Raw genomic sequence first — 55,489 nt, forward strand, 5'->3', positions numbered from 1 at the left:
CCAGCTGCGCAACGTCCTCAAATATTATCCCGAGGTGAAAATTATCCAGCCCGAGTTGCGCGACGTCATCCCCAACACGGTGCAGGACGCCTATGCGCAGATCACCGCCCTGCTCAGCAAATATCCGGACAAGGGGTCGATCTCGGCGATCTGGTCGGCCTGGGACATTCCCCAGCTCGGCGCCACCCAGGCCCTGATCGCCGCAGGGCGCAGCGAGATCCTCACCTATGGCGTCGACGGCACCCCCGAGGTGCTGGCGCTGGTCAAGGATCCCAAGGCGCCGGCCGGTGCGGTGGCGGCCCAGCAGCCCTCGGTCATCGGCCGCCAGGCGGTCTTGAACCTCGCCCGCTATCTCAACGGCGATACCACGCTGCCCTCGCAGACTTTCCTGCCGGCCGTCATCGCCAACAAGAAGAACGCCGCCGAGGTGCAAAAGCAGCTCGGCCAGGCTTGATCGCCATTACCTGATCGACCCGCATCCGACCAACCCCGCAGGGTGCCCTCGTTGACACCATCCTGCCCAGCCACCCCATCCGCAAGCCCGGATGGGGTGGCTCTTCCTCGTGGCCGGTCCCGTGCCGCATTCCTCTGAGCAAGGGCTGAGCTGGCCGGTGATCGACGCCATGACATCCATATCTCCCGTTCTGGCCATGCGCGGCCTCGTCAAGACCTTCGGACCGACCCGGGCCCTCGATGACGCTTCACTCGTGGTCGCGCCCGGCACCGTCCACGGCCTGGTCGGGCAGAACGGCGCCGGCAAGTCGACCCTGATCAAGGCTTTGGCCGGTCTCGTCAGCCCGGAAGCCGGCAGCATCGAATTCGAGGGCCGGCCGTTCGATCATCTCTCGCCCCAGAAGGCCGAGCAACTCGGCATCGCCTTCATCCACCAGGACCGGCTGCTGGTGCCGACCGCGACGGTCGGCGAAGCGCTGTTTCTGGGGCGCGAAACCGTGGGGTCGCGCCTCGGCGTTTGGCAGCCGAGCCTGCAGCGCCGCGCGGACGAGGCCCTGCGGCATTTCTTCGGCATCACGTTGCCTCGCGGCGCACTCATCCGCGACCTGTCGACGGCGCAGCAGCAGATCGTCCAGATCACGCGTGCGCTGCTGGCCAAGCCCCGCCTGATCATCTTCGACGAGCCCACGGCGGCGCTGGCCAAGCGCGAGGTCGAGAGCCTGTTCGCCGCCATCGCGCAACTGAAGGCGCGCGGCCTGACCAGCATCTACATCTCGCATTACCTGGCCGAGATCGAACGCATCTGCGATGTCGTGACCATTATGCGCAACGGCCGGGATGTCGCCCATCTCGAGCCCTGGCGCACGACCATCGGCGAGATTACCCGCCTGATGGTCGATCGCGACGTCAAGGACCTGTTCCCCAAGCATCACGCCGAACGCGGCAAGCCCGTGCTGTCCCTTGCCGGCCTCGGTGCGCCGCCGGCCTTTGCCAATGTGTCCCTGACGGTGCATCGCGGCGAGGTGATCGGGCTGACCGGGCTGCTCGGCTCGGGAGCCAAGGAACTCGTCCAGGCCTTGTTCGGACTGCGGCCGGCGCGGGCGGGCACCATCGAGGTCGATGGACGTGTGCGGCGCCTCTCCAGCCCCGTGGCGGCGGCGCAGGCGGGTCTCGCTCTGGTGCCGGAGGACCGCAGGGCCCAGGGCGTGGCGCTCGGCCTCTCCATCCGCGAGAACGCCACACTTGCCAGCCTCGGCCAGATCACGCGCCTGGGCTGGCTCGACCGCTCCGGCGAGCGTTCGAAAGTGTCGAAGCTGATCGAGGCGCTCAAGATCAAGGCCAGCGGCCAGGACGCAGCCGTGCGCACCCTCAGCGGCGGCAACCAGCAGAAGGTGGTGATCGCCAAATGGCTGGCCCGTCGTTCCGACATCTATGTGCTTGACGAGCCGACGGTCGGGGTCGACGTCGCGGCCAAGGCCGAGATCTATCGCCTTATCGCCGAGCTGGCGGAGGAGGGGGCGGGCATCCTGCTGCTCTCTGCCGATCTCGACGAGCTCCTGGGCGTGTGCGACCGCGTCCTGGTGATGCATCGCGGCGCCGTGGTCGGCACCTACGAGACCGCGGCCACCTCGTCCGACCAGCTGCTGGCCGCGGCCCTGACGGGCGCCGATCCCGGGGAAGGAGCCAGCCATGCCGCATGAAACCCTGGAAGCGGTTGCATCCGCGACATCGGCCTCGATCCACCCCAAGCCTCATGAATCCAGGGCCGGTGCGAGCTGGCGTGATCTGGCGGGAGGCGCCGGCGCGCGCCTGGTCCGGGCCGGCGGGCTGCTGTTCTTCCTGGCTGTGATGGCCTTCTTCGCTGTCAACGTGCCCTCCTTCGTCTCGCCCGCCAATATCGGCCTCATCCTGTCGCAATCGGCGGTGCTGGGCATCTTGGGCTTCGGCCTGACGCTGGTGCTGATCACCGGCGGCTCGGATGTGATCGCCGGCGGCATCGACCTCTCCCTTGCCGGCACGCTCGGGCTTTCGGCCGCCGTCTTTGCCCTGCTCAACCAGGCCGGCTTCTCTGACACGACCTGCCTGGCGGCCGCGCTCGGCGTCGGCCTCCTCGTCGGCCTTGTCAACGCGCTTGCCGTGGTCTGGCTGCGGATCCTGCCTCTGCTGGCGACCCTGGCCGCCATGAATGTCTGCGCCGGGCTCGAACTGGTGGTGACCGAGAACACCACCATTCCCGCCACCTCGCCGCTGATCGACTGGCTCGGCCTGGCCGGCCCGCTCGACATTCCCGTGCTCGGCTGGTTGCTCCTTGCCCTGTGCGCGCTGCTGGCCGTGCTGCTGCATCTCACGCCCTTCGGCCTGCGCGCCTATGCGGTGGGTGGGCATCGCGAGGCGGCCAAGGCCGCCGGCATCGCCATCCATCGCTATGTCGCGCTGTCCTATATCGCCAGCGGGCTGCTGGGCGGGCTGGCTGGCGTGGTTTCGGTCGCCTTCCTCAATGGCGCGACCGGAGGCTCGGGCGACATGCTGCTGCCGGTGGTGGCAACCGCCTTTCTAGGCTTCATGTTTTCGCGCCGGCTGCTGCCAACCGTGGCAGGCACGCTGCTCGCCGCCGTCTTCCTGGGCGCGCTCACCAACGGGTTCCAGCTCCTCCATGTCTCGACCTATTGGGTCAATGGCATCGAGGGCGTGCTGATCCTGGCCGTCGTCGCCGCCACCGCCAATCTCGCACGCAGGAGGGCGTCATGAGCGCCGTTGGAGCCGAAGGGCCGCGCCTCCGGCCGGCATCCGAACTGCTGCGCTTCGGCATTCCGCTGGCGCTCGTGCTGGTCGTAGCCGTCTTCTCCGTGCTGGCGCCGGGCTTCCTGACGCTTGGAAACATCACCGGCGTGCTTGTCAACAATGTCGCCCTGACGGCCATCGTCGCCATCGCCATGACCTTGACGGTGGCCTCGGGCGGCACGGATCTGTCGGTGGGCACGGCGGTTGATCTCGGCAGCCTCGCCTTCGTCTCGGCGGTCTCCTCGGGCCAGCCTGTGGCGCTCGCCTGCCTCTATGGCGTCGGCGCGGGCATCGGCACCGGGCTCTTCAACGCCTTCCTGATCGCGCGCCTCTCGATCACGCCCTTCCTGGCGACGCTGGGCACGCTGTTCATCGGCCACAGCCTCCAGCAGCTCACCACCGACGGCGGCAATCCCGTCTATGTGCCGGCCGGCAGCATACCGCCCGCGCTCGCCTTCATCGGCCATGGCACCCTCCTCGGGGTGCCGGTCTCGCTGCTTCTCGTCGCGGTGCTGGCGCTCGGCGCCTGGCTCCTCCTGGAGAAATCGAGTTTCGGCCGCACTGTCCTGGCCGTCGGCACGCAGGAGGAGGTCGCGCGCTATTCCGGCCTGCCGGTGCGGCGGATCCTGGCGATCGTCTATATCCTCTCCGGCGCCGTCGCCGCCGTGACCGGCATCCTGCTGTCGTCCAACGTCAACGCCTATGTGCCCTATTCGGGCAATGCCTATCTGCTCAACGCCATCGGCGCGGCCTTCATCGGTACTTCGCTCAGCCGTAACCGGCGCGCCAGCATTCCCGGCACGATCCTCGGCGTTCTGCTGTTCGGCTTCGTCTCCAACGGCCTCCTGCTGATCGGCTGGAATTTCTATTGGCAGCAGGTCGGCGCCGGCGTCCTGATCTTCCTCGCCTTGCTGCTGGCCTTTGCCGGCCGGCACGAGACCTGAGACGGATTCGGCAGAAGGCTAGCCCGCACCGCGCGCCGTCGCGAGGGCCAGCACATGGTCGCGCGTCAGGGCGGCGAGGGGCAGCGGGCCAGGTGCGCTGGGGTCGACCCAGGCGACTTCCTCGATCTCGGCGGTGGCGGCGACCGGCTCGGCGATGTCGAGGCGGAAGATCTCGGCCTCGACCATCCGGTCGTCCTCATGCGCGGCCGGGGCTTCGAACCGGCCGAGATAGACAGGGCGCGCCGGATCGACCGCGAGGCCGATCTCCTCGGCGAGCTCGCGGCACAGGGCCTGCCGGGGCTGCTCGTCGGGCTCGATCTTGCCGCCCGGCTGCATGAAGGCCGATGTCCCTCGTTTTCTGACCAGGAGTGTCATACCGTCGGGACGGACGATGACGGCGGCTGCAATACGAATCGCATCGGGGGAGGACATGGCGCCATCCTAGGTGATATCCCGGCCGCCATCCATATTTTGGGAGATCCGAGGTGGAGGATGAAGGCCAGGCTGGCGTCATGACGGGGCGCGGCGATGCGTAACCTGCCACTCGGCGTGCTACGCACCTTCGAGGCGGCGGCGCGGCATGAAAGCCTGACCAAAGCCGCCGGGGAGCTTGCCCTGACCGACAGCGCCGTCAGCCACCAACTGCGGCGGCTGGAGGAGGTGCTGGGCTATCCGCTCTTCCACAAGGCCGGGCGCGGCGTGGTGCTCACCGATGCCGGCCGTGTCTTCGCCAAGACGGTCTCGGCCGCGCTGCAGGACATCACCAACACGGCGCTGCGCCTGTCGGAGGCGGACCAGGACGGGGGACGCATCGGCATCGCCTGCCCGCCGATGTTCGCCAGCGGCTGGCTCGCCAAGAACCTCGCCGATTTCTGCCAGGACCACCTTGCTGTCGAATGTCATATCAAGCTCACCGAGAACCACCGCATCCACGAGCTGGTGGATGCCGATATCGGCATCGTCTTCGGCGCCGGCGGCTGGGACGACAAATGGTCGGCACAGCTTGCCCATGTCAGCATCATGCCCGTCTGCAGCCCGACCTTGTTCCAGCGCATCGGCCGGCGCATCACCAGCCCGGTGGAGCTGCGCAGCGCCATCCTGTTGCACTGGGACGATGGCTCGGAATGGCGGCGCTGGCTCTCCGAGGCCGGCGAGCGCGACTTCGGACCCTATAGCCGCCATCTCTATTGCAGCGATCTCGGCATGGCGATCGACCTTGCCATCAACGGTACCGGCGTCGCTTTGGCGAGCGACACGCTCTCGGGCGCGGACGTCAGGAACGGCACGCTGCTGCGACCCTTTTCCACCGCCATCGACGCCTTCGGCGGCTGGTATGTCGTCTCCACCCATGCCGGCCTGCAGCGCTCGGGCGTGCGGCTCTTCCTGCGCTGGCTGCTGGCGCGCTTCGGCAAGGATGCCGCCGCCTGGCAGATCGGTTGACTGGATGGTGTACAGTTGAGACTAGTTCAGGAATTGACCGAATACGCCGCCAGGCGATGCCTCCTTCGCAGGCAATATGCATTGGAAATGCACAATAGATGAAATGACGTCATCTATTTGATGATCAAATATCAATTGCCCCAGGCCGGCCTTCTGATTTTATGAGCACCGTGGCGATGGGCGGACCAGCCCGGCGCAGGAGAGGGGTCTTGGTGGCGGACGAACGCGGCCGGATTGGGAAGAAGCATGCACAAGCTGGCCGTGGACGGTATCCGCAAATCCTATGGCAAGGTCGAGGTCCTCAAGGGCGTGTCGCTCCAGGCCGCGGCCGGTGACGTCATCAGCATCATCGGGGCCAGCGGCTCGGGCAAGAGCACCTTCCTGCGCTGCATCAATTTCCTCGAGCGCCCCACCGCCGGCAGCATCGTCATCGACGGCGAGGCGCTGAAGACGGTCAGGGATGGCGACGGCTTCCTCAGGGCCACCGACAAGAGACAGCTTCAGCGCATGCGCAGCCGCCTCGCCATGGTGTTCCAGAATTTCTGCCTGTGGTCGCATATGAGCGTGATCGACAATGTCATCGAGGCGCCGATCAGCGTGCTGGGCGTCTCCAAGGCGGAAGCGACCGAGCGGGCCAGGGCCAATCTCGCCAAGGTCGGCCTCGGCCAGGAGGTGCTGCAGCGCTATCCCGCCCATCTCTCCGGCGGCCAGCAGCAGCGCGTGGCGATCGCCCGGGCGCTCAGCATGAACCCCGACGTGATGCTGTTCGACGAGCCGACCTCGGCGCTCGATCCGGAGCTGGTGAGCGAGGTGCTCAAGGTCATGCAGGCCCTCGCCGAGGAGGGCCGCACCATGATCGTGGTGACGCATGAGATGGGCTTTGCGCGCCATGCCTCCAGCCGCGTCGTTTTCCTGCACAACGGCGCCATCGAGGAAGAGGGCCCGCCCGAAGCCGTTTTCACCGATGCCCGCAGCGACAGGCTGCGGCAATTCCTTGCCGGGCGTTTGCAGCACTAGCCATCGCTTCACCCTCCACCTTCAGGGGAGGGTAAATCGACCCCACCAAGGCCGGTGGAAACCGGCTTCCACAACGACAAATCCCATCCCGAGAGACCCATCATGAGCATTCGCTTCAGAAACGCCGTGGCCGCCCTCCTGCTCGGCCTTGCCGCCTCCGGCGCCCAGGCCCTCAGCGCCCAGGCCGCCGACAAGATCAAGATCGCCACCGACGCCACCTTCCCGCCCTTCGAATCGATCGATGCCAACGGCAAGCTGGTCGGCTACGACGTCGAGCTGATGCAGGCGATCTGCGAGGCCGCCAAGCTCGATTGCGACATCTTCAATGCCGCCTGGGACGGCATGATCCCCGGCCTGATCGACGGCAAATATGATGCGCTGATCTCCCAGCTCACCGTTACCGAGAAGCGCCGCAAGGTGATCGCCTTCTCCGACATCTACAACCATCCGATCTTCCGCTTCGTGGCCAAGAAGGGCTCGTCCTACGAGTTCACGCCCGAGGGCATGGCGGGCAAGACCATCGCGGTGCAGACGGGAACGCCGATGGACGCCTATGTCACCAGCCATTTCCCCAAGGCCACCATCAAGCGCTACGACACCGGCAGCGCGCCCTATCTGGAGCTGACCGCCGGCCGCGCCGAGCTGCACATCAGCTACCAGGCCCAGATCAGCGCCAGCTTCCTGAAGTCGGACGCCGGCAAGGAGTACGAACTGGTCGGCCCGCAGCTCACTGGCAAGGACGCCAAGGAGTTCGGCGAGGGCGTCGCCATCGCCATCGGCAAGAAGAACACCGCCCTGGTGGCCGAGATCAACAAGGGCCTCGCCGTCCTCAGGGACAACGGCAAGCTCAAGGCGCTGGACGCCAAATATTTCGGCGAATGACCGGAGATGGTCCTCGATTTCGTCCGCATGATCCTGGCGGCAGGGGCGATCACCCTGCTGCTGGCCTTCGCCTCGCTGGTGGTGGCCGTCATCCTCGGCCTCGGCGCGGCCCTGTGCAAGGTCTCGCGCCATAGGACGTTGGCGGCGCTTGCGGGGGTCTACACCTTCGTGGTGCGCGGCATCCCGGATCTGGTGATGATGCTGCTGGTCTTCTACAGCCTGCCCTCCTTCATCGACCAGCTCGGCGAATGGCTCGGCTTCGACATCCATGTCGAGTTCTCCCCGCTCGGGGCGGGCATCGCCACGCTCGGGCTGATCTTCGGCGCCTACATGACCGAGACCTTCAAGAGCGCGCTCCTCAACATCCCGCGCGGCCAGATCGAGGCGGCTGAGGCCTATGGCCTCGGGCGCACCCGCACCTTTACCCGCATCGTGCTGCCGCAGATGATCCGCCTGGCGCTGCCCGGCTTCACCAACAACTGGCTGGTGCTGGTCAAGGCGACGGCGCTGGTCTCCCTCATCGGCCTGCAGGACGTGATGTTCCGCGCCAAGGGGGCGGCCGAAGCCACCGGCAAGCCCTTCACCTTCTACCTGGTCGCCGGCGGCTTCTATCTCGCCATCACCATCCTCTCCATGCTGGTGCTGGCCTGGCTGGCGCGGCGCTACGAACTCGGCACAAGGAAGCTGGCGCCATGAACTGGGACGTCATTGCCGAAAATCTCGGCCTCTATGCCGAGGGCGCCCAGCTGACGCTGACCCTCACCGTCGCCTCCCTGGCGATCTCCTTCTGCCTCGCCATCCCGCTTTCCTTCGCGCGCAACAGCGCCAACAAGCTGATCCGCCACCTCGTCTTCGCCTATACGCTGGTGTTCCGCGGCACCCCCCTGCTGGTGCAGCTCTTCCTGATCTATTTCGGCCTCGCCCAGTTCGAGCTCGTGCGCGCCAGCCTGCTCTGGCCCTGGCTCTCCAGCCCGCTCGTCTGCGTGCTGATCGCCTTCGTGCTCAACACCACCGCCTACACCACCGAGATCTTCGCCGGGGCGCTGCGCCACATCCCGCCCGGCGAGGTGGAGGCCGCCACCGCCTATGGCATGTCCGGCTGGACGCGGGCGCGGCGCATCCTGGTGCCGGCGATGCTGACGCGGGCGCTGCCGCTCTATGGCAACGAGACCATCATGATGCTGCACGCCACCTCGCTCGCCAGCACCGTCACTTTGCTGGAGACCACCGGCGTCGCCCGCATGATCACGCTGAACTACTACATCCAGTTCGAGCCCTATGTCGCGGCCGCGATCGTCTACCTCACTTTGACCTTCGTCCTGGTCGGCGCCTTCCGTCTCGTCGAGCGCCGCTGGGCCGGCTACCTCGACGTCCGCCCGTCCTGAGGCGTTTTCCGGAAGAACTGATGACCTTTTCGATGAAGAAAACCTCTCGAAAACAAAGGATTATACCGGCACTCGCGAACTCTGGCCGGCCCAGACAAGCCCCTCTGTCATCCCCGGCGAGCAAGTCACAAGCCCCGCTTGTGACTGCGAGGGAAGGGGATCCAGGGGCTGAGCGACGCGGTCCCTGGCCCCTGGATTCCCTTCCCGCCGCCTGCGGCGGCGCCGGGAATGACAGCTCGAATTTCAACGCTGCCGGCGCCGCGCGCTGCCCGCCGGCCATCCCCCCATTTTCCAACCCGATGCCGCCCGAGGGCGGCCCGCATAGAGGATCCCCATCATGAACCAGAAAGCCGATCTCGGCGCGCTGTTCGGCGCGGCGGCCGATACCCTTACCTTCCTTGGCCTGGAGGAATGCCGCGACCTTGCCACGCTCACCGCTCCGATCGCCCTGATCGGCGCGCCCTGCGCCACGCCCTACCGCTCCGTCGGCGCCTATTGCCGCAACGCGCCCGACGCCCTGCGCCGCGCCACCGCCGCCTTCACCGCCAATCTCGACCGCCACGACTTCGACAATGGCGGCAAGGTCTTCCCGGAGCCGCGCCTGCGCGCCGTCGATTGCGGCAACCTGCCCTATGACGAGAATGACGGCGCCGCCAACCGCGCCGCCATCGCCGCCGCCGTCAAGGCCATCCGCGCCCGCGGCGCGGTGCCGATCGTGCTGGGGGGCGATGATTCCATCCCCATCCCCATGCTCGAAGCCCTGGGGGCGGAGGCGGGCGCCCGCTACACCATCCTGCAGATCGATGCCCATATCGACTGGCGCGAGGTGCATATGGACGAGCGCCTCGGCCTCTCCTCCACCATGCGCCGGGCGTCGGAAATGCCCCATATCGAGCGCATCATCCAGGTGGGCGCCCGCGGCATCGGCTCGGCCGCGACGAGCGACTATGAGGATGCGCTGGCCTGGGGCGTGACATTCGTGCCGGCTTACGACCTGCACCGCCAGGGCATCGAGGCCGCGCTCGACCTCATCCCCGAAGGCAGCCGCATCGTCATCTGCATCGACGCCGACGCCCTCGACCCGGCGCTGGTGCCCGGCGTCATCGGCCGCGCCCCGGGGGGCCTCACCTACTATCAGCTCGTCGACCTCATCAAGGGCGCCGCCCGCCGCGGCCGCATCGAGGCGATGGACTTCGTGGAATTCATGCCCGAGCGCGACGTGGACGGGATTGGGGCGCTGACCTTCGCCAGGGTGATCACCACGGCGCTGGGGGTGATTGCACGGCAGCGGGGGTGAGGGGCGCTGCGCATGAACGCACCCCATATTACGGTGACAGTGCACTGAATTGAGAGATGTGATCGGACAGAAATTAACTGCACTGTCACCGTAATTCACGGCTGCCGGTGGAGAACCGGCGGCTGGTGGGGTGGAGTCCTTAGGAAGTCGAGCTTATTCAAGCTACGTTCGAGATTGATCGAAGAAAATTCTGGTAGAAGCGTCATGTCTCCTCGTATTGGGAGACGCCGAAAACCATGTAGTTCCATTTTGGTGCTGCAACGGACCTGCTAGCAGTGACGAGCTTCGAAGTATTTGTATCCCATATGTAGTTTGACCAATCCCACCCAACAGTCCTACCTATCTGAAGCACTATATAAGAACCGCGGCGTAAACGAGCCGAAGTTGGGCTTCCTACAAAGTCGAGACCCAGCATGAAGTGGTGGACCTGACGATTGTTTGATCGCTTCGCCGCCATTTTTACGACACCGCTCGCCAGATTCGCGAGTGGCTTGATTGCGGGCTGTACCTTGTCGATCAGCTCTAGGCCCTGCTTAAACACGTCGCTGTCGAGGACCTCAAGGATAGTGTCATCGAGGTTGCTGCGCACGTTAACGGACCTGCCTTGAAAGCTGATCCCATTGGCGCCCGCCACAATGCCGACAAAGATCGGCAGCGAGAGGACGCTTGCGCCTTGTCTGTCGCGCGCATTGCACGTCACTGCGAAGGTCAACTCCTCGGCCTCACCCTCCTGCTGGTTCTTTCCCATGAATTCACAAAGAATGCGGTGCTCCCCGCCGCCTGGATACTCCTCGACGTGGAATTGATCGAAGGTGATCTTCAGTTTTTTACCGCGCAGATCTACCTCGGCGTCCACGGATTGCGCAGGCACGATATTATTTGAACCGTGCTCGATGAAACCGATCATCGCATCCGTACCAAGATAAGCAGAGTTTGGCCAACCCAGCATACCTTGTCCGCTCCCGCCACCCGTCAGCATTGCATTCGCAGCGGTTGTATCGCCTATTTCTCGGAGGTACGCCACGATCTCCGCTTGCGTCGCGCTTCCAAGACTGTCGTCAGCGGTGAAATCGGTCATCGAGTTCTCACGCGCGCAGCACGTGCCCTTGCTCTAAGTTCTTCGCGAACCTGATTATAAATATCGGCCCTGATAGTATCAGCGACCTCAATCGTCATCGCCACTGCATAAGATGTTGGTATTCTGTTGAAGGTCGAGAAACCGGGGCGTCGTTGCACACCAATCTCGATGCTACTGCCGGCTGCGAACGGCATGGCGCGACGTCCCTCGAATATAGCGTGGATCAGAGTACCCTTAGCGGCCAGTGAGTGAGGTGGTTGAGGCACCTGACGTCGTTCCACCCCACTCCAGATGTCGCTCGTTCCGTTGGGGCCTGTCAGTTCCAAAGCAACTGCTCGATAATTGCGAGCCTTTGGACGAAGTGGCGACATCCAAGCTAGGGTTACAACGATACGACGAAAATCCGTGCGCGAGGAAAGTGCATCCGGGAGAGGGAACTGGAAGACGTCACGCTTGTTTGCCTTTATCGATCCGAAGGCCAACATGGTTACTTGTCGGGGTGATCCGTCGAGGAAGCGCTCAGGATCGGACTCTCCGAAGCCCAGGAATCTGGCGATGTTTGCACGCCGGCCATACCATTTGTCATGCGGAGGGTAGATACCGTCCAAGAAGGTGCCTACTTCTCCCCAATTGCACCCATGCGCGACGAGGCACTTCAGAATGGATGCGCGAGCGGCCTCCAATCCCGGTGTTGTTCTAGAAGCGATCTCATCCAGCGCCTCAGACACTAGAACTGCAGCACGTGTTGCAAGGGCTGCCGCGTTGCTGGTGCCTGTGGATCGCTGCATGAGATCGATTTTCCCGCCGAATGCGTCGGGTGCGGCGGCCAGTTGACCAAGTTGTTCAATCTCCCGGCCATGGATCTCGAAGGTTTTGCCCATGATTGGGTGGGCCACTTGCCGACCGCCGGGCAGGACTAGGTCCGGCTTCACTGCCCCGCCTATCCCGAGGCCTAACCCTGATGCAATGTTGACCATTCGTAGCGAGGTATAGGGGTTGGTAGTCGCGGGAGGTGGTGCAGCGGTCGAATAATCGTGATGGACAGCCCCGACTGTAAGGACGTTCATCGCTTCGGCGGGACTCAGCATTGTGCGGAGGAACTTGGCACGTTCAAGGCCTGACAACATTGCATCGCGCCTATGGTCAGGTGCAGCACTTCTAAACTCGGCTATCGATTTAAAGTGGCCGATCTCGATGCCTCGGTGGACGTTGCCGGCACTCACAACAAAGAGAAGATTGTGCTTGTAAGCGAGATGGTCAAGGAGCTTGGCCCAATAGCTTGGGTGCCCAATGAAGGGTTGGTTCACGTCTCCGAGTGAGTGATTTATTACCACGACTCTTGGTCCAAGTGGCTCAAGATCCAATGCACCGATCTTGATGGCCTCTACTGCCCGTCGGATCAGTCCGATCGGAAGTTTTAATGGAGGTGTGCGCTCGCAACCGCCCGCTTCGTGTGTGGTCAGGACCGGTACGATGAGGAGTCGACTTGCGATTGGTTCAGAAACCACCCCCCTATCTCCATGAAGGATAAGTGAGGCCATTTGGGTTCCATGACGACGGTGCCTCACCGAGGCCATCGAAGGATCGACCTCCAGCGGGAAGACGTCGATGCGGTCCTGCAGCAGAACATGATTCTCGATCGGATAGCCGTCGAGCAAGGCAGCCACTGGTTCGCCGAGTTCTTGCTCACTACCAACGCCCGTCTCTTCAACGAGAGGGCTCTCGTGTCGCAGGATCGGCCATGAGCCCAAGGATTGAGGTCGAATACTCATCACTTGGTGTGTCAAGATGATTTCGCCGCTCGCCTCAAGTATTGCCCTTACTTGCGAGGCAGGCAGTTCTATCAGAGCAGCGTGATAGCCAATCTCCGGTACGATTTCGAAGTCATGGGCAGAGCCACCGGCAGCACTCACCAGACTCCGCAGCACGGTGGCCCGTTGTTCCTGGACCAGAGGATCGGCTGAATACCAAAGGTTGATTTCTAGTAGGACGTTCGCATTCGGATCTTCTTCAAGCTCATGGGCTAGGAATGCAGCTGCAAATTCATCAAGGCGGTCCTTCGGGCCCCACGGACGGATATCTTCGATCATGGCGAAGATATTCCACCATGCTGAAAAATTCTCCGGCCTAGGGGCTTTCTTGCGATAGATATCCCACAGCCGAAGCAGTTCAGCGAGGGATTCTCGCGACGGCATCGATACGTAGAGCCGGTTCGCCTTACGCGGGACCTCAACCTCTTCGCTGAGCGCCTCTTCCTCCAAAGCTTCATCGGTCTCAGCTTCGTTGATTCCCTCTAGAAGCCAGTAGAGGCCAATTCGGTTAGCCTCGCGTTCGAAGTCTGGGACGTCAGATTTTAACTCCAGAACGAGCGCACGATCGGGAGCGATGTCATTTGGATCGTCTGAGAAGGTCGCGTTAGTCGCCAATCGATTGAGGACGGTTCGAATTCGTTCGAACTTTCCACCGAGTCGCCGATTCTGTGTGTCTGGGTTGTATTTAGGGCGTGGTTGGCTATTTGGAGAACCGGGGATCCTCCGTGCCGTCCGCGTCGAAGAGATCAAGAGTATCGGACGTTCTCGTGTCATTCTTCTTTTTGCCTGCAGTCAATCGTAGGCGCTGAGCCCATTTCTTGAGAGTCGACTGCATTTCGGCTTGTGGATCCTTATCCTGAGCCAGAATCAATCGTCTCTTCAACTCCAGCCCAAATTGTTCAAGATCTGAAAAACTGGCGCCTGCAAATATATCCGCAATTTCTTCGGCCGAAAAGCTGCGGCCGAACCCGAGTTCCTCCAATAATCGAGATGTCCACCGTCTGATCTGCAATTTCCCGGGGAGCGGCAGTAAGAGATGGACCTCAAAACGACGCCAAACAGCCCTATCGAGAAGTTCCGGGTGATTAGTCGCACAGACAACGAAGACATGCGACGGCAAAGCATCGAGCTGGATGAGTAAGGAGCTGACTACACGTTTGATTTCGCCGGTCTCGTGTACGTCCCCCCTCTCCTTGCCGATTGCGTCGAATTCGTCGAAGAACAACACGCACGGCGTGGACGAGGCAAATTCGAGAAGGTCATTCAATCGGGAGGCTGTTTCGCCGAGATAGCTGCCAATGACGCCATCGTAACGCACTACAAAAAAAGGGAGGCCGAGCTCAGTCGCAAGTGCCTCTGCCAAGCTGGTCTTGCCGGTGCCGGGGGGACCTTGCAGAAGCATTGTATGTCGAGGTTCAACGGAATGGGAACGCAAGAGATCAGCTTGCTGGTATTCCTCAACGAGGTTGGCGAGTTCCGTCACGACCGTTTTGGGGAGGATTAAGTCCCTGAGACTACGTTGCGGTTGAATCTGGAAGACCAATTCCCGAATCTTGTCTGGCATCGGTAGCTGCATGCGCTGCCTCCTCTGAGCGGTAGGTCGCTCTTCGATGAGGCTGGCCAGCCGCCTGGCCAGTGTATGATGTTGCTTGGCCTTTGCCTCCTCTGCGAGTGCCATGACTGTGCGACGCATCAATGGAGCGTCCCCCTTCATACCGGCATGGGCTAGGCTCAGAACAAGCTCGCTTCTGCTCATCATTTTACTCCGTCGCCCATTGATAGGCGGCCACCTAATAGTGCACACCTTACTTGGTGAGAATAGGGGGCAGAAACAATTGCCTCCAGCAGCAGCGACCCACTGGGCATCTTCCATTTCCTCGCCTCTCACAGCATGCTAGCCGACCTTAGCTACCGAATGTAGTCGAACAAACGAATCAGGCGATCAGCACCCTTGAGCATCTTGTCCCATAGTGTCAGCGTTGCCATCACCGACTTTGATCGCATGCAGGCTGTAAATGTACGCGGTATGTTCGTCGCGATTAACCAAGGCGCACAATATCCCCGATGAGCAGGCATGTGTACCGAAGTTACACTCTGTCGAATCTGCAACCGGCGAAATTCCAAGCACGAGAATCTGCCTGATCGACCCTTGCATGTGTCATTTGGCAAGCCCAGTCTGACTTTTCATAAAGGGTGAGCCACCTCGCTGTCGTGTCAGGAAAGAAGTCAGCAATTGCACGACCAGCGAACTCCCGCAATGGGTCTTATACATTCCGTAGAATGCTCGCTGCCGGTGCCTGGACAGGCTAGATCACTTCAGAGCCTCCGCCCGCTGAAAGGTTCGTGCTTGGTGATGGGGCATCGAAACGGCCGGGTCGGTGTCAATCTGATTTTGGGTGTTCGCTGAGGCCTGCATCCATGAGTTCTCTGGCATGAAACGATCGCCCGAGCGGGTTCACAAAAAGCGATATCGCACCCACCCTCTCACCCCCGCGGCGTCAAATGCACCCCCGCCAGCGTACACCGCACCGAGCCCCCCGCCCGTTCGATGGTGGGGATGTCGAGGGCGACGCAGGTGGCGCTCTGCTCGATGATCTCGCGCTGCTCGGGCGTCAGGGCTGATAACGCCGTGGTCGAGAGGGCGAGGAGGCGGCCGTCCTTGCCCTGCAATTCGATGGCGTTGCCGGCAAAGTTCTCGATCTGGCGGTTGCTCAGCGCCAGCACCTGGCGGCCGGAGCGTTCGAGGCGGGCGACGATCTCGCGTTTGCGGGCGGCGTCGACGATCATGTCGAGGCCGATCAGCACGAAATCGGTGGCCACGCACATCAGCACATTGGTGTGGTAGATGGCGGCTCCCTTGTCGTCGCGGGCGTCGAAGGCCATCGGCTCGAAGTTGAAATGGGTGCAGAAGCGCTCGAGGGCGATCGGGTCGGTGCGGTCGGAGCGCACGGCATAGGCCACCCTGTCGATATGGTCGAGCACCATGGCGCCGGTGCCTTCCAGGAACAGGCCGTCGGGCTCGAGGCCCGAATAGTCGATGACCTCCTGCACGCGGTAATCGGTCTTCAGCATCTCGATGACGTCGGCCCGGCGCTCGCGCCGCCGGCTCGGCGCCTTCATCGGATAGAGGGCGACATGGCCGCCGGCATGGGTGGAGAACCAGTTGTTGGGAAACACCGAATCCGGGGTTGTCCGGCTTTCGTCCTCGAACAGATGCACGGTGACGCCATGGGCCGCCAGCGTCTGCGCCGCCCTGGTGATCTCGGCATAAGCGAGCGGGGCGAGGTCTTCGCCGCCGCTGCCCGCAACCTGGAAATGATTGTCGGCGGCCGTCTCGGTGTTGACGGTGAAGTGGTGCGGGCGAACCATCACCACGGCGGAGGGGGCCTGGACCGAAAAGGCAGGGCGCTTGGACATGGGGGGCTCCGGAAGGGGGCGTGAGTCTGCACCCTCCAGGGGAGGGTGTCGGCCATTCCACTTGGAATGGCCTGAGGTCGGCCTGAAAGGCCGGGGTGAGGTGAAAATGCTCAGGCGGTGGCGACAGCGTCCCTTCATCGCGAAGAAGGCCACCCCACCCCGGACTTCGTCCGACCCTCCCCCTCCAGAGGAGGGTAAAGGCCCCGCCTCAGCGGGCGCGCTGCAGCATGCCGAAGAGGTCGCGCGGGTCGTCGGGATCGGCGATCATGTCGAGCTCCTGGTAGAAATCGGTGCCGACGATCTGGGCGCGCAAGTAGCGCAGGGCCGAGAAGTCCTCGATGGCGAAGCCCACGCTGTCGAACAAAGTGATCTGGCGCTCGTCGCGCCGGCCCGGCACTTGGCCGGTGACGACCTGCCAGAGCTCGGTGATCGGGTAGGAGCGGTCCATCTGCTGGATCTCACCCTCGATCCAGGTCTGCGGCGGATATTCCACGAAGCAGTCGGCGCGCAGGAGGATGTCCTTGTGCAGCTCGGTCTTGCCGGGGCAGTCGCCGCCGATGGCGTTGATGTGGATGCCGGGGCCGACCATGTTGTCGGTGAGGATGGTGGCGAACTGCTTGTCGGCGGTGCAGGTGGTGACGATGGCGGCGCCCTCGATCGCCTGCTGCGAGGAGGTGCAGGGAATGACGGTGAGGCCGCTGCCCTGAAGGTTGCGGGCGGTCTTCTGCGTCGCCTTGGGATCGATGTCGTAGAGCCTGACGGTGTCGATGCCGCACACCGCCTTCATGGCGAGGGCCTGGAACTCGGCCTGGGCGCCATTGCCGATCATCGCCATCACATTACCGCCTTTGGGGGCGAGGTGGCGGGCGGCCATGGCCGAGGTCGCCGCGGTGCGCAGCGCCGTCAGCAGCGTCATCTCGGTCAGCAGCACGGGATAGCCGGTGGCGACATCGGCGAGCAGGCCGAAGGCCGTGACGGTCTGCAGGCCCTCGGCGGTGTTCTTGGGGTGGCCGTTGACATATTTGAAGCCGTAGATGGTGCCGTCCGAGGTCGGCATCAGCTCGATCACGCCGTCCCGCGAATGGCTGGCGACGCGCGGGGTCTTGTCGAAGCTCTCCCAGCGGCCGAAATCCTCCTCGATCAGGTCGGTCAATTCGGCCAGCACCCGCTCGATGCCGAGATGGTGGACGAGGCGCATCATGTTGTCGACGCTGACGAAAGGCACCATCGCCTTCTCGGAGGGCAGGGGAGCGGTCATCGAAGGATCCCGGAACGGTCACTGTTGCTTCCAGTTGTAGGCCGTACGAATGTTCACCGAAATCGCAATCCTGTGTTAAATCCGTCAACGGATTATACAGATTGCTAGGTCGGGTTGAGAAAAATGTCAGTGACGGGCCGGGACGTCGAAACGGTCAAATATATTCCCGATGCGCTCGACCGCGGCATCATCGCGCATCTGCGCACCGATGGCCGGGCCTCCCTTTCCAAGCTCGCCGATGCCCTGGGCGTGGCGCGCGGCACCGTGCAGAACCGGCTCGACCGCCTGATCGAGACTGGCACGCTGCTCGGCTTCACCGCCCGCGTCCGCGAGGATTACGACATGAACGCCGTGCATGCGGTGATGATGATCGAGGTGGTCGGCAAGTCGACCACGCAGGTCATCCGCAAGCTGCGCGGCCTGCCGGAGGTGCACACGCTGCACACCACCAACGGCAATTGGGACCTGGTCGCCAACATCCGCGCCGCGAGCCTGGCCGAATTCGACCGGGTGCTGCGCGAGGTCCGGCTGATCGACGGGGTGTCCAACAGCGAGACGAGCCTGCTGCTGAGCAGCGTGTGAGGGATGGCTGCGGGCTTCGCGCATTCCGCTCAGCAGGAAGAGGCTCGACTATCCCTCCCCGACTTCGGGGAGGGTGGCCCGAAGGGCGGGGTGGGGGAGCGTGGCGCAAATGCCCCTGGAGTTGACAGGTCGGCGCCACTCTCCCCCTTCCGTCGCTGCCATGCAGCGATGGAAGGAACATCTTCGTTTACGAAGATGTTCCGGACTTCCCCGAAGCCGGGGAAGGATTTCCGCGCTTTATCTGTGACGCGAGAGATCCGTGCATCGGGCAACTTGCAGGCGTTCCAAAGCCCACACCGGCTTGTGATCGATTGAACCCTTGCCCCGACAGGCCTAGGCTGATTGTCTGGAATGGCTCCAAGGAGGGGATATGCCCTTCCGACTCGCGGGAGACTGCCATGGCCTATACCATCAAGATCAACGGAACCGCTCACACCATCGATGCCGATGGCGACACGCCGCTGTTATGGGTGCTGCGTGACATTTTGGGCATGACCGGCACCAAGTTCGGCTGCGGTGCCGCCTTGTGCGGTGCCTGCACCGTGCATGTCGACGGCACGGCGACGCGCTCCTGCGTCACGCCGCTGGAAAGCGTCGGCGAGAGCGCCGTCACCACCATCGAGGCGATCGGCGAGACCGCGCAGGGCAAGGCCTTGCAGAAGGCCTGGCTCGATCTCGAAGTGGTGCAGTGCGGCTATTGCCAGTCCGGCCAGCTGATGTCGGCCGCGGCCCTGCTCGCCGCCACGCCCAAGCCGAGCGATGAGGACATCGATGCCGCCATGTCCGGCAATGTCTGCCGCTGCGGCACCTATCAGCGTATCCGCGCCGCCATCCATCACGCCGCTGCTTGAGGAGGGAAGGGATCATGCCCGACGGTACCGATACACGTTCACACCTCGATCGCCGCGCCTTCCTGAAGGCGGGAGCCGCCATCGGCGGCGGCTTCGTTCTCACGCTCGCTTTGCCGCCGCTGGCCGGATCGCCGGTCGCCGCGGCCGAAGCCAAGGACTTCGCGCCCAATGCCTTCATCCGCATCGACAGGCAGGGCCTGGTCACGCTGGTGATGCCGATGGTCGAGATGGGCCAGGGCGTCTACACCGCCCAGGCCATGCTGCTGGCCGAGGAGCTGGAGGTCGGCCTCCACCAGGTCAGGCTCGAACATTCCCCGCCCGACGACAAGCTCTATGGCAATGCCCTGCTCGGCAGCCAGGCGACGGGCGGCTCCACCACCATACGCGCCTTCTGGCTGCCTTTGCGGCAGGCCGGCGCGGCGGCCCGCACCATGCTGATCGCCGCCGCCGCCAAGCGCTGGAACGTCGACGCGGCCAAGCTGACGGCCCGCGACGGCGCCGTGCTCAATCCGGCCAGCAATGCGACGCTCGGCTATGGCGAGCTCGCCGACGACGCCGCGACCATGCCGGTGCCCAAGCCCGAGAGCATCACCCTCAAGGACCCCAAGGATTTCAAGCTGCTGGGCACGCCGGCCAAGCGGCTGGATACGCCGGACAAGGTGGTCGGCAAGGCCGAGTTCGGCATCGACGTCAAGCTGCCGGGCATGAAGCTCGCCGCCATCGCCATTTCGCCGGTGTTCGGCGGCAAGCCCAAATCCGTGGACGACAAGGCGGTGCTGGCCGTCAAGGGCGTACGCCAGGTGGTCAAGACCGACGATGCCGTCGCCGTGGTCGCCGACCATATGGGTGCGGCCAAGAAGGGCCTCGCCGCCGCCAACATCACCTGGGACGACGGGCCGAACGCCAAGGTCGACAGCGCCGGAATCGTCAGCCAGCTCACCGAGGCCTCCAAGCAGCCGGGCGCGGTGGCCCGCAACGAGGGCGACACCGCCAAGGCGCTCGGCGGCGCCGCCAAAAAGCTCGAAGCCATCTACCAGGTGCCCTTCCTCGCCCATGCCGCCATGGAGCCGATGAACTGCACCGTGCATGTGCGCAAGGATGGCTGCGATGTCTGGGTCGGCACGCAGGTGCCCACCATGGCGCAGGCGGTCGCGGCCGAGATCACCGGCCTGCCCAAGGACAAGATCAAGGTCTACAACCACCTCATCGGTGGCGGCTTCGGGCGCCGGCTGGAGGCCGATGGCGTCGCGCGCGCCGTCAAGGTGGCCCAGCAGGTCGATGGGCCTGTGAAGGTGATCTGGAGCCGCGAGGAGGACATCCAGCACGACATGTACCGGCCCTATTATTTCGACCGGATGTCGGCGGGGCTCGATGCTTCCGGTAAGCCGGTGGCCTGGACCCATCGCATCGCCGGCTCCTCGATCCTGGCGCGCTACTTCCCGCCGGCCTTCAAGGACGGCATCGATTCCGATGCGGTGGAGGCGGCGGCCGAACCGCCCTATGCCCTGCCCAACATCCATGTCGACTATGTCCGGGTCGAACCGCCGGGCATCCCGACTTCCTGGTGGCGCGGCGTCGGGCCGACGCACAACGTCTTCGTGGTCGAGAGCTTCATGGACGAGCTGGCCGCCGCGGCCAAGGCGGACCCGGTCGCCTATCGCAAGGAACTGCTCGCCAACAACCCGCGGGCGCTCGGCGTGCTCACGCTGGCGGCCGAGAAGGCGGGCTGGGGCAAGCCCCTGCCCAAGGAGCGCGGGCGCGGCGTCTCCGTGCAGTTCGCCTTCGGCAGCTTCATGTCGATGGTGGCCGAAGTCGAGACGGCCGCCGACGGCACGCTCAAGGTGCATCGTCTCACCTGCGCCGTCGATTGCGGCCTGCAGGTCAACCCGGACACCATCGCCGCGCAGGTCGAGGGTGGCGCGATCTTCGGCCTCACCGCGGCGCTGCACGGCGCCATCACCTTGAAGGACGGCCGGGTAGAGCAGGGCAATTTCGACACCTATCTGCCCATGCGCATCGACGAGGTGCCGGTGGTGGAAACCCATCTGGTCAAGAGCGCCGAGGCCCCTGGCGGCATCGGGGAGACGGCGACCGTCGCCGTCGGCCCGGCCGTCGCCAACGCCGTCTTCGCCGCGACCGGCAAGCGCGTACGCACCCTGCCGATCGACACGGATGCGCTGAAGACCGGGTGAGACTGCGACCTGCCTTACCCTCCCCTGCAGGGGGAGGGTCGAGGCGAAGCCTCGGGGTGGGGTGACTTCTTCGGAAAAAGACCTGTTTCTATGGTCACGATCCGTGTTTCTGCACCCCACCCCGGCCTTTCAGGCCGACCCTCCCCCTCCAGGGGAGGGTAAGGGATTGGGGCTTATACCGCCGATCCCCAATGTCGCCGTCAGCTCCTGGGCCGCCGCGGCGCCGGCGCGATTGGCGCCGATGGTCGAGGCCGAGGGACCGTAGCCAACGAGATGGATGCGTGGGTCCCGGGCGACCTGCGTCGCCAGGCGGCCGGTCATCACGATGCCGCCATCGTCCTCGCGGATCTGCAGCGGCGCCAGATGGTCGAGCGACGAGCGAAAGCCGGTGCACCACAGGATGACGTCGACCTTTTCCTCGCTGCCATCGGCCCAGCGCACGCCGTCCTGCGTGATCGCGCTGAACATCGGCCGGCGCGCCAGCACGCCCCGCTCGCGCGCGGCCCTCAGGGCCGGGGTGAGAGGCAGGCCGGTGACCGAGACGATGGAGCCGGGGATGAGGCCGCGCCGCACCCGGTCCTCGACGATGGCGACGGCCGCCCGTCCGTCCTCGGGCGTGAAGGGGCGCTCGCGGAATTGCGGCTCGCGTCGGGTCACCCAGATCGTCTCGGTCACGCGCGAGATCTCGTCGAGGATCTGCACGGCCGAGATGCCGCCGCCGACCACCAGGACGCGCTGGCCGGCGAAGGCTTCGGCGGTCTGGTAGTCGCGGGTGTGGAGTTGCCGCCCGCTGAAGCGATCCCGGCCGGGAGTGTCGGGAATATAGGGCGTCTCCCAGGTACCGGTCGCGTTGATGAGGCCGCGGGCCGAAAAGGTCTCCCGGTCCGTCTCGACCCGGAAGCGGCCGCCGCGCTCGCAGACGACCTTGACCGTCACCGGACGATAGACGGGCAGCTCGAATTTGCGCTCATAGGCTTCGTAATAGCGCGGCACCGCTTGCGCCGCCGGCACCTCGGTGAGGCCGGGATCGATGATTTCGGCAAAGGCCATGCCGGGCAGGTCGTGCACGCGGTTGACGGTGCTCAGCGTCAAGGACGGCCAGCGATATTGCCAGGCCCCGCCCGGTGCGGGCGCCTTGTCGAGCACCAGAAAACCGCGCCCCGCCGGCAGGCCTAGCTCGTGCAGATGATAGGCGCTCGACAGCCCGGCCTGGCCGGCGCCGATCACGACGATGTCCACCTTGTAGGCGAGGTGGACGTCCCGCGCGGTTGCCGGATCGGCGGGGGGCGAAGCGGCATTCGCTCCCTCTTCATCATGCTCAGCCATGTTGCGAGAGTGGAGGCCGGGTTCCCGGAATTCAAGAGGGTGGAAACGGGCCCTGAACCATCGGCGAGATTGCATCCCGTTGCCCGAATTCATATAAAGCAAGCTGACGCTTTGAATATAACCCGCAGAGGACCATGTCGACGCCTGAGCTGGAAAATTCGAGCCCGCAAGCGCGCTCGGGACCCGATCGCCTGTTGCTTCTCCTGAAGACAAGGGGACAGCAGACGGCGGCCGAGCTCGGCCAGGCGATCGGCACGACCGGCGAGAACGCCCGCCAGCAATTGATGAAGCTCGCCGCCGAAGGCCTGGTCGAGACCGAATCTGTCGCCAGGGGCGTCGGCCGGCCCTCCCAGTTCTGGCGCCTGACGGCGCAGGGACATGGCCGCTTCCCCGACACCCATGCCGAGCTGACGGTGAATTTGCTGCGCAATGTCCGCGACCTGCTCGGACCCGAGGCGCTCGAACGCCTGATCGCGGCGCGCGAGGACGAGATGCGCGCGGCCTACCGGGCCGAGCTTGGCCCGGTCGAGGGCCCCGAGGCCCGTATTGCCGCGCTCGCCGAGATTCGCACGCGCGAGGGCTATATGGCCGAGCAGCGCCCCGCCGAGGATGGCGCGGGCTGGATCCTCATCGAAAACCATTGTCCCATCTGCGCGGCTGCCACGGCCTGCCAGGGCTTCTGCCGCTCGGAACTCGCGATTTTCCGCGAAATGCTGGGGCCGCAATGCTCGGTGGAGCGAACCGAGCACATCGTCCATGGTGCCCGGCGCTGCGCCTATCGTATCCGACAGGAAGGATAGTGAGGCGTTGCGCCCACATTGTCTCGCGATGTCGCGAGACGGGTGGTAGGTCTGCGATGGAAAGAGCGGCACGTCGCCATCCGCTGTTCAGGATGGCCGAAAAGACCGCTCGGCAGTAATGGGAAGGAAAGGCCGATGAGCGTCATGTCGGAACAAGAGGGGAGTGCGCTGGAAGCGTCGACCGTGCGGGCCGTGTCCTGGCGGCTGCTGCCGTTCCTGATGCTGGCCTATCTCCTGGCCTATCTCGACCGCGTCAATCTCGGCTTTGCCGCCTTGACCATGAATGACGAGCTGAAATTCTCGCCTTTGGTGTTCAGCTGGGGCGCCGGCATCTTCTTCATCGGCTATTTCCTCTTCGAAGTGCCCAGCAACGTCATCCTGCACAAGGTCGGCGCAAGCCGGTGGATCGCCCGCATCATGATCAGTTGGGGCATCATCTCCGCGCTGATGGCGTTGGTCGCAGGACCGGTGAGTTTTTACGTGTTGCGTTTCCTGCTCGGCGTGGCGGAGGCCGGCTTCTTTCCGGGCATCATCCTCTATCTGACCTATTGGTACCCGGCCAAATATCGCGCCCGCATTCTCGCGGCCTTCGCCGTCGCCGTGCCGGTATCGACCATGATCGGCGCACCGATTTCCGGCTATCTGCTCGGCATGGACGGCATCGGCGGCCTGAAAGGCTGGCAATGGCTCTTCATCCTCGAAGGTATTCCGGCGGCCCTTCTGGGCATCGTGACCTGGTTTTATCTCACCGACCGGCCAGCGGCCGCCGGCTGGCTCAGCCCCGAGCAGAAAAGGTGGCTCTCCGACCGCCTGGAACGGGAAGAGGCCGCCAAGCAGGCCGCCCATCATCTGGGCCTGCGCCAGGCCTTGGCCTCGCCCAAGGTTCTCGTGTTGAGCCTGGTCTATTTCGGCTTCGTCGGGGCGCTCTATGGCATGCAGTTCTGGCTGCCGCAGATCGTGAAGGCCTTCGGCCTCAGCAATATCCAGACCGGCTTCGTGACGGCGATCCCCTATGTGTTCGGCTCGGTTGCCATGATCCTGTGGGCGCAGCACTCGGACCGCGTCCGCGAACGGGTCTGGCATGTCGCTCTGCCACTCTTCCTGATCGCCTTGTCCCTGGCCGCGGCCAGCACGCTCACCGATCCCGTCCTGACCATGATCGCGCTGACGGTGGCGGCCATCGGCGTGTTCTGCACCTTCTCCCTGTTCTGGACCTTGCCGACAGCCTTTCTGAGCGGGGCATCGGCCGCGGCCGGCATCGCATTGATCAATTCGATCGGCAATCTCGCCGGCTTTGGCGGACCCTATCTGATCGGCTGGTTCAAGGACCAGACCGGGGGCACCGCCATGGGGCTGCTGGCGCTATCGCTCCTGCCGCTCGTCTCGGCCCTGCTGGTGCTGGGACTGGGCCATGATTCGAAAACGGAATTCGTGGCCGCCGAATGACGGGTACTGCGCGGCCGACGGGAGGGTCATGGCCCGATCCCGCGTGTGGCCGATTTCAGTATCGGTGCGGAACGGGCATCGGGGCCTTCAGGGTGCCTTCTTGCCGCTGGCATCGAACTGCTTGAGAAAGGCGATGACATTGGCGATGTCGTCCGGCTTCGACAGGCCGACAAAGGCCATCTTGTTGCCGGGCACCTTCTGTTTTGGGTTCTTAAGATATTCTGAGAGAGTGTCCTCGGCCCAGGTCAGGCCGGCGCTCTTCATTGCCGGAGAATAGGTATAACTGTCAATGGATCCCGATTTGCGGCCGATTACTCCGTTCAACTCGGGGCCGACGGCGTTCTTGGCAGTTTCTCCAACCTGATGGCAGACTTTACACTTGATGAAGACTTTTTCACCGAGCGCCGCATCTTGCGCGAAGGCGGCACTCGATATCAGGATAGAGGCAAGAATTCCAACTGCGACCTGTCGCATTTTCTCTCCCTTTCGACCGTTCATCCAAGGTCATTGAAGATTAAGCTTAATTTCTGCTTATTTTATTCTTCATGTGTCATGCTGCGTTGTGAATCAGTCTAGGCGCAACGTAAAGTGACTGGACAGCATGAAGAATGATGACCACACTGCTTGTCAAGAATAGATATTATCTGCACAGGGAGGATACGTGCTTGCGGGCGTGTGCAATCGGGTCGCTCCCGGTTCGGCAGCAGCGGTCTTTTCAGAAGCAATATGATGGGGATGGGCCCATGATGACCCGCTCCGGTTCCGGGTTATGGTAATGATGAAGCGGCGACAATTTTTCGCGCTTGCGGGTGCAGGGCTGGGCGCGGGGTTTCTGGGCGGCATCGGCACGGCCCAGGCGCAATTGCCGCCGCTGCGCCTCGGTGTCCTGTCCTTCGGCACCGTCGAATGGGAACTCGCCGCCATCCGGGCGCTCGGCCTGGACAAGGCTGCGGGTCTGGCGATCGATCCGCTCAAGCTTGCCTCAAACGATGCGTCGCGGATCGCTTTTCTGGGCGATGCCGTCGACAGCATCGTGTCGGATCTGCTCTGGGCGGCGCGCATGCGCGGCGAGGGGCGCGATATCGTCTTCCTGCCTTTCTCGGCATCGGAGGGCGCGGTGATGCGGGCGCCGAACTCGACGATTGCCACCGTGGCCGATCTTGCCGGCAAGCGCATCGGTGTGGCCGGCGGAGCGCTCGACAAGAGCTGGATCATGCTGCAGGCCTACGCGCAGCATCAGGCCGGTCTCGATCTTGCCAAGGCGGCCATGCCGGTGTTCGGGGCGCCCCCCTTGCTGAGCATGAAGCTGGAACAAGGGGAACTCGATGCGGCCCTGCTCTACTGGAACTTCTGCGCGCGGCTCGAGGCCAAGGGCTACAAGCGCCTGGTCGGTGCCGACGAGGTCGCAAGGTCCTTCGGCGTCGAGGGGCCGCTTTCCTTCGTCGGCTATGTCTTCAAGCGTGGCGATGCGCAGGCCGATGAGAAGATCTCGGCCTTTGCCCGCATATCGCGGCAGGCCAAGCAGGCGCTGGCCAGCCAGGAGGCGCTATGGACACAGCTTCGACCCTTGATGCAGGCCGATGACGAGGCAACCTACGGTGTCCTGAAGCGGACTTTCATCGCCGGCATTCCCAGCCGTTCCGTCGAGGAGGAGCGCGCCGATGCCGCCAAGCTCTATGCCATGCTGGCCAAGCTCGGTGGCGAGAAACTGGTCGGCAAGACCGCCGCTCTTCCGGAGGGGCTCTATTGGACGGGGCGCTGACGGCATCGGGTCTGGGGCGTCTGGCGGGCGTTGCGGCCCGGCTGGTCTCGCTGCTCGCCTTGCTCGTGATCTGGGAGGTCGCTGCCAGGATGGCGAACGGGCCGCTGCTGCCCTCGCCGGGCGCGGTGTTCGCCTTCATCGTCGCTGAGACGCAGCGCGGAGACCTCATCGCCAATGTCGGCATCACGCTGTGGCGGGTAGCCGCCGCCTTTGGCGTGGCCATGCTGATCGGCAGTATCATCGGCGTCGCTCTCGGCCGTTGGCGCCGGGCCAATGCGGCTTTCGACGTCTGGCTGCTGGTGCTGCTCAACATGCCGGCCCTGGTGATCGCGGTGCTGTGCTACATCTGGCTCGGCTTGACGGAGGCCGCTGCGGTGACGGCGGTGGCCCTCAACAAGATCCCCAATGTCATCGTGGTGCTGCGCGAGGGGACACGGGCGCTCGATCGTGATCTGGAGGAGATGAGCCGGGTCTATCGGTTTTCGGCCGTAACTTGGCTGCGCCATGTCCTGCTGCCGCAACTGGCGCCCTATGTCGCGGCCGCGGCGCGCTCCGGCCTGTCGCTGGTCTGGAAGATCGTGCTGTTGGTCGAATTGCTCGGCCGTTCCTCCGGCGTGGGCTACGCCATTTCGCTCTATTTCCAGCTTTCTGATGTCACGGCAGTGCTGGGCTATGCTCTTGCCTTCACCTGCGTCATGCTTGCCATCGAGTTCCTCCTGCTGCAGCCCCTGGAAAAGCATGCCCAACGCTGGCGCCCCGCCCTTGCTTGACGTGCATATCGCCAGCAAGGTCTACCGCGATGATCGCGGCAGGGCGGTGGAGGCTGTCAGGGATTTCGGCCTGTCGCTGTCTCTCGGCGAGTTCGCCTGCCTGATCGGCCCCTCCGGCTGCGGCAAGACCACGGCCTTGAAGATCCTGCTCGGCCTTGACCGTGGCTTCGAGGGCAGGGTGGAGCCGGAAATCGAGACACTGACTGTTGGCGTGACCTTTCAGGAACCGCGCCTGCTGCCCTGGCGGACGGTGGAGCAGAACATCCGGATTGCCCTGCCGCCCGTGCAGCGCCGGCGTAGTCTCGACGACCTGTTCGGGCGGCTCGGCCTTTTGGAGTGGCGCAGCCATTATCCGCATGCGCTGTCGCTCGGCCTGCAGCGCCGTGTTTCGCTGGCCCGGGCTCTGGCGCTGGAACCGCAATTGCTGGTGCTGGACGAGCCCTTCGTATCGCTCGACGACAAGGCCGCTGCCGACCTGCGAGCCGGCCTGCTGGCGGCAGTCGCCCATCATCGCATCACGGTCCTGATGGTCACCCATAATGTGCGCGAGGCGATCGGGCTCGCTGACCGGCTGCTGTTTCTGAGCCACCGCCCCACCCGCATCCTGCATGAGGTGGTGATCGGCAAGGCGCGCGAGGACCGCCATTCGGCCTGGATCGAGGAGCGGCATCGCGAATTTGCCCACCGCTTCGGCCTGTGATGCCTTCATGGCAAGGCGCGTCGCCTGGGACGGCGGACGACAGCCACATGGAGCGACGCTCGATGTGGCGGCGACGTCCGCATCTTGGAAACGCCGCGCTTGCAGGAAAGCAAGAGCGGACGAGACGTCCGCGGTCCCAGCCGCGGCGCCTGATATGAGGGGGTCCGAGGTGATGCGCCGGCTCGTCGTCCTGGCTTTCTTGTGGGGTAACTTTGTCTTCGCAATGAGCGCGGCCCTCGCGCAAACGCAGCCGCCCTTGCCGGTGACCGAGGTGGCGCAGGGTGTCTTCGTCTTTGCCGCGCCGCATGAACTTGCCGCGCCGGGCAATAGCGATGCCATCGGCAATGCCGGCTTCGTCATTGGCGGCGAAGCGGTCGCGGTCATCGATACCGGCGGTTCGCGGCAGGCGGGTCTTGCCCTGCTGGCAGCTATCCGTGCTCGCACCAACAAGCCCATCCGCTATGTCATCGATACCCACGTTCACCCTGACCATCTGCTCGGCAATGCCGCATTCCGTCTGCCCGGCGCGGTGATCGTCGGTCATGCCAATCTGCCGGAGGCTCTGGCAGCGCGCGCCGACACCTATCTTTCGGCGACCCGCAGGCTGATCGGTGAGAGCGCCTTTGCCGGGACCGAGGCGATCGCTCCCACTTTGCTGGTGAAGGATCGTCTCGCACTGGATCTCGGCGGGCGGCGCCTCCTGCTCGAGGCATGGCCGACCGCGCATACCAACACCGATCTCACCGTGATGGACGAGAAGACCGGCACTTGGTTTCTCGGGGACCTGCTTTTTTCGGGCCATGTACCGGCCCTCGACGGCAGTCTCAATGGCTGGCTTGCCGTGATCGGTACACTGCGATCGCGGCAGGCCGCGCGCGTCGTGCCGGGGCACGGGCCGGCGGCGATGGCCTGGCCGGGCGCGGCCGACGCCATGGTTCGCTACCTCGAGCGCTTGCGGGACGATTTGCGCACCATGATTGCTCAGGGCAAGCCCTTGCAGCAGGCCGTGAAGGAGGCGGCGCAGTCGGAACGCGGCAACTGGAAGTTGTTCGACGACTTCAATGTTCGGAATGCGACAAGCGCCTATCGCGAACTGGAATGGGAATAGGCGGCAACCTGCTGGGGCACCGTATAGTACCATCGTTATTTTGCGCTGCACGCAGAAGATGATGCGGTGCATCATAATAAGGTAAAAATAAATCTAGTGGTATGTCAGTCAAATCTTGCACGAACTGAACCCGTTGCATAAGGTAACGCATCTTCGACTTCCAACGGCACCGTGATGGGGATCGCAGTGTCGATTCGAAAGCCAGCGGCTTATGCCTATGGCTCCGAGGCGAAACCGCCGGCTGTGACACGCTGTCGAAGAGACGAGGTATCCCCAAGGCTAGAAGAACGACAATCAAGTTCGGCATGTGGTCCGGCGGGACGGCATGCGTGTGGCCACTCGGAGGAAGCCCAATGAAAATACTGATAGCGTGGCTGGGCGTGGTCTGCTCGCTGTTTTTTGGCGCGCAGGCCTACGCCAATGATGAAGTCCAGAAACTGACGCAGGACCCCAACCAGTGGGTACTGCAGACCGGCGATTATGCGAACACGCGATATTCGAAGCTCGACCAGATAACCTCGGAAAACGTCAAAAAGCTCCAGGTCTCCTGGACCTTCTCGACGGGCGTCCTGCGCGGCCATGAAGGGGCCCCGCTCGTGGTCGGCGACATCATGTATGTCCATACGCCTTTTCCCAACACGGTCTTCGCCCTCGATCTCAACAATGAAGGCAAGATCATCTGGCGTTACGATCCCAAACAGGATCCCAACGTCATTCCCGTGATGTGCTGTGACACCGTCAATCGCGGTCTGGCTTATGCCGACGGCAAGGTGTTCCTGCATCAGGCCGACACCACGGTGGTGGCGCTCGACGCCAAGACCGGCAAGGTGGTCTGGTCCGTCGTCAATGGCGACCCCAAGAAGGGCGAAACCAATACGGCGACCGTCATGCCCGTCAAGGACAAGCTCCTCGTCGGCATTTCCGGTGGTGAATTCGGCGTGCGTTGCCATCTCACCGCCTATGACCTGAAAACCGGCAAGCAAGCCTGGCGCGCCTATTCCATGGGCCCGGACGAGGAAATGCTGGTCGACCCGGAAAAGACCACCGAGCTCGGCAAGCCGATCGGCAAGGATTCCAGCATCAAGACCTGGCAAGGCGACCAATGGAAAACCGGCGGTGGCTGCACCTGGGGCTGGTATTCCTATGATCCCAAGCTGAACCTGGTGTATTATGGTTCGGGCAATCCCTCGACCTGGAACCCCAAGCAGCGCCCCGGCGACAACAAGTGGTCGATGACCATCTTCGCCCGTGACGCCGACACCGGTATGGCCAAGTGGGTCTATCAGATGACGCCCCATGACGAATGGGACTATGACGGCGTCAACGAAGTTCCGCTGGTTGATCTCAAGATCGACGGCAAGGAGCGCAAGGCCCTGGTCCATCTGGACCGCAACGGCTTCGGCTACACCCTCGACCGCGAGACGGGCGAGCTGCTGGTCGCCGAAAAGTATGACCCGGTGGTGAACTGGGCCACCAAGGTCGACATGGACAAGAACAGCAAGACCTATGGTCGTCCGCTGGTCGTGGCCAAATATTCGACCGAACAGAATGGCGAAGACGTCAACACCAAGGGCGTATGCCCTGCCGCTCTCGGCTCCAAGGACCAGCAGCCGATGGCCTATTCCCCCAAGACCGGTCTCTTCTACGTGCCGACCAACCATGTCTGCATGGATTATGAGCCGTTCAAGGTGAGCTACACTCCGGGCCAGCCTTATGTCGGCGCCACTCTGTCGATGTATCCGGCCCCCAACAGCCATGGCGGCATGGGCAACTTCATCGCCTGGGACGCTGCCAAGGGCAAGATCGTGTGGTCGCTGCCCGAGCAGTTCTCGGTGTGGTCCGGACCGCTCGCAACCGCCGGTGGCGTCGTGTTCTACGGCACGCTGGAAGGCTATCTGAAGGCCATCGATGCCAAGACGGGCAAGGAACTCTACAAGTTCAAGACCCCCTCCGGCATCATCGGCAACGTGATGACCTACACCCACAAGGGCAAGCAATATGTCGCAGTGCTCTCGGGTGTCGGTGGCTGGGCCGGTATCGGCCTGGCGGCAGGCCTGACCGATCCGAATGCGGGTCTGGGCGCCGTTGGCGGCTATGCAGCCCTCAACAGCTACACGGCGCTCGGCGGACAGCTGACGGTGTTCGCACTGCCATGAGCGGATGAGGCTACCCAGAGCAAAGCGCGTTCAAGCGTGAACGCGTGTTTGCTCTGGCTCGCTGCTTCGAGGCGTCTTTGCGATTCTCGTCGATGTCGACAAATCGCAAAACACTCTAGTCGATCATCCAGTTGAGGCTGGAGGAAGCTTCGTCTTTCCTCCAGCCTCCTCGCCAGACAAAAGCAGAGCCTGCCTGTTTTCGGTGCCGTTCGGCCCGCGAAATGGTGGCCTGCGCCCTGAGTGGGAGACAGACGATTGCTTGTCCAAGCCAATCCAATCAAATTACAAACCGGGAACCGCCCCGCCGCCCCCCTTCAACGTAGCGCGCTCTTCGGCTTGACGGCGCTGGCGTTGAGCCTTTTTGCAGCGACGTCGGCCTTCGCCGATCCTGCCAAGCCGGCAAGCAGCGAGGATGGCAAATATAGCGATGCCGAGGGTGCACCAACCTATAACGTTACTGCAGATGGCAATGTGGATTGGTATACTTTCTCCGGTTACCGGCGGTATCATTCCGAATGCACGGTGTGCCATGGCCCGGACGGAGCGGGTTCGACCTATGCGCCGGCTCTCACCGATTCCCTGAAAAAAATGAACTATGAGCAGTTCACCACCGTCGTGGTGCAGGGCCGCAAGGATGTCAGCACGTCAAGCCAGAAGGTGATGCCCACTTTCGGCACGAACCGGAACGTGATGTGCTATCTTGATGACATCTATGTCTATCTGCGAGCGCGCAGCGACGGTGCACTCGCGCGCGTCCGTCCCGAAAAACACGACCCCAAGCCGCAGAGTGCCAAGGATGCCGAAACGGCCTGCATGGCGAATTGAGTTCAGCCAGCTTCTCGTGCCAGGACTTGCCCTGGCCGGGTTGGCGTTCGGCTTGAATCCTGCCAGCGCCCAGCAGGTGCCCGAACTCGTCGACAAAGCCAATCTGCGCGTATGCTCGGATCCGGCCAACATGCCGTTCTCGAACCGCCGCCAGGAAGGGTTCGAGAACCGCATTGCCGAGATCGTGGCCAGGGAGTTGCAGCGGCCGGTGCGGTATTACTGGCTGCAGCAGGGCATGGGCTTCGTGCGCAACACGTTGGGCACGGGCCTGTGCGACGTCATCATCGGGGCAGCATCGGGCTCCGATCTGACGCAGCATACCAACCCCTATTACGCATCGACCTATGTCCTCGTGGTCAAGGCGGCCGGACCCCTTGCCGGTGTCACCAAGTTGGAGGATGCCGCCCTCAAAGGACGCAGATTTGGCATCATCGCCGGGACGCCGCCCGTCGATCACCTCCAGCGGCTTGGCCTGGTCGACAAGGCCAAGAGCTACGGGCTGACCCTGGATCAGCAGGATAATGCGGCGGGCAAGGAAGCGATCGACGATCTCGTCGCGGGGACGACTGATGGCGCCCTGCTGTGGGGGCCGATCGCCGGTTATTACGCCGGCAAGGCCAGCGTGCCGCTCAAGGTCATTCCCCTCGTGCAGGAGAGCGAGCGGCCCCTGCTGGCCTATCGCATCACCTTCGGCATCCGGGCGAACGAGACGCAGTGGAAGCACACGCTCAACGCCGCTATCCGCAAACGCCAAAAGGACATCGAACAGGTGCTTGACGACTATGGTGTGCCCAGGGTTTCCACCGAAAGCCTGCCGGCGGAGCGGCCCAATCTCGCCGCCGGGCAGATTCAGGAGTGATGTGATGACCCGGATGACAGTGCGCAGTGCCGTCATTCTGGTCCTCGCGCTTTTGGCGCAACCCGTGCATGCAGGCTCCCCTCCCGAGCCAAATGGCTACCGTCTCGACGACTACAAGGCGCCGACGCCGGCAACCCTCGCCGGCGCAACCGTGCTGGACACTGGGCGGGCCGAGGCGCTCTGGAAAACGCGAGAGGCCATCTTCGTCGATGTCCTGCCGCACCCGCCCAAGCCGGCGGAGCTCCCAGCCGGCACGGTTTGGCGGGATCCGCCGCATGAAACCATAGCGGGCGCGGTCTGGCTACCGGAGGTCGGACGCGGCGCCCTTGCGGCCACGACTGAGGATTATTTCAAGCGCAGCCTCGCGGAGCTGAGCCAGGGGCGCCACGAGCAGGCGCTGGTATTCTTCTGCAAGAAGGATTGCTGGATGTCGTGGAACGCCGCCAAGCGGGCGCTGAGCTACGGCTATGGCCGCATCTATTGGTATGGCGATGGCGTTGACGGCTGGAAGGCCGCAGGCCTGGCCATGGAGGTGGCCAAGCCGAGGCCCTGATCGGTGATGCTGCAGGCCGGGGCGGAACCAGAAGACGTCCTTGGTCGTCTTGTCCATCAGGAAGGGAGAAGCATGATGTCTTCTATCCAGACTCTTGCCGGACCGGTGCCTTCGCGCCGGCAGGTCTTCGGCGGTGCATGCTTGGCCGCTATTCTTTTTCTTGCCGGTCCGGGCGTGGCTGAGGCGGGCGATACGCCGAGCGAAGCGACCTGGGATTCCATCCGTACGGACATTTTCGGCCAGCAGGGCATAGATGCCGAGCCGACTGTGACCCTCGGTGCGCCCGCCAGGGCCGAGGATGCGGCGCTCGTGCCGATCGAGGTGCATATCAACCTGCCGCCCGGCGATGCCCGTACGGTCAAGGCAATCACGCTGGTGGTTGACGAGAACCCCTCGCCATTGGTGGCCGTCTTCAAGCTCGCAGAAGGCAGGCGGCAATTCGGCCTGTCGACGCGCATCCGCGTCAATTCCTATTCCTATGTCCGGGCGGTCAGCGAGACCAGCGACGGAAAGCTGCACATGACCAAGGTCTTCGTGAAGGCGGCGGGCGGCTGCTCTGCCCCGGCGGGGAAGGACCCAGCCGAGGCCAAGGCCAATCTGGGCAAAATGCGCTTCCGCGACTTTACGAGCACGGGCAGCCAGGAAGCCCAGGTCCAGATCCGCCATCCCAATTATTCCGGCATGCAGATGGACCAGGTGACGCGGCTCTACACACCAGCCTGGTTCGTGCAGACCCTTGCGGTTGCCCAGGGCGACAAGCCGGTCTTTTCCATGGAGGGCGGCATCTCGCTCAGCGAGGATCCCACTTTTCGCTTCAGCTATGAGAAGAATGGTCAGGCCGTCACCGTCGACGTCAAGGACACCGAAGGCAACGAGTTCAAGCGGGCCTTTCCGGCTGACGGGGGCAGCTGAAACGGGGCACCGGAAGCGACGCTGGCAGGCAGACAGGAAGAACAGGCAGGATGCCCATAGGCGCTGACTTTGCGGCACTCGGTGCTTATCTGGTGTGTTGATCTCCAGATCGACCATCTTGGAAGCGCGGTGCTTGCCGGCAGGAAGATGCCGATCTGGAGATCGGCACACCTCGTTTCAGGCGCCTCCACTCGCAAAGTCAGCGCCTATGGGCAGGATGCCTGCGATCCTACATCGAGTAGCTTTCCCTGCGACCTGGTCTTAGAAGAAGCGTCACCGAAACACGTGATGTGATCAAACAATGGCCGGCAACGTCGAGACGCAGGATCATCTTGAAATCGGTCTCGATGCGAACGAGGCCGTCGTCTTGTTCGAGCTTCTTTCGCGCTGGTGCGATCCGAAGACCGGCGCCACGCCGGCGGGCTCATGTTTTGAAAGCACCGCCGAATGCGTAGTCCTTCACAGGCTTCTGGGTAGCCTCGAGAAACAGCTCGTCGCTCCGTTCAAGCATGATCATGCCGAGACCCTCGCACGGGCCCGAAGCCATCTTCAGCATGATTGGGATTATCCGACGTTGAACGGCTGAACTCGCATACAGCTCTATTTGAAGCAGCGGATCTCGGCCTCGGCCTGGGTGCGCCTGAGATTGGCGACGACATCGTCGAACTGCTTGGTGCTGCGGAAGATGGCGGATTGCTGGCCGACGCCCTGCCGCATGGCCAGGATGGTTTCGGCCCTCTCATAGCCGTCATAGGGCAGGATGGAGGCGATCACGTCGATCGAGCAGGTGCAGCGCTCCATGGCCTCCCGGCTCTCGCCATTGGCGGCCATGCAGCCGATCACATAGTCGACCCGTGCGTTGGTCGGATAGTCGTTCTCGACCTCCGCGCCAAAAGCGGGAGCAGCTGCGGCTGCCAGCACAAGGAGTGCCAGAAGTGTGTCAGTCGGGCTTGGCCTCATAGGAAATCCCTTCGTCAAGCAGCGGGCTGTTCTTTCCCGGTGCCGAGACCTCGATACGGGCGATCTCGCCCGGCAGATCCCTCGCCACCAGGAATTCGTAGCGTAGCGTGTCCAATCCGTTGAGCCGGGCCTTGTTCGGATCGTCGCTGAAGGGCTGGATCGTGACGCGCCAGCCGGGGAGGGCGCGGCCCTCGAACGGAATTTCGGCGGGCTTGACCTCGGCCTTGTCGCGCAGGGCAACACGGATTGCCGTCTTGAAATAGCGCGGATTGGCCCGGTAGCTTTCGGCGAGCACGCCGATGTGATGCTCCAGGAAGAGGCTCAGCACCGGGTTGCCGCTCATGTTCTCGAAAGGCCCGGCGGCGCGCCGGTTGGCGCCGCTGAACAGCTGGACTTTCACCGTGCGGGTTTGCGGTGTCTCACCCTTGTCGAGGGTGAGGCGGATCGTGTCCTCGAAAGAGGCCCCATAAAGTTTGTCGTCGGCACTCTTGCGATGATAGGCGTAGGTCAGCACCTGGTTGGCACTGGTCTTGTCGAGCTGAGGTTCCTCGAACAGCAAGGTGGCGGCATCCGGTATCGCGGGGGCGGCATGGGCCATGCCGGCGAGGGCGAGGAAGATCAAGCCCACCAGGCATGGTCGCCTCGGGCTGCGATGGAAATAGCTGTTCATGCCGGTTGTCCCTCCGCGTGGCTCGGCGCAGCCGTCATGACGCGGTAGTCATAGGCCGGTGGCGAGGAAACGGCCGACTCGGATGCGGCCAGGGCCTGCATGCGGTCGTGCCAGGGCGATTTGTGGCAGGCTGGATCGGTTGCGCCGGCATCGCCGGTCAGCGCGAGGGCCTGGCAGCGGCAGCCGCCCCAGTCGCGCTCCCGCCGTTCGCAGCTGCGGCAGGGATCGGGCATCCAATCGGTGCCGCGATAGGCATTGAAGGCCGGCGAGGACTGCCAGGTTTCCGCCAGCGTGTGCTCGCGAACCGACCAGAACTCGAGATGGGGGATGGTTTCGGCGGCATGGCAGGGCAGGATCTTGCCGGAGGGTGTCACATTGAAGGTGCGCCGCGCCCAGCCGCCGCTGCATGGCTTGGGATAGGCAGAATAATAGTCGGGCACGACGAGGTCGATGACGATGCGGCCCTTCAGCCGCTCGCGCGCCTCCTCCACCAGGGCGATCGAGGCGTCTGCCTGCGCGCGTGTCGGCATCAGGGCGGCACGATTGCGCTGGGCCCAGCCATAATATTGGGTGTGAGCGATTTCAACGCGCTTGGCCTGCATCTCGACGGCGAGATCGATGATGTCGCCGACCTCGCCAATATTGGCGCGGTGAACGACCGCATTTACCGTCAGCGGCAGATCCAGCGCCACCACGTGCCGGGCGAATTCCCGTTTCCTGGCATGCGCACCGGCAAGGCCGCCAATGCGCTCGGCTGTCTCAGCTGCGGCCGCCTGGATGGAGAGCTGCACATGATCGAGGCCGGCCTCGGCCAGGGCGTCGAGCCGGCTATCCGCTGCCCCGACGCCGGCCGTGATCAGGTTGGTGTAGAGGCCGAGCTCGGCGCAATGGGCCGTCAGTTCCACGATGTCGGGCCGGGTGGTCGGCTCGCCGCCAGACAGGTGCACATGCAGCACGCCCAGCGCGGCTGCTTCGCCGAACACGCGCTTCCATGTCGCCGTGTCCAATTCCTGCGCGCGGTGATCGAGTTCGAGCGGGTTCGAGCAGTAGGGACAGCGCAGCGGGCAGCGATGCGTGAGTTCGGCCAACAGGCCGATGGGATTGGGAATGCGGGCGCCGCTCGTCATCGCTCGATCACCCGCTTGATGAGAAGGTCGTCGAGCATGGCGATGACGTCACCCTCGATCACCTCGCGCGCCTCGCCATAGCGCTCGGCGAGCAGATCGCAGATTTCGCCGACGTTGCGCTGCCCGTCCACCAGTTCCACCACGCTCGCCGCCACCGCATCGAGGCCGAAGGCGCGTTCGGGTGCCAGCAGCATGTGCTTGTCGCGGACCGTGTCGAAGCGAAGCCTGACGCCGCGCGGCAGGCGCGGCACGTCCTGGGGCGAGAGCGCACTCATGACGCCAGCTCCATGCCCGGAATCCAAGCGCCGGGCGGCGGTAGGCCGGGCGTCACATAGGCATGCTGCAGCGCATCGAGCTGCGCCCACAGCACATCGCATTTGAAGGCGAGGGCAGCCAGGACGGCTTGTTGCAGCTCGATGGTGGTGGCGTGCTGCTTGACGTAGTCGAGCGCGAAATCGGCATCGCGAGGCGCTTGCGACAGGCGCTTGTCGAAATAGGCGAGAGCCTGGGGCGAGATGAAGTCGTAACTGGCCAGCATGCCGGCGATGCGCTCGGAGATGATGGTGGGCGCGAACATCTCGGTCAGGGAGGAGGCGATTGCCTCCAGCAGCGAACGGTCGCGCACGAAATCGACATAGGCCTGCACGGCAAAGCGCGTCGCCGGCAGCAGGCCGCGGGTAGAGACCACATAGTCGCGCGGGAAGTCGAGGCTGTCGGTCAGTTTCAACCAGCGCTCCAGCCCGCCATCGCCGTCGGAGGTGCCGTCATGGTCGACGATGCGCTGGCGCCAGATCCGGCGCAGGGCCGCCTCCTGCATGCGGGCGAGGAGGGTGGCGTCCTTCACCGGGATCATGGCCTGGTAGAAGTAGCGGTTGAGGGCCCAGGCGCGCACCTGGTCCCGGCTGAGGCGCCCGCCATGCAGGGCGGCGTGGAAAGGATGGAGATTGTGATAGCGCCGATGGCCGATGTCGCGCAGCGCGGCTTCCAAGGCGGAGGGCGAAAGGAGCTTGGTCATAGGCGAAACACCATGCCGTCATGGGCGACCTGCCAGCCGGCTGTCTCGACCGCTCGCCGTTCGGGCGAGCCTTCCACCAGCACCGGGTTGGTATTGTTGAGATGGATGAAGACCCGCTGTCGCACCTGCAGGCCGGCGAGGGCAGCCATCGAACCATCGGGGCCGGCTATCGGCATATGGCCCATGCGTCGCCCCGTCTTGGTGCCCACGCCATGCCGGATCATCTCATCGTCCTCCCAGAGCGTGCCGTCGAACAACAACAGATCGGCATCGGCGATGGTTTCGCGCAGCCAGGGTGGCACGGCGGCGCAGCCCGGTATGTAGGCGATCCGCCTGGAGCCGCTCGCCAGGATCGCCCCGACCGTCGCTTCGCTTTCCTCGCCCAGACGCATCGGCTCATCCTCGCGCCAGAGCGGCAATTTTCCCGGGACCGGCACCAACGTCACGGTCAGGCCCGGCACGGCTTCGAAGCCCTGGCCGGGTAGCACGGCCAGGCGCCGCACGACATCGCGCGCCAGCACGTCGAACACCCGGTTGTCGGCCAGGCTGTCCAGCGTTTCGGCCGTGCCGTAGAGCGTGAAGGCCTGGCGTTCGCGCAGCCCCAGCAGGCCGGCGACATGGTCGACATCGCCATTGGTCAACAGGACCGCCGCAATCGGCGAATGGCGCGGAAATTCCTTGGGCTGGAGCGCGGGCACCGCCAGGATCTGCTGGCGGATATCGGGCGAGGCATTCAGCAAGAGCCAGTCTGCCCCATTCGCCGAAACGGCGATGCTCGACTGGGTGCGGGGCCGGACCCGATTATCGCCAGCCCAGGCCAGACGGCAAACCGGACAGCCGCAATTCCATTGCGGAACGCCACCTCCGGCTGCCGCCCCCAGAACGACGGCATGCAAGTCTGCTTGCATGGCTCCGGTTCCGTTACTGTCGCCGGTTCAGTTCAGAACTCCGGCGGCAGATCCTCGTCGGACATATAGCCCGTCACTTCCATTCCCACGCAAAACTCGATGATTTCAGGTTTGGTCCAGCGCATTTCAATTCCTCCGTTGCTTGGGTTGTGAGCTTTTTCATAAGGAATTTATAAGTATTAATCTTGGATGTTGCCAAGATCATTACCAACAACACTATCCACGTCTTCCATCAATACCGCAAGTGAAAATAGGTGCGGGATTGCACGGGCCTCGTTTGAAGAGAGTAGGAGCGGGCAGCATTCCGATCGGCGCTCCCTGGGGGCGCTGGCATCCAGCCGGTTTTTGGCCATGCCGCCTCCCGCACGGGAATGGATTCGATCTGTTGGAGACAGCGACATCATATCCAAATATGTGGTATCGGACTCGAATAATGTCCAAGCTACTTTGGTGTCGAAAACCTTAGGTGAGACATGCGCCATTTTGGGAGTGCTATTGCTGCTGCAATCATCTTGGCGATCTTGCCGAGCTACACGATGGCGGCTCCAATTTGCCAAGTATCGCAGGCCATACAACAACGCATTCTTTTTTCCATTTGTGGGGAATTGGGCTCCCATCCCGCTCGGGAGGGCAAGAGCTGTATTTTGCCGACCACCAGCCTCAATATCCAGGAGGCCGTCATTTTCACGGCATTCATCGAGCGATGCGGGAAGCGGGATTTTGCGGAACAAGCCTATCGCGGCATCGCCCGGGTATACGGCACATTCGCAACCATGGCTCGCTGCACCGGGGTCGATCTCGACATTGACGATATGATCGCCGCCGCCCGATCGAAGGAAGCAGCCAACAGCGCCGGACGGGCTTGCCCGCCCGCGCAGAGCGATGCGGCAAAAATGGCTCTGGCGGGTGTCGTCAAATTTTGGCAGGCCGAGACGGATTCGAACGCAATGGCTCTAATTGAGCGAGGTATTTATGGCGAGGCCGGAGTCGCCGTCGATGCAAAGGGCAATGTCACCGAAAAATAGATCCATGTCATCGCCCTCCGGGCTCGGCAGTCGCCTCCGGCGGAGCGGCTGCACGTCGCGCTCTTAAAATCCCCTCGCCCGCCCGTGCTGCCTCGTCAGCGTCCCGAGCGGTTGCCGGCCATGTCGAGCATGAAACCGCGGCCGCGTACCGTGCCGATCAAGGGGCCGCCGACGCGGGTGATATCGGCGAATTTGGTCCGGAGATAGCCGACATAGACGTCGACGACATTGAGCGAGACGCCGCCTTGCGTGGCCCAGAGGCGGTCGAAGATCTCGCCGCGTGAGACGGGATGGTTGGCGCTTTGCATCAGCAAGGCGAGCAGTTCAGCCTCACGCTGGGTCAGGCGCACATGTACGGTGCCATAATGGGCCTGCCGCGTCTCGTGGTCGAGCACGAGACGTCCGACGATCAGGCGCTCATGCTCTTCAGCGGTGCCGGAGCGATGCAGCAGGTGGGTGCGAAGCCGCGCCACCAGTTCGTCGAACTGGAAGGGCTTGACGATGTAATCGTCCGCTCCGGCCGTGAGGCCGTCCACCCTGTCCTGCACCTCGTCCTTGGCGCTGACAAACAGGATCGGCCCAGTATAACCGGTCTCGCGCAAGGCGCGGCAAACGTCGAGCCCCGAGCCGTCGGGTAGAATCATGTCGAGCACCACCGCGCAGGGATTGATATCCCGGGCGGTGTCGAGGGCCTGGTCCGCCCGCTCCACCGTGGTGACGTCGAACCCTTCCACCTTCAGGCCGCGGCTGAGCATCGAACCGATGTCAACATCGTCTTCGACGAGCAATACATTCATGATGTAAATCCTGTGTGCGTATTCCCCTCGGCGGCTCGGGGCAGTGTGATCGCCACCCGCGTGCCGCGCTCGATCTTTGGATCCGATGCTATAACGATGCTGCCATGATGTCGCGTGATAACCCACTGTGCCAAAGCGAGGCCGATGCCGAAGCCTGAGGCGGCGCCGCTGTCGCGGCTGACGAAACGCTCGAACATCTGCTCGCGTGCCTGGGCCGGGATGCCGCAGCCATCGTCGCTGACGAAGATGCTGGCGGCGTCGGATGCATCCTCCAAGCGCACCTCTATGCGCGTGGCCCCCTTGGCATGGCGGACCGCATTGTCGATCAGGCCTTCGACCACCTGGCGGATCCAGTCGCCATCCGCGACGATGTCGCCTGGTGCCTCGGGGAGAGCGAGCGCAATCTCGAGCTGGTGGCGCCGCGCCACGGGTGCATAGCTCTCGACGGCGTCTGCCAGCAGGCGCGCCAGGTCGATGCGGCGGAAATCGAGGGTGATCTCGCCGCTTTCCGAGCGCGCGACGCGCAGCATGTCCTCGACCCGCCGATGCAGGCGGAAGGCGCGCTGGCGGATGATGGCGAAGGTGGTGCGGACTTCTTCGGGGGCAATGGAGGGCGCGCGCAGGGCAATGTCGCATTCGCCCAGAACCACGGTCAACGGCGTGCGCAGCTCATGGCTGACATCGGCAAAGAAACGCCGGCGCGAGCGGTCGATGCCTGCCAGCCTCTCATTGGCGGTGGTGAGATCGGCCGTTCGCTCGGCCACGGTGCGTTCGAGCGCGGCTCTGTCCAGCGACAATCTATCTTCGCGCCGGGCCAGCGAGGCCGCCATGCGGTTGAAACGGGCCACCAGCAGGCCGAGCTCGTCGCGGGCTCCGATGGCGAGCCTGATATCGAGCTTGCCGCGGCCGATGGCGATGGCGGCATCGTCGATGGCGCTGATACGCCGCAGCAGCGGTCGGGTGATCCGCTGGTGCAGCAGGATCGCGATGAGAATGGCCAGGATCGCGGCAGCAATGGCAGCAATGGTGAGGCGCTGCGAAGTACGGGCGATATCCTCGCGTGCCAGCTTGACGGCTTGGCGCTCGGCCTCCACCAGAGCGGACAGCCTCGGGCCGGCACTCAGGCCGAAGCCGTTGAGGGCTCCGCGAATGGTATCGCTGCGCGCGGCCGCATCCACCTGCTCGAGTCCGCCGGCGATAGCTGCATCCAGGCCGGCAACATCCGCACGCAGCAGAGCCAGCATGCGCTCCGGCGGCTCGGTGCGGCCGGGCACGGCTTCGCCCTGCCAGGGATCGGCACCGGCCGAATTCAGCACGGTGTCGATCTGGCTCTTCAAGGCGGTCAGGCGCAGGCGGCTCGGCGCCGCGGCCTGGGCGCTGTCGATGGCGGCGAAGGCATAGTCGGTGAGGCGTCCAGAGGCCTCGGCAAGCAGGTCGAGCCGGCGTTGCGACACGGTGAGCCGCTCGACGGCGAAATCGGAGGTGCGCACCGCGAACAACAGACCGGCCGCCGCCAGCAGCGTCAGCATGGCGGCACCGGCGATCAGGAAGGAGAGGGAGCCTCGGATCGATCCCATGCCGCCATGAACCAGAAATGTTCCGACCATTTGCAGTCGGTTGCGTATGCACACTTGCCCAGCCGAGGCACCGACGCAAGGCTGCGGGCCCCAAAGTCCTGGAGCGTTTTGCGGCAGTACCCTGTTTTCAGATGTCGGTGGACAGGTCGCGCTTGGTGACGCAGCGCCAGTTGCGTACTTTCCATTGGCGATGCGTGGATTGCCACTGGGCGATGGTTTCCTGTGCATGCAGCAGGCAGGCCATGCTGTCGCGTGTTTCCATGGACCAACTGATGCGCTCCTCGCGGCAGTTGTCGGGCGCGCCCATCAGGCAGACTGTCATGAGAATCCACATCGCTTGCCTCTTGGGCCGCCTCTCGTGCAGATGGAGACAATAAGCCTGTTCTCGTTCGCGGTTTCAATCAAGCTGCACATGCGGCCTACCTCCGGGGAGGTAGCGCCAAGGTCCTCGGCTTCATCGGGCCGGCTCATGACACCGGCATCAGGATTTCGCCCTTGCCGAGGGTGGCAAGGTCGCCGGCCAGGCGCTCGGTTTGCTCACAGATGATCTCGGCCGATTGAGGCCTGATTGCCGCCACGGCGCGGCGAAGCAGTTGGGCGACCACGAGACGGTGCCGGCCCGTTGGCACGAAGCTCGGCAGCAGGGCGCCATGCGTGGAGGCGATGATGGTGCCGCGCCGCATGCCATAACCGGGATTGTCGCCAATACCCTGGGCCACGATAGTCCCGGCTATCAGGCCCGAGCCAGCGTAATCGCCCGCTCGTCCACCGATGAGAATCAGTCCTCGCCGCATGCGCTCGCCGAGCCTGTCGCCCGCGTCGCCTTCGATCACGAGGATGGCGCCGTCAAGGCCATGCATCGCACCATGGATCGCACCGCCGGCACGTTCACCGACGTGGCCGGCGATGCGGACAAGTCCTGCCGTCGCGGCGCTTGCGGCAAACGGGCCGGCATTGCCGGAGATCTCGATCGTGCCGCCCCGCATCGCCTGGCCGAGTCGCTGGCCGACATCGCCTTCCACCACGAGGCGGCCGGATTCGAGGCCGGCACCCACAAGGTCGAATCGCGTCGATCCGCCCTGGAAGCGAATATCGGTGCGTTCGCCTTCCTCGACGGCGAAGATATCGGCCACGGCGACGCCCCGCCGCGAGGTGCCGATCGGCAGTCTCTCGATCTCCGCGATGGAAAGCGCACCGATGCGATGCGGCACCAGGCCCGACAGGTCGAGGCGTTCGGGCGGGGCTTCGCGCAGGCGAAAAATGAGGGCACTCATGTCAGCAACTCGCGCAGATGAAAGTGATATTTGCCGAGCTTGCCGCCGTAATTGCCGGCGGTGACACGCACCAGGCCGTTCTGCGGGCCTACTTGGACGGCCGCATGCAGGCCCTCTCGCATCGAGGCCCGCACGGCCTCGGCCGAAAATCCGTCGATGACGATTTCGAGCACCGCTCCGATTTCGGGCGCCAGGGCCGCGCGACTGCGGCCCTTCAGCGTCGGACAATAGGGATCGTTGGTCGAGGCGATCATGCCCTTGGTGCGCCCGCCGACCTTGGAGCCGGAGCGCACGATACCGCCGGGAAAAGGCAGGATCACGTCCGATACCGCCGATGCTGCCCTGGCGGCGGCCTCGGCCACCGCCAGCGTGCCTGCCTGGTCGCGGCCGAGGAACAAGAGATTGCCGCCACCGACTGCGCCCTCGACGAGGCCGGTATCGTGTTCGCAGACGAATTCGCCGTCCATCACCGGCACCCGCCAATAGCGATGGCCACCGACACGCTTGGCCGTCTCGTAGCCATCGCCGAAATAGCGGATATTGGCGCCCAGCTTGAGACGCCGCGCGCCCTCGGAGCCGGCATAGCAGGCCGAGCCGGGGCTGGTCAGCACGCATTGGCCGACACGCCGCGCGAGCTGCTTGCCGAGCCCGTCGGCGTCGAAGCCGAACAAAAGAACGCGCAGGCCCGGCCTGCCGTCCGGAGTCTCCTCCGGCGAGAGGCTGCGGTCGATGCCGGCCTCGATGCCGCAGCCGATCACCGAAGTGGCGAAGCCCGTCAGGCTCGCTGCCGCAATCTCGGCCCAGCGCGGCGTATCGGCCGTCAACACGATTGCCGTCGCGGCCATGCCGAAGGCTTCGGCAAAGGTATCGTCGATGGCGATGCCGTTGAGCGTCAGGTCGGAGCTGCGTGTTGGGTCAGAGCTGAGTGTTAGGTCAGACATGGCTCGACCTCGAAAACGTTTCTTTCGCCGAAGGCCTCCAGAGGTACGGCAAAGCTTTCCAGGCCGGCACCGAAGCGCTCCTCGAGATAGCGATCGGCGTGACGCTGCATGGCCGGGTCGAACTGTGGCGCCAGCGTCAGGGTGCGGCCGGCGCGCCATCCCAGCGGCTCGCCTTTGCGCACCACAACCGCGCCGTCCTTGAGCACGAGCTCGGCCGAGGCGAACATGGCAGTGCGGTCGGCATCCTCGCGGTAGACAGCTACGTCCGCCCGTGCGCCGGGCTTGAGATGGCCGCGATCCGCCAGCCCGAGCAGGCGTGCCGGGGCGGCGCGGGTCATGATTGCCACCTCCGTCAGGGTGTATTCGCGCTCGATCGCGGTAAGGCCGCTGCGCTCACGCACGATATCCGGCAGGCTCGCCAGGGTCCGGTCCCGTTCCGCCTTGTCCATGAGCAGATGAATGAGGCGGGGATAGGCGGTGAACGGGCCACCATTGGGATGGTCGGTGGTGAGCAGCACACGCCAGGGATCCGGCGAAAGCAGGAAAAGTTCGAGGCCGATGGCGAACTGCAGGGCATTGATGTCCGAGTTTCGGCGATAGCGGTAGGGCACGATGCCGCCGCCCTCGGCGTCGCCATCGACCAGGATCCATTTGCGCGGCCGGCCGGCCTTGCGGCTGGAGAATTGCCGGAGAATGTCGAGCGATATCGTACAGGTCTGGCCGAACACCACCTGGCCGACATCGATGGTCGCGTTGGGATTTGCCGCCAGGGCCTCGCAGACCTCGGCGGCGGCGGAGGCGATCCCGCCGCTCTCGTGTCGGGCATAGCTATAGAACTGGGCGTGGGCGAAATGAACGGGCCGGCCTTCCGCTGCCTGCATGGTGGCGACCAGCGTATCGACGGCGCCGGGCAGGCCGAGATTGTTGCAGTGGACATGCAGCGGGTGCGGCACGCCGATGGCCATGGTCGCGTCGAGCAGGGCCAGGAGGATCTGGCGCGAGGTCAGGCCATAGCTCGGCACCTCGTCGTCGAGCCCGAAGGCGCGGACATTCTGCTTGAAGGCGGCCGCCCCGCCGGCATTGATGACCTTCACCCCGAGCCCGCGCGACGTCGCCAGCGTCAACGCCGTCAAGTCGCGCACTGCCTGGGCGCCCTCCTTGCGCCGGAGCAAGGAGAGCAACTGATCATCATTGCCGAGCACGCTGAGGGCGCCACGGTCGATGAGGGGAATGTCGTCGAGCTCGAGATGGGTTGCCAGTGCGGCGCTGGGCGCCAGTGCCGGCTCGATCACCGTTGTATATCCCATGCGCGCGTAGAGGCGTCCGGTCTCGAAGGCCGACCAGCGGGCCGTCGAAAAGGGCAAAGCCGGGTCGCCGGCGGTTTCGCTGACATGGAGTTCGGGCAGCAGCAAGCGTGCCAGGGTCACGTTGCCGCCGGCAATATGCGAATGGACGTCGATGCCCCCAGCCATCACCACGCAGCCGCGCGCGTCGATAACGGTGTCGGCGACGGCCTGTACCGGCTTTTCGACGATGCGCTCGTCCTGGATCCACAGATCCGCCTTGCCGTCTCGGCCGGAAACGGGGTCGACGATGCGCCCGCCTGCGATGCGTGTCAGCATGATGCCTGCCCCTTCTCGCCGATCGCGGCCTGGATGGCGTCGAGGATCTCGGCCGCACGGGTGTTTCGCGAGGCGGTGCCGGTTCCGATGGCGGTGAGGGTGGCGCGGCGCTCGTCGAAGCAGACGGCTGCGCCGGCCTCTCCTGGAACGTCGACCTCGATCACGATGCGGGCCTGCGCTCCATCGGGGCGTCCCGATAGCGCGATGCATGGAAGGTTTGTCGGCGCCGCTTCGGTATTGGCCAGGGCATCGAGCCATAAGACCGCGTCAGCCTCACCGTCTGCCATCAGGCGTCGCGCGTCGAAGCGCCAGAGATCGTGCTCTGGATAGCCGCGTCCCAGCCCGACGCGCGGCGCGTCGCCGGTCGTCCAGCTGCCTACCGACAGGGCTAGCCGCGCCGTGGCCGGCACCCCGAGCGGCAGGCTGGAAAAGCGGTTCTTGTCATTGAGATCCTTGATCAAGCCTTGCAGCATGCCGACGGCTGGCTCGCCCAGTTCCTGGGGATCATAGACGGCGACCCCGAAACGGGCAGCTTTGGCCCTGTCGGCGACGGCCTCCAGCGCCGTCGTCTCGGGACCGGATGGCAGGTGGCCGGCCGCCAGCGCGCGCAGCAAGGCGAGCTGCCCCGGCAGGTTGGCTTGCTCGACGTCCAGGCCGACGACGTCGCGCTTGGCGACACCGGCCAGGGGCGCGGGAGCCACCACGAGTTCGGCGAGCAGGGGATGGGCGCCGACCTTGCGCCCCACTATCAGGAGCAGGTCGGCGCGGTTGCGCGCTTCGGCCCAGGTCGTGGTCATGGCGCCGTGAGCGGCGAGCGCGCCGAGATCGGCATACAGCGCGTCCGAGCCCGCGCAATCGAGGGAAGCACCGATATGGAAGGCGAGCCGATAGGCGGCGCGCACCGCGTCGACATCTCCGGCCAGTCCGCCGATGAGGGGAGTGCGAGCCTCGCGCAGAATCCTCGCCGCCGCGACGACGGCCTCGTGCTGATCAACTGGCTGGCCTTCGATCCAGGCTCGCATCCGAATGCCGTCTCCTGCCTTTCATTTTCGCTATAGCTAACAACCACCTCAGCGTTCGGCCAAGTACCTCAGCGCTCTCTGGCAAATTTATAAGAATAATATGGACTATTTCTAAGAAATCGCTGCGTTGCCAACGATGTTTATTTGTTATGATATTTTCCTATTGGGGAGGCCGAGCCGATGTATCAGCACAAGGGAACGACCTTACCCGGATTTGAAACCGCCTCACCGGCAAATCCCGCATCGATTCGCGTGAAGGCCTGTGCCCGGCTTCATCTCGGTTTTCTCGATCTGAACGGGGGCCTCGGCCGCCGCTTCGGCAGTCTCGGCCTCGCGGTGAGCCGGCCTGCGGTGGATCTGATGGTGTCGGACGCCGAGCGCTTGATTGCCGAGGGCGAGGAGGCCGAGAGGGTATTGCGCTATGCCGAGGCGGCCGCACTCCATCTCAATGTGGAGCCGCGCGGCCATTTCCGGCTGCGTCACAGTATCATCCCCCATGCCGGCCTCGGTTCGGGTACGCAGATCGCCCTGGCGGTGGCGGCAGGTCTCGCCCGGTTGCGAGGGCGGCCCTTTCGGGCGCGCGATGCCGCAGAGGCGCTCGACAGGGGCAATCGTTCTTCAGCCGGCCTGGCCACGTTCGAGCGGGGCGGCCTCATTCTCGACGGCGGACGCGGCGAGGACGATAGAGCGCCTCCGATTCTTACCCGCCTGCCTTTTCCCGATGCCTGGCGGGTGCTGCTGATCTTCGACACGTCCACCCATGGCCTGCATGGCGAAGCAGAGGTCAGCGCCTTCCGGCAATTGCCGCCCTTTCCAGCGGAGGCGGCCGCTCATTTGTGCCGGCTCGCCCTGATGCGCATCCTGCCGGCCGTGGCGGACCGGGATGTCGAGGCCTTTGGGGCCGGCGTGGCCGAATTGCAGCGCGTGGTGGGTGATCATTTCGCGTCGGCGCAAGGCGGTCGCTTCACCAGTCCTTCCGTCACCAAGGTGTTGACGGCTTGCGAGCAGCGCGGCGTAGCCGGCATCGGCCAGAGTTCCTGGGGCCCGACAGGCTTTGCCATCATCGGCTCCGAGGGCGAGGCCCGCAGATTGGTTGCCGCTCTCAAGGCGGACGGACTGCCACCCGGCATCCATCTGGATATCGTGCGCGGCCGTAACCAGGGTGCCCAAGTTAGGATTGAGCACACGGGGGTCAACCGAGACACCACGCTCAAGAGGAGGCTTGCGTCCTGATGGCCCGATCGATCCTGCATATGCTCTCGCCGCTCAAGCATATGAGCCCCTTCGACATCAACATGGCTGTCGATGCGGGGTTCGATGTCGTCATTCCCTACACTGGCGTGACGCTGGAGGAGATCCGGCCGCTGGTGCAGGACGCCATTTTCTCACGGGCGCCGGGCGATGGCAGCCGCACGTCGATCTTCATCGGCGGCAAGAATGGCGCCCTTGCCCTCGACATGCTCGATGCCGCGAAAAAGGCTTTCGTGCCGCCCTTTGCCCTCAACCTGTTCACAGACCCCGCAGGGTCCTTCACCACCGGTGCCGCCATGGTCGCCAAGGTCAAGGCCGTGCTCAGGGACAGGCATGGTGGCGAATTGGCCGGGCGCAAGGTCGTAATCTTCGGCGGGACCGGTGTCGTTGCCTATTGCGCCGGCGTGCTGGTCGCGCTCGAGGGTGCCCAGGCGGTGCTGGCGGGCCATGACGGTACCAGGCGCGTCGCCGATATTGCCGCCGGCATCAAGCAGCGCTTCGGCGTCGATATCGGCTATGCCGATGGCAGCACGCCCGAGGCTCGTCGGGCGGCGGTCGCAGGTGCCGAAATCGTCCTGTCCAGCGGGCCCGCCGGCGTCAACATCCTTTCCGCCGCCGATCTCGATTCCGTGCCGGGGCTGCTGGTCGCGGCCGACGTCAATGCCGTCCCGCCGGCGGGGGTGGAGGGTGTTGGTGTCATGGCCAATGGCGAACCCTTCGGAAATGCAAAGGCGCTGGCGGTCGGCGCACTCGCCATCGGAAACGTCAAATACAAGACCGAACTCGGCCTTTTCAGCCGCCTCCTGGCGACTGACAAGCCGATCAGCCTGGATTTTCGCGATGCTTACAAGCTTGCCCTCGAGATCGCAGGGTGAGGGCGCCTGCGTCCTGATCGCCGCACAATCGGGCCGCGGCCTTGCCGCCGCCGCCCGTCGCGCGGGCTACAGGCCGCTGGTCGTCGACCTCTTCGGTGACAGTGACATGAGAACCTTGGCTGCCGGCTATCGCCAGGTCCGAGGCCGGTTCGGTGTGGGGGTTGCCGGAGCCGCCGTTCTCGATGCGCTGGAGGAATTGGCTCTTGCCAGCGCCGATTCGCCTTTCGGTGTCGTGCTGGGCAGTGGTTTCGAGGCGAGCCCCGCCTTGATCCAGGCCATCGACGAGCGTTTCGGCCTGATCGGTGCCAGCGCTCAAACGGTGGCACAGTTGAAGAATCCCGCGGGCTTTGCGCGCATGCTGGCAGAGCTCGGCATCGGCCATCCCCAGATCCGGCTGGAGCCCGTGGCGTCATCCGTGGGATGGCTGTCCAAGCGTCGTGGCGGCTCGGGCGGGGGGCACATCCGCAAGGCCCGCATGAACAGGCTGGCGCCTGGGAATTATCTGCAGCGGGCGGTGGAGGGGGAGCCGGTTTCCATCGCTTTCCTCGCCGATGGCCGCCAGGCACGGACGGTCGCCCTCACGCGCCAATGGCCTTCGCCGGGCCGGGGCGCTGGCTGGCGTTATGGCGGCGCGATCGAACCGGGCGGACCGGCTGCGGTCGATCGGGAGATCGAGGTCGCGATAGGCCGGATCGTGGCCGCCACCGGGTTGCGGGGTCTCGCCAGCGCCGACCTGCTGGTGGCGCCGGACCGCTGGTGGCTCCTGGAGATCAATCCGCGGCCGGGCGCCACCCTTGACTGTCTCGATCGGCGCCCGACGCCGCTATTCGAACGTCATTGCCGCGCGAGCATGGGCGAACTGGGCGAGGCCGAGGCGCCTCCCGAGGAGGCCGCCGGCACCATGATCGTCTATGCCGACAGCACCATCGCCGAGGTGCCTGACGTTGCCTGGCCCGCTTTCGTGATGGACCGGCCGGAGCGCGGCAGTGCGATCAGGGCTGGCGCGCCGATCTGCACGGTAGCCGCCACGGGACTGGATATCGCCACCGTCCGCAACCTGCTCGACGCGCGGGCATCTGAAATTGCACGTCTCGTTCAACAAGAGAGAGTTCCCGCGTGACGATTTTCCCGCAGCTCCCGAGCGTCAATGCGCTGGCTAGACCGCTGGTCGACAATCTCGTCGCCGATGCCGCGGGCCTGCGGCTGACGGTTGGCGTGGGGCCAGGCGGGTGTCGCTTCATCGATGCCGGTGCCGATGTCCCCGGTTCCATCGAAGCCGGCCGCCGGATTGCCGAGATCTGCCTGGCGGGCCTCGGCCGGGTGACGATCGCGCCCACCGGACCGGTCGAGCGCTGGCCCTTTTCCGTCAATGTGCAGACGACCAATCCGGTATTGGCCTGCCTCGGCTGTCAGTATGCCGGCTGGAGCCTGCGCGCCGGAGCCGGCAAGGAAGCCTATTTTGCCCTGGGATCGGGGCCGGGGCGTGCCGCGGCGCGGGTGGAGCCACTCTTCGTGGAACTGGGCTACAGCGACGAGGCCGACAGCGCCGTCCTGATCCTGGAAACGGCCTCGCCGCCGCCGGAGGCCGTGGTGCGCAATGTCGCGGAGGCGACGCGGCTGGCGCCCGACGCCCTGACCTTCATCTATGCGCCGACCCAGAGCCTGGCCGGGGCGACCCAGGTCGTCAGCCGGGTGCTCGAGGTCGCCCTGCACAAGGCCCACAGCCTCGGCTTTCCGCTCACCGACATCGTCGATGGGCTGGGCACGGCGCCTTTGGCGCCACCCACGCCGGATTTCGTGCGCGCCATGGGACGCACCAATGATGCCATCATCTATGGCGGGCGCGTGCATCTGTTCGTGTCCGGCCCTGCCCAGGCCGCCAAGTCCCTGGCCGAGGCGTTGCCGAGCCCGGCCTCCCGCGATCACGGCAAGCCCTTCGCCGAGATATTCAGCCGCTTCAAGGGAGATTTCTATGCCATCGACCCGCATCTGTTCAGCCCGGCGGAAGTCATCGTCACTGCGCTCGAGAATGGCGAGACCTTTCGCGGAGGTTATCTGATGCCGGATCTAGTGGACGCCTCCTTCTCGTAAGATCACCAGGCCCCCCTTCGGAACCCAACCTCGCAGGAACTCTTGGCAGGACATGTCGAATTGAACCCGGTCGAATATCCCGTCGGACGCGGATTGCGTATCGGTCTCGCCGCCGACAACGGCGAATGGCACCGCGGGCGCCTGCTTGGCGCCCTGCGCGCCTGCGGCATCGAGCCGGTGCTGTTTTCCCTGGCCGACGTGGCTGTGGTCACTGGCGGGGGCGAGCCGCTGCGCCTGCCCGGCTTCGACGGAGAACTGCCCGACGGGGTCTTGCTGCGCACCATTTCGGGCGGCACCTTCGAGGCGACCACCTTGCGGCTCGGGGTGCTGCATGCCCTGGTTGCCGCAGGGGTGGTGGTGTGGAACGACCCGCGGGCCATCGAGCGCTGCGTCGACAAGTCGATGACCAGCCTGCTGATCGCCAGGGCGGGCTTGCCGACCCCGGATACGTTCGTGGTGTCGAGCCGGGAGGCGGCAGCCGACACCGTGCGGCGCGAGGCCAGGCCGAACGTGCCGCTGGTACTCAAGCCTCTGTTCGGTTCGCAGGGTGAGGGCTTGCGCCTCATCAGTGTGCCGGAAGATCTTCCGCAGCCCGAGGAGGTGGCGCGGGTCTATTATCTGCAGCGCTTCGTACGCCGGAACGTCGAGGGGTGGCGGGATTACCGCGTCTTTGTCTGCGATGGCCGCGTGGTGGCGGCCATGGCGCGCGAGGGTGATGGCTGGATTACCAATGTCCATCAGGGCGGGCGTCCCTCGCGCTGGCAGATGCCGGAAGAAGCAGAGGACCTTGCGCTGAGAGCAGCCCAGGCGGTGGACGTGTCCTTCTGCGGCGTCGACCTCATCGAGGATGATCAGGGTCGCTTCCTGCTGCTCGAGGTCAACAGCATGCCGTCCTGGTCCGGCCTGCAGAGCATTGTCGACGTCGATATCAGCCAGGCCATCGTCCGCGCCTTCTTGAAGGCCGTCTATGCCGCCCGCCGTCCCGCCATGGTGGCGGTGTCATGAATTATCATCAGCATGGCCTCGATCTCGCCAGTGCCTATGAGGACGCCTGCCTGGCCGAACTCCAGGCCTTGAAGCCCGGCAATGTGCATGTCTTTGCCGATACCGGGGAGACCAAGGTCGCCGATTTCGAGGCGAGCGCGCGAACCTCCGCGCCGTCGATCGGGCGATCCGGCGCCGGCGTCGGGGCGCGTATCCTCGGTGCGATCCGAGCGACGCATGAGGCCATCGGCTGGAACACCAATCTCGGTATCGTGCTGCTCTGCGCGCCGCTTGCCGCAGCGGCCGAGTTGCAGGGGCCGCTGCGCACCAGCCTGGCCTCGATCCTGCGCGCTCTCGACACAAACGATGCCGCCGATGCCTTCGAGGCGATCCGCCTGGCTTCGCCCGGCGGTCTTGGAAACGCCGACCGCCACGATGTCCGCGAGCCGCCGACCGTGACTTTGCGCGAGGCGATGAATGAGGCCGCCGAACGCGACCGCATTGCCCGCGCCTATGTCACGGATTTCGAGGATGTCTTCGAGACGGGCTTGCCGGCGCTCGAGGTGGCTCATGCTGCTGGCCTCGAACGATCCTGGTGCGCCACGGCCGTTCACATGACCTTTCTGTCGCGTTTCCCCGACACCCATATCGAGCGCCGCGGGGGTCGCGACCAGGCTGAAACCGTCAGGGCGCATGCTGCCCGGATAGTCGAGGCAGGGCTGTCAGGTCCCACCTCTCTCGCACCCTTGCTGGCATTCGATGCCGAATTGAAGAAAGGAGATCTAAACCCCGGAACTTCCGCCGATTTCACCGTGGCGACATTGTTTGCCGCCGCGATCATGCGCCTTCCGGCCGCTGGCAACTGAACGGATGCTTGCTGGTAACGGAATGCGCGGTTACGCTCACAAAGCTATCTGGCCAACCGGTTCGGCGCCGTGCCGAACGCTGCAAACAAGGATAGATGGCCCGGCCGCCGTTCCCAGGGATCGGGGCCTTTGTTCTCGCAGGGAGGACTATCGAATATGGCAAAGATCAACAAGGTTTTGATCGGTGAATCCCTTGTCGGCGACGGCAATGAAGTCGCTCATATCGACCTGATCATGGGTCCTCGCGGCTCGGCCGCGGAGACGGCGTTCTGCAATGCCCTCACCAACAACAAGGATGGCTTCACCTCGCTTCTCGCGGTGATCGCCCCAAACCTGCAATGCAAGCCCAACACCTTGCTGTTCAACAAGGTGACCATCAAGGGCGCCAAGCAGGCCGTGCAGATGTTCGGCCCGGCTCAGCACGCCGTGGCGCGCGCGGTGCAGGACAGCGTCGCCGACGGTACCATTCCCGCCGACGAGGCCGACGACATCTTCATCAGCGTGGGTGTCTTCATCCATTGGCTGGCGGACGACGACGCCAAGATCCAGAAATACAATTACGAAGCGACCAAGCAGGCGATCGAGCGGGCGGTTACCGACTGGCCGAGCGCGGCGGAAGCCACCAGCAAGCGCGAAGAGGTCAAGCACCCCTTCGCCGCTTAGATAGGGGACAGCCCTGGGCAGGAGCCGCCTGCGCCCATGCCTGCAGGCCTGCTTCAGCGGCTGGCCGCCATCTTTCTCGGACGCTGAAATTTCGCCGGAGGGAACCTGTTTCCTCCGGCGAGACCTGAGTTTTTGTTTCAGAGGCGCCCGTCATGCAGGGCCGAGGCGACGAGAATGCCGGACACGCCGATCTTCGAGAGGGCGGCAAGATCACGCCCGTCCCGAAGACCGCCTGCGGCATAGAGCCTGCAACGGGTGGGAGCTCGCCGGCGAAGCGCGGACAGCCGTTCGAGATCGGGTCCGCTACCCATACCCACGCGCCCCAGCGTCATGACGATCACCCGCTCCGGCCAGATCGACGGCGTGGCGAGGATCGCGGCCGGGCCGACATAGTCCTCGCCGCGAAAATCCAGGGACAGCACGGCATGATCGGCCAAGTCCCGCACGAGCTCGTCGCCAGTCTGGCTCTCCGAGCCGAGTACAGGAAGGCCGAGCCCCTCTGCCAGGAAGGCCTCCGCTTCGGAGCGGGTGGCAATGCCCGAGTCGACCCACAGACGCACCGCCGGAAAGGCGCTGGCGAGGCGTCGGAGACTGGCGACATCGCGCCCGCGTCCCTCGATACCGTCGAGATCGGCGACATAGAGATGGCGGGCCGGTACGGCAGCGAGCAGGCCGGCGGCGACATCGACCGGATCTGCCGTGGGGCTGAGCGGCGTAACGATCGGCTGGTAATGGGCGCGATCGCCTGCCTTGGCCCGCACCACCGATCCGTACCGGAGATCGATCACCGGCACGATCTCGACACCCGAGCTTTCCCGCCGGGCGGCATGGCTTTCGTCCTGTCGATCCGGTGCGGGCATGATGACAACTCTATCGGTGACGTGCCGTCTTTGTGGCACGATGCCGTGAACGGTGGAAGCGACAGCTATGGACTCGACGGAGCATCATGATCCCGAGATCGCCGGGGGTGATCTGGTGCTGGGCTGGGACCTCGGCGGCGTGCACGTCAAGGTCGCTGCCGTGGCACAGGGCCGGCTGCTGGCGGTGACGCAGGCACCCTACCAACTCAGGCAGGGGCTTGCAGTGCTCGACAAAGCCTTTGCTGCCTTGCCGGCCTGGGCCCGGCAAGCACGTCGGCATGCCGTGACCATGACCGGCGAGCTCAGCGCATTGTTCGACGACCGCGCTACCGGCGTTGCCGCCCTGACCGACTGGG

55 protein-coding genes and 1 pseudogene (2 of these 56 running past the window's edge) are annotated in these 55,489 nt (G+C 64.4%); 34 read left to right on the forward strand and 22 right to left on the reverse strand.

Features of this window, described 5'->3' with window-relative positions; all coding sequences use genetic code 11:
- The 4 genes from ACN6KF_RS26990 to ACN6KF_RS27005 form a co-directional block, all read left to right on the forward strand.
- Positions 1–454 carry the 3' portion of a sugar ABC transporter substrate-binding protein gene (locus ACN6KF_RS26990; RefSeq protein WP_434960003.1) on the forward strand. Its footprint begins 575 nt before the window's first position, so the window shows 454 of its 1,029 coding nt (coding positions 576–1,029); its start codon lies off the left edge, out of view; its stop codon occupies positions 452–454.
- 169 nt (positions 455–623) lie between these two features.
- Positions 624–2,153, forward strand: coding sequence for a sugar ABC transporter ATP-binding protein (locus tag ACN6KF_RS26995; protein ID WP_434961311.1), 1,530 nt, complete (start codon positions 624–626; stop codon positions 2,151–2,153).
- Entirely contained in the window at positions 2,143–3,201 is a 1,059-nt protein-coding gene (locus ACN6KF_RS27000; RefSeq protein ID WP_434960004.1) for an ABC transporter permease, read from the forward strand. The genes ACN6KF_RS26995 and ACN6KF_RS27000 overlap by 11 nt, the downstream gene beginning before the upstream one ends.
- On the forward strand, positions 3,198–4,178 hold the full coding sequence (locus ACN6KF_RS27005) for an ABC transporter permease (protein ID WP_434960005.1): 981 nt from the start codon (positions 3,198–3,200) through the stop codon (positions 4,176–4,178). Before ACN6KF_RS27000 ends, ACN6KF_RS27005 begins: the two co-directional genes overlap by 4 nt.
- Before the next feature lie 18 nt (positions 4,179–4,196).
- On the opposite strand, the gene ACN6KF_RS27010 is transcribed toward ACN6KF_RS27005, so the two are convergent.
- Positions 4,197–4,610: an NUDIX hydrolase gene (locus tag ACN6KF_RS27010; protein ID WP_434960006.1), complete on the reverse strand. Its 414-nt coding sequence runs from the start codon at positions 4,608–4,610 to the stop codon at positions 4,197–4,199.
- 96 nt (positions 4,611–4,706) lie between these two features.
- Between ACN6KF_RS27010 and ACN6KF_RS27015 the strand changes: the two genes are divergently transcribed.
- From ACN6KF_RS27015 to ACN6KF_RS27040, 6 genes are all read left to right on the forward strand, one after another.
- The gene (locus ACN6KF_RS27015) at positions 4,707–5,618 is read left to right on the forward strand and encodes a LysR substrate-binding domain-containing protein (protein ID WP_322433168.1); all 912 of its coding nucleotides are present in this window, start codon (positions 4,707–4,709) and stop codon (positions 5,616–5,618) included.
- A 246-nt stretch (positions 5,619–5,864) separates the two neighbouring features.
- A complete protein-coding gene (locus ACN6KF_RS27020) occupies positions 5,865–6,635 on the forward strand; it encodes an ABC transporter ATP-binding protein (protein ID WP_434960007.1) in 771 nt (256 codons plus the stop codon).
- Positions 6,636–6,737: 102 nt separating this feature from the next.
- Positions 6,738–7,517 carry a transporter substrate-binding domain-containing protein gene (locus tag ACN6KF_RS27025; RefSeq protein ID WP_434960008.1) on the forward strand — a complete coding sequence of 260 codons (780 nt, stop codon included), beginning with the start codon at positions 6,738–6,740 and terminating at the stop codon, positions 7,515–7,517.
- 6 nt (positions 7,518–7,523) lie between these two features.
- Positions 7,524–8,213 (forward strand): ABC transporter permease, encoded by a 690-nt coding sequence (locus ACN6KF_RS27030; RefSeq protein ID WP_434960009.1) that lies wholly within the window; start codon positions 7,524–7,526, stop codon positions 8,211–8,213.
- A complete protein-coding gene (locus ACN6KF_RS27035; RefSeq protein ID WP_434960010.1) occupies positions 8,210–8,902 on the forward strand; it encodes an ABC transporter permease in 693 nt (230 codons plus the stop codon). The genes ACN6KF_RS27030 and ACN6KF_RS27035 overlap by 4 nt, the downstream gene beginning before the upstream one ends.
- 337 nt (positions 8,903–9,239) lie before the next feature.
- Positions 9,240–10,199, forward strand: coding sequence for an arginase family protein (locus tag ACN6KF_RS27040; RefSeq protein WP_434960011.1), 960 nt, complete (start codon positions 9,240–9,242; stop codon positions 10,197–10,199).
- Between the two features lie 202 nt (positions 10,200–10,401).
- On the opposite strand, the gene ACN6KF_RS27045 is transcribed toward ACN6KF_RS27040, so the two are convergent.
- From ACN6KF_RS27045 to ACN6KF_RS27065, 5 genes are all read right to left on the reverse strand, one after another.
- Positions 10,402–11,277, reverse strand: coding sequence for a hypothetical protein (locus ACN6KF_RS27045; RefSeq protein WP_434960012.1), 876 nt, complete (start codon positions 11,275–11,277; stop codon positions 10,402–10,404).
- A complete protein-coding gene (locus ACN6KF_RS27050; RefSeq protein ID WP_434960013.1) occupies positions 11,274–13,703 on the reverse strand; it encodes a S8 family peptidase in 2,430 nt (809 codons plus the stop codon). The genes ACN6KF_RS27045 and ACN6KF_RS27050 overlap by 4 nt, the downstream gene beginning before the upstream one ends.
- An 85-nt stretch (positions 13,704–13,788) precedes the next feature.
- A complete protein-coding gene (locus ACN6KF_RS27055; RefSeq protein WP_434960014.1) occupies positions 13,789–14,781 on the reverse strand; it encodes an AAA family ATPase in 993 nt (330 codons plus the stop codon).
- A 791-nt stretch (positions 14,782–15,572) separates the two neighbouring features.
- A complete protein-coding gene (ctlX, locus tag ACN6KF_RS27060) occupies positions 15,573–16,505 on the reverse strand; it encodes a citrulline utilization hydrolase CtlX (RefSeq protein ID WP_434960015.1) in 933 nt (310 codons plus the stop codon).
- Between the two features lie 208 nt (positions 16,506–16,713).
- Positions 16,714–17,763 (reverse strand): ornithine cyclodeaminase, encoded by a 1,050-nt coding sequence (locus ACN6KF_RS27065; protein WP_434960016.1) that lies wholly within the window; start codon positions 17,761–17,763, stop codon positions 16,714–16,716.
- Between the two features lie 123 nt (positions 17,764–17,886).
- On the opposite strand from ACN6KF_RS27065, the gene ACN6KF_RS27070 reads away from it, so the two are divergent.
- From ACN6KF_RS27070 to ACN6KF_RS27080, 3 genes are all read left to right on the forward strand, one after another.
- Positions 17,887–18,345 carry an Lrp/AsnC family transcriptional regulator gene (locus ACN6KF_RS27070; RefSeq protein ID WP_434960017.1) on the forward strand — a complete coding sequence of 153 codons (459 nt, stop codon included), beginning with the start codon at positions 17,887–17,889 and terminating at the stop codon, positions 18,343–18,345.
- 398 nt (positions 18,346–18,743) lie between these two features.
- Positions 18,744–19,196 (forward strand): (2Fe-2S)-binding protein, encoded by a 453-nt coding sequence (locus ACN6KF_RS27075; protein WP_434960018.1) that lies wholly within the window; start codon positions 18,744–18,746, stop codon positions 19,194–19,196.
- 14 nt (positions 19,197–19,210) lie between these two features.
- Positions 19,211–21,388: a xanthine dehydrogenase family protein molybdopterin-binding subunit gene (locus ACN6KF_RS27080; RefSeq protein WP_434960019.1), complete on the forward strand. Its 2,178-nt coding sequence runs from the start codon at positions 19,211–19,213 to the stop codon at positions 21,386–21,388.
- A gap of 129 nt (positions 21,389–21,517) precedes the next feature.
- On the opposite strand, the gene ACN6KF_RS27085 is transcribed toward ACN6KF_RS27080, so the two are convergent.
- Positions 21,518–22,714 carry an NAD(P)-binding domain-containing protein gene (locus ACN6KF_RS27085; protein WP_434960020.1) on the reverse strand — a complete coding sequence of 399 codons (1,197 nt, stop codon included), beginning with the start codon at positions 22,712–22,714 and terminating at the stop codon, positions 21,518–21,520.
- Positions 22,715–22,848: 134 nt separating this feature from the next.
- On the opposite strand from ACN6KF_RS27085, the gene ACN6KF_RS27090 reads away from it, so the two are divergent.
- Both ACN6KF_RS27090 and ACN6KF_RS27095 read left to right on the forward strand, forming a co-directional pair.
- Entirely contained in the window at positions 22,849–23,514 is a 666-nt protein-coding gene (locus tag ACN6KF_RS27090) for a helix-turn-helix transcriptional regulator (RefSeq protein WP_434960021.1), read from the forward strand.
- A 135-nt stretch (positions 23,515–23,649) separates the two neighbouring features.
- Positions 23,650–24,960, forward strand: coding sequence for an MFS transporter (locus ACN6KF_RS27095; protein WP_434960022.1), 1,311 nt, complete (start codon positions 23,650–23,652; stop codon positions 24,958–24,960).
- 87 nt (positions 24,961–25,047) lie between these two features.
- Here the strand turns inward: ACN6KF_RS27095 and ACN6KF_RS27100 are convergent, their stop codons facing one another.
- Positions 25,048–25,434 carry a c-type cytochrome gene (locus ACN6KF_RS27100; RefSeq protein ID WP_434960023.1) on the reverse strand — a complete coding sequence of 129 codons (387 nt, stop codon included), beginning with the start codon at positions 25,432–25,434 and terminating at the stop codon, positions 25,048–25,050.
- 301 nt (positions 25,435–25,735) lie between these two features.
- On the opposite strand from ACN6KF_RS27100, the gene ACN6KF_RS27105 reads away from it, so the two are divergent.
- From ACN6KF_RS27105 to ACN6KF_RS27150, 10 genes are all read left to right on the forward strand, one after another.
- Complete coding sequence (locus tag ACN6KF_RS27105) at positions 25,736–26,722, forward strand: ABC transporter substrate-binding protein (RefSeq protein WP_434960024.1); 987 nt, start codon at positions 25,736–25,738, stop codon at positions 26,720–26,722.
- A gap of 89 nt (positions 26,723–26,811) precedes the next feature.
- Entirely contained in the window at positions 26,812–27,492 is a 681-nt protein-coding gene (locus ACN6KF_RS27110; protein ID WP_434961312.1) for an ABC transporter permease, read from the forward strand.
- Positions 27,461–28,192: an ABC transporter ATP-binding protein gene (locus ACN6KF_RS27115; RefSeq protein ID WP_434960025.1), complete on the forward strand. Its 732-nt coding sequence runs from the start codon at positions 27,461–27,463 to the stop codon at positions 28,190–28,192. Before ACN6KF_RS27110 ends, ACN6KF_RS27115 begins: the two co-directional genes overlap by 32 nt.
- Before the next feature lie 154 nt (positions 28,193–28,346).
- Positions 28,347–29,300 carry a quinoprotein relay system zinc metallohydrolase 2 gene (locus ACN6KF_RS27120; protein WP_434960026.1) on the forward strand — a complete coding sequence of 318 codons (954 nt, stop codon included), beginning with the start codon at positions 28,347–28,349 and terminating at the stop codon, positions 29,298–29,300.
- Positions 29,301–29,653: 353 nt separating this feature from the next.
- Complete coding sequence (gene xoxF5, locus ACN6KF_RS27125) at positions 29,654–31,456, forward strand: lanthanide-dependent methanol dehydrogenase XoxF5 (protein WP_434960027.1); 1,803 nt, start codon at positions 29,654–29,656, stop codon at positions 31,454–31,456.
- Between the two features lie 336 nt (positions 31,457–31,792).
- Positions 31,793–32,281, forward strand: coding sequence for a c-type cytochrome, methanol metabolism-related (locus tag ACN6KF_RS27130; RefSeq protein WP_434961313.1), 489 nt, complete (start codon positions 31,793–31,795; stop codon positions 32,279–32,281).
- A gap of 52 nt (positions 32,282–32,333) precedes the next feature.
- Positions 32,334–33,140 (forward strand): substrate-binding domain-containing protein, encoded by an 807-nt coding sequence (locus tag ACN6KF_RS27135; protein WP_434960028.1) that lies wholly within the window; start codon positions 32,334–32,336, stop codon positions 33,138–33,140.
- Positions 33,141–33,144: 4 nt separating this feature from the next.
- Positions 33,145–33,693, forward strand: coding sequence for a PQQ-dependent catabolism-associated CXXCW motif protein (locus tag ACN6KF_RS27140; protein WP_434960029.1), 549 nt, complete (start codon positions 33,145–33,147; stop codon positions 33,691–33,693).
- 72 nt (positions 33,694–33,765) lie between these two features.
- The gene (locus ACN6KF_RS27145; protein WP_434960030.1) at positions 33,766–34,605 is read left to right on the forward strand and encodes a quinoprotein dehydrogenase-associated SoxYZ-like carrier; all 840 of its coding nucleotides are present in this window, start codon (positions 33,766–33,768) and stop codon (positions 34,603–34,605) included.
- Positions 34,606–34,906: 301 nt separating this feature from the next.
- Complete coding sequence (locus ACN6KF_RS27150; RefSeq protein WP_434960031.1) at positions 34,907–35,191, forward strand: hypothetical protein; 285 nt, start codon at positions 34,907–34,909, stop codon at positions 35,189–35,191.
- A gap of 14 nt (positions 35,192–35,205) precedes the next feature.
- On the opposite strand, the gene ACN6KF_RS27155 is transcribed toward ACN6KF_RS27150, so the two are convergent.
- The 6 genes and pseudogenes from ACN6KF_RS27155 to pqqA all read right to left on the reverse strand — a co-directional run bounded on the left by ACN6KF_RS27155 (position 35,206) and on the right by pqqA (position 39,410).
- Positions 35,206–35,565, reverse strand: a complete 360-nt coding sequence (locus ACN6KF_RS27155) for a hypothetical protein (protein ID WP_434960032.1) — start codon at positions 35,563–35,565, stop codon at positions 35,206–35,208.
- Entirely contained in the window at positions 35,546–36,235 is a 690-nt protein-coding gene (locus ACN6KF_RS27160; RefSeq protein ID WP_434960033.1) for a hypothetical protein, read from the reverse strand. The genes ACN6KF_RS27155 and ACN6KF_RS27160 overlap by 20 nt, the downstream gene beginning before the upstream one ends.
- Positions 36,232–37,362 (reverse strand): pyrroloquinoline quinone biosynthesis protein PqqE, encoded by a 1,131-nt coding sequence (gene pqqE / locus ACN6KF_RS27165; RefSeq protein ID WP_434960034.1) that lies wholly within the window; start codon positions 37,360–37,362, stop codon positions 36,232–36,234. The genes ACN6KF_RS27160 and pqqE overlap by 4 nt, the downstream gene beginning before the upstream one ends.
- Positions 37,359–38,377, reverse strand: a pseudogene (pqqC, locus tag ACN6KF_RS27170) (pyrroloquinoline-quinone synthase PqqC). The gene pqqE and the pseudogene pqqC overlap by 4 nt, the downstream one beginning before the upstream one ends.
- Complete coding sequence (gene pqqB, locus ACN6KF_RS27175; protein ID WP_434961314.1) at positions 38,374–39,273, reverse strand: pyrroloquinoline quinone biosynthesis protein PqqB; 900 nt, start codon at positions 39,271–39,273, stop codon at positions 38,374–38,376. The pseudogene pqqC and the gene pqqB overlap by 4 nt, the downstream one beginning before the upstream one ends.
- Before the next feature lie 44 nt (positions 39,274–39,317).
- The gene (pqqA, locus tag ACN6KF_RS27180; protein WP_068288997.1) at positions 39,318–39,410 is read right to left on the reverse strand and encodes a pyrroloquinoline quinone precursor peptide PqqA; all 93 of its coding nucleotides are present in this window, start codon (positions 39,408–39,410) and stop codon (positions 39,318–39,320) included.
- A gap of 348 nt (positions 39,411–39,758) precedes the next feature.
- On the opposite strand from pqqA, the gene ACN6KF_RS27185 reads away from it, so the two are divergent.
- Positions 39,759–40,310, forward strand: a complete 552-nt coding sequence (locus ACN6KF_RS27185) for a hypothetical protein (RefSeq protein WP_434960035.1) — start codon at positions 39,759–39,761, stop codon at positions 40,308–40,310.
- A 95-nt stretch (positions 40,311–40,405) separates the two neighbouring features.
- On the opposite strand, the gene ACN6KF_RS27190 is transcribed toward ACN6KF_RS27185, so the two are convergent.
- The 7 genes from ACN6KF_RS27190 to ACN6KF_RS27220 all read right to left on the reverse strand — a co-directional run bounded on the left by ACN6KF_RS27190 (position 40,406) and on the right by ACN6KF_RS27220 (position 47,543).
- Positions 40,406–41,107, reverse strand: a complete 702-nt coding sequence (locus tag ACN6KF_RS27190) for a response regulator transcription factor (RefSeq protein WP_434960036.1) — start codon at positions 41,105–41,107, stop codon at positions 40,406–40,408.
- The gene (locus ACN6KF_RS27195; protein WP_434960037.1) at positions 41,104–42,714 is read right to left on the reverse strand and encodes a sensor histidine kinase; all 1,611 of its coding nucleotides are present in this window, start codon (positions 42,712–42,714) and stop codon (positions 41,104–41,106) included. The genes ACN6KF_RS27190 and ACN6KF_RS27195 overlap by 4 nt, the downstream gene beginning before the upstream one ends.
- 97 nt (positions 42,715–42,811) lie before the next feature.
- A complete protein-coding gene (locus ACN6KF_RS27200; RefSeq protein WP_434960038.1) occupies positions 42,812–43,018 on the reverse strand; it encodes a hypothetical protein in 207 nt (68 codons plus the stop codon).
- A 133-nt stretch (positions 43,019–43,151) separates the two neighbouring features.
- Positions 43,152–43,958, reverse strand: a complete 807-nt coding sequence (locus ACN6KF_RS27205; protein ID WP_434960039.1) for a formylmethanofuran dehydrogenase subunit C — start codon at positions 43,956–43,958, stop codon at positions 43,152–43,154.
- Entirely contained in the window at positions 43,955–44,899 is a 945-nt protein-coding gene (gene fhcD, locus ACN6KF_RS27210; protein WP_434960040.1) for a formylmethanofuran--tetrahydromethanopterin N-formyltransferase, read from the reverse strand. Before fhcD ends, ACN6KF_RS27205 begins: the two co-directional genes overlap by 4 nt.
- Complete coding sequence (locus ACN6KF_RS27215; RefSeq protein ID WP_434960041.1) at positions 44,887–46,521, reverse strand: formylmethanofuran dehydrogenase subunit A; 1,635 nt, start codon at positions 46,519–46,521, stop codon at positions 44,887–44,889. The genes fhcD and ACN6KF_RS27215 overlap by 13 nt, the downstream gene beginning before the upstream one ends.
- Positions 46,515–47,543, reverse strand: a complete 1,029-nt coding sequence (locus ACN6KF_RS27220) for a formyltransferase (RefSeq protein ID WP_434960042.1) — start codon at positions 47,541–47,543, stop codon at positions 46,515–46,517. Before ACN6KF_RS27220 ends, ACN6KF_RS27215 begins: the two co-directional genes overlap by 7 nt.
- Before the next feature lie 180 nt (positions 47,544–47,723).
- Here ACN6KF_RS27220 and ACN6KF_RS27225 point away from each other — a divergent pair, with 180 nt between their 5' ends.
- From ACN6KF_RS27225 to fae, 7 genes are all read left to right on the forward strand, one after another.
- Positions 47,724–48,776, forward strand: a complete 1,053-nt coding sequence (locus ACN6KF_RS27225) for a beta-ribofuranosylaminobenzene 5'-phosphate synthase family protein (RefSeq protein WP_434960043.1) — start codon at positions 47,724–47,726, stop codon at positions 48,774–48,776.
- Positions 48,776–49,669 carry an NAD(P)-dependent methylenetetrahydromethanopterin dehydrogenase gene (locus tag ACN6KF_RS27230; RefSeq protein WP_434960044.1) on the forward strand — a complete coding sequence of 298 codons (894 nt, stop codon included), beginning with the start codon at positions 48,776–48,778 and terminating at the stop codon, positions 49,667–49,669. Before ACN6KF_RS27225 ends, ACN6KF_RS27230 begins: the two co-directional genes overlap by 1 nt.
- Positions 49,635–50,789, forward strand: a complete 1,155-nt coding sequence (locus ACN6KF_RS27235; protein WP_434960045.1) for an ATP-grasp domain-containing protein — start codon at positions 49,635–49,637, stop codon at positions 50,787–50,789. The genes ACN6KF_RS27230 and ACN6KF_RS27235 overlap by 35 nt, the downstream gene beginning before the upstream one ends.
- Positions 50,786–51,760: a methenyltetrahydromethanopterin cyclohydrolase gene (mch, locus tag ACN6KF_RS27240; RefSeq protein ID WP_434960046.1), complete on the forward strand. Its 975-nt coding sequence runs from the start codon at positions 50,786–50,788 to the stop codon at positions 51,758–51,760. The genes ACN6KF_RS27235 and mch overlap by 4 nt, the downstream gene beginning before the upstream one ends.
- Before the next feature lie 93 nt (positions 51,761–51,853).
- Positions 51,854–52,765 carry an ATP-grasp domain-containing protein gene (locus ACN6KF_RS27245; RefSeq protein WP_434961315.1) on the forward strand — a complete coding sequence of 304 codons (912 nt, stop codon included), beginning with the start codon at positions 51,854–51,856 and terminating at the stop codon, positions 52,763–52,765.
- The gene (locus ACN6KF_RS27250; RefSeq protein WP_434960047.1) at positions 52,762–53,610 is read left to right on the forward strand and encodes a triphosphoribosyl-dephospho-CoA synthase; all 849 of its coding nucleotides are present in this window, start codon (positions 52,762–52,764) and stop codon (positions 53,608–53,610) included. The genes ACN6KF_RS27245 and ACN6KF_RS27250 overlap by 4 nt, the downstream gene beginning before the upstream one ends.
- A gap of 156 nt (positions 53,611–53,766) precedes the next feature.
- Positions 53,767–54,273 (forward strand): formaldehyde-activating enzyme, encoded by a 507-nt coding sequence (gene fae, locus ACN6KF_RS27255; RefSeq protein ID WP_434960048.1) that lies wholly within the window; start codon positions 53,767–53,769, stop codon positions 54,271–54,273.
- 137 nt (positions 54,274–54,410) lie between these two features.
- Here the strand turns inward: fae and ACN6KF_RS27260 are convergent, their stop codons facing one another.
- Positions 54,411–55,133, reverse strand: a complete 723-nt coding sequence (locus ACN6KF_RS27260; RefSeq protein ID WP_434960049.1) for a HisA/HisF-related TIM barrel protein — start codon at positions 55,131–55,133, stop codon at positions 54,411–54,413.
- A 67-nt stretch (positions 55,134–55,200) separates the two neighbouring features.
- Here ACN6KF_RS27260 and ACN6KF_RS27265 point away from each other — a divergent pair, with 67 nt between their 5' ends.
- Positions 55,201–55,489, forward strand: partial view of a hydantoinase/oxoprolinase family protein gene (locus ACN6KF_RS27265; protein ID WP_434960050.1) — the 5' portion only. Its footprint extends 824 nt past the window's final position; only the first 289 of its 1,113 coding nucleotides appear in the window; its start codon is at positions 55,201–55,203; its stop codon lies beyond the right edge, outside the window.

Origin of the sequence: Labrys methylaminiphilus subsp. lupini (assembly GCF_051161885.1) — a bacterium.
In the GTDB taxonomy this organism is placed as follows: Bacteria; Pseudomonadota; Alphaproteobacteria; order Rhizobiales; family Labraceae; genus Labrys.

Bases quoted from the DNA above. Each gene is read 5' to 3' on its own strand.
- ACN6KF_RS27040 (WP_434960011.1), top strand. From the start codon at position 9,240: ATGAACCAGAAAGCCGATCTCGGCGCGCTGTTCGGCGCGGCGGCCGAT.
- ACN6KF_RS27150 (WP_434960031.1), top strand. From the start codon at position 34,907: ATGGCCGGCAACGTCGAGACGCAGGATCATCTTGAAATCGGTCTCGAT.
- pqqA (WP_068288997.1), bottom strand. From the start codon at position 39,410: ATGCGCTGGACCAAACCTGAAATCATCGAGTTTTGCGTGGGAATGGAA.
- ACN6KF_RS27045 (WP_434960012.1), bottom strand. From the start codon at position 11,277: ATGACCGATTTCACCGCTGACGACAGTCTTGGAAGCGCGACGCAAGCG.
- ACN6KF_RS27200 (WP_434960038.1), bottom strand. From the start codon at position 43,018: ATGTGGATTCTCATGACAGTCTGCCTGATGGGCGCGCCCGACAACTGC.
- ACN6KF_RS27220 (WP_434960042.1), bottom strand. From the start codon at position 47,543: ATGCGAGCCTGGATCGAAGGCCAGCCAGTTGATCAGCACGAGGCCGTC.
- ACN6KF_RS27215 (WP_434960041.1), bottom strand. From the start codon at position 46,521: ATGCTGACACGCATCGCAGGCGGGCGCATCGTCGACCCCGTTTCCGGC.
- ACN6KF_RS27205 (WP_434960039.1), bottom strand. From the start codon at position 43,958: ATGAGTGCCCTCATTTTTCGCCTGCGCGAAGCCCCGCCCGAACGCCTC.
- fhcD (WP_434960040.1), bottom strand. From the start codon at position 44,899: ATGTCTGACCTAACACTCAGCTCTGACCCAACACGCAGCTCCGACCTG.
- ACN6KF_RS27010 (WP_434960006.1), bottom strand. From the start codon at position 4,610: ATGTCCTCCCCCGATGCGATTCGTATTGCAGCCGCCGTCATCGTCCGT.
- ACN6KF_RS27110 (WP_434961312.1), top strand. From the start codon at position 26,812: ATGGCGAACGGGCCGCTGCTGCCCTCGCCGGGCGCGGTGTTCGCCTTC.
- ACN6KF_RS27250 (WP_434960047.1), top strand. From the start codon at position 52,762: ATGAATTATCATCAGCATGGCCTCGATCTCGCCAGTGCCTATGAGGAC.
- ACN6KF_RS26995 (WP_434961311.1), top strand. From the start codon at position 624: ATGACATCCATATCTCCCGTTCTGGCCATGCGCGGCCTCGTCAAGACC.
- ACN6KF_RS27020 (WP_434960007.1), top strand. From the start codon at position 5,865: ATGCACAAGCTGGCCGTGGACGGTATCCGCAAATCCTATGGCAAGGTC.
- ACN6KF_RS27080 (WP_434960019.1), top strand. From the start codon at position 19,211: ATGCCCGACGGTACCGATACACGTTCACACCTCGATCGCCGCGCCTTC.
- ACN6KF_RS27230 (WP_434960044.1), top strand. From the start codon at position 48,776: ATGGCCCGATCGATCCTGCATATGCTCTCGCCGCTCAAGCATATGAGC.
- ACN6KF_RS27030 (WP_434960009.1), top strand. From the start codon at position 7,524: ATGGTCCTCGATTTCGTCCGCATGATCCTGGCGGCAGGGGCGATCACC.
- ACN6KF_RS27055 (WP_434960014.1), bottom strand. From the start codon at position 14,781: ATGCGTCGCACAGTCATGGCACTCGCAGAGGAGGCAAAGGCCAAGCAA.
- xoxF5 (WP_434960027.1), top strand. From the start codon at position 29,654: ATGAAAATACTGATAGCGTGGCTGGGCGTGGTCTGCTCGCTGTTTTTT.
- fae (WP_434960048.1), top strand. From the start codon at position 53,767: ATGGCAAAGATCAACAAGGTTTTGATCGGTGAATCCCTTGTCGGCGAC.
- ACN6KF_RS27260 (WP_434960049.1), bottom strand. From the start codon at position 55,133: ATGCCCGCACCGGATCGACAGGACGAAAGCCATGCCGCCCGGCGGGAA.
- ACN6KF_RS27000 (WP_434960004.1), top strand. From the start codon at position 2,143: ATGCCGCATGAAACCCTGGAAGCGGTTGCATCCGCGACATCGGCCTCG.
- ACN6KF_RS27115 (WP_434960025.1), top strand. From the start codon at position 27,461: ATGCCCAACGCTGGCGCCCCGCCCTTGCTTGACGTGCATATCGCCAGC.
- ACN6KF_RS27025 (WP_434960008.1), top strand. From the start codon at position 6,738: ATGAGCATTCGCTTCAGAAACGCCGTGGCCGCCCTCCTGCTCGGCCTT.
- ACN6KF_RS27065 (WP_434960016.1), bottom strand. From the start codon at position 17,763: ATGACCGCTCCCCTGCCCTCCGAGAAGGCGATGGTGCCTTTCGTCAGC.
- ACN6KF_RS27190 (WP_434960036.1), bottom strand. From the start codon at position 41,107: ATGAATGTATTGCTCGTCGAAGACGATGTTGACATCGGTTCGATGCTC.
- ACN6KF_RS27100 (WP_434960023.1), bottom strand. From the start codon at position 25,434: ATGCGACAGGTCGCAGTTGGAATTCTTGCCTCTATCCTGATATCGAGT.
- ACN6KF_RS27085 (WP_434960020.1), bottom strand. From the start codon at position 22,714: ATGGCTGAGCATGATGAAGAGGGAGCGAATGCCGCTTCGCCCCCCGCC.
- ACN6KF_RS27015 (WP_322433168.1), top strand. From the start codon at position 4,707: ATGCGTAACCTGCCACTCGGCGTGCTACGCACCTTCGAGGCGGCGGCG.
- ACN6KF_RS27105 (WP_434960024.1), top strand. From the start codon at position 25,736: ATGATGAAGCGGCGACAATTTTTCGCGCTTGCGGGTGCAGGGCTGGGC.
- ACN6KF_RS27225 (WP_434960043.1), top strand. From the start codon at position 47,724: ATGTATCAGCACAAGGGAACGACCTTACCCGGATTTGAAACCGCCTCA.
- ACN6KF_RS27070 (WP_434960017.1), top strand. From the start codon at position 17,887: ATGTCAGTGACGGGCCGGGACGTCGAAACGGTCAAATATATTCCCGAT.
- ACN6KF_RS27120 (WP_434960026.1), top strand. From the start codon at position 28,347: ATGAGGGGGTCCGAGGTGATGCGCCGGCTCGTCGTCCTGGCTTTCTTG.
- ACN6KF_RS27195 (WP_434960037.1), bottom strand. From the start codon at position 42,714: ATGGTCGGAACATTTCTGGTTCATGGCGGCATGGGATCGATCCGAGGC.
- pqqE (WP_434960034.1), bottom strand. From the start codon at position 37,362: ATGACGAGCGGCGCCCGCATTCCCAATCCCATCGGCCTGTTGGCCGAA.
- ACN6KF_RS27005 (WP_434960005.1), top strand. From the start codon at position 3,198: ATGAGCGCCGTTGGAGCCGAAGGGCCGCGCCTCCGGCCGGCATCCGAA.
- ACN6KF_RS27075 (WP_434960018.1), top strand. From the start codon at position 18,744: ATGGCCTATACCATCAAGATCAACGGAACCGCTCACACCATCGATGCC.
- ACN6KF_RS27235 (WP_434960045.1), top strand. From the start codon at position 49,635: ATGCTTACAAGCTTGCCCTCGAGATCGCAGGGTGAGGGCGCCTGCGTC.
- ctlX (WP_434960015.1), bottom strand. From the start codon at position 16,505: ATGTCCAAGCGCCCTGCCTTTTCGGTCCAGGCCCCCTCCGCCGTGGTG.
- ACN6KF_RS27095 (WP_434960022.1), top strand. From the start codon at position 23,650: ATGAGCGTCATGTCGGAACAAGAGGGGAGTGCGCTGGAAGCGTCGACC.
- ACN6KF_RS27185 (WP_434960035.1), top strand. From the start codon at position 39,759: ATGCGCCATTTTGGGAGTGCTATTGCTGCTGCAATCATCTTGGCGATC.
- ACN6KF_RS27090 (WP_434960021.1), top strand. From the start codon at position 22,849: ATGTCGACGCCTGAGCTGGAAAATTCGAGCCCGCAAGCGCGCTCGGGA.
- ACN6KF_RS27140 (WP_434960029.1), top strand. From the start codon at position 33,145: ATGACCCGGATGACAGTGCGCAGTGCCGTCATTCTGGTCCTCGCGCTT.
- ACN6KF_RS27160 (WP_434960033.1), bottom strand. From the start codon at position 36,235: ATGAACAGCTATTTCCATCGCAGCCCGAGGCGACCATGCCTGGTGGGC.
- ACN6KF_RS27145 (WP_434960030.1), top strand. From the start codon at position 33,766: ATGATGTCTTCTATCCAGACTCTTGCCGGACCGGTGCCTTCGCGCCGG.
- ACN6KF_RS27155 (WP_434960032.1), bottom strand. From the start codon at position 35,565: ATGAGGCCAAGCCCGACTGACACACTTCTGGCACTCCTTGTGCTGGCA.
- ACN6KF_RS27035 (WP_434960010.1), top strand. From the start codon at position 8,210: ATGAACTGGGACGTCATTGCCGAAAATCTCGGCCTCTATGCCGAGGGC.